This window comes from Streptomyces sp. CLCI03, assembly GCF_053615355.1.
The window spans coordinates 7,167,774-7,222,927 of sequence record NZ_CM132132.1; the positions used below are offsets into that span (position 1 = coordinate 7,167,774).

Here is a 55,154-nt window from a genome sequence, read left to right on the forward strand (position 1 = left end):
CCTGGGCCACGGCGACTACCAGGCCGATCCGGCCTTCGCCGCCGAACGCGACGCCCTGCTCGCCCGGTTGGACGCCGCAGCGCGGGCCGACCTGCCGGGTCAGCGGCTCCCGGTCAGCAAGGAGTGGGAAGGGCGGGCAGCGCCGGCAGATCCGCCGGGAACAGCAGGGTGAGCTCGTCCGTGCTGGGCTCCGCGAGCTGGGCCACCCGGCCCGCGTGCCGCTCGACCATCGACTCGAAGGTCTGGCGGGCCGTGCGGCCGTTGCCGAAGGCCGGGCCCTTGGGCAGCTCGGCGAAGTACGTCAGCAACGCCTGCGACGTACCCTCCCCGAGCCGGTACTCGTGCTCCTCCGCCTGCTGCTCCACGATCCGCAGCAGCTCCTCGGGACCGTAGTCCCCGAAGGTGATGGTCCGGGAGAACCGCGAGGCCACTCCCGGATTCACCGTCAGGAAGCGTTCCATCTCCGCCGTGTACCCGGCGACGATCACGACGACCGCGTCGCGGTGGTCCTCCATCAGCTTCACCAGCGTGTCGATCGCCTCGCGCCCGAAGTCCCGGCCCGAGTCCTCCGGCGCCAGCGCGTACGCCTCGTCGATGAACAGCACCCCGCCGCGCGCCCGCTCGAACGCCTCCTGCGTACGGATCGCCGTGGAGCCGATGTGCTCACCGACCAGGTCCACCCGGGACACCTCGACCAGGTGCCCGCGCTCCAGCACCCCGAGCGAGGCCAGGATCTCCCCGTACAGCCGGGCGACCGTGGTCTTGCCCGTGCCGGGGGAGCCGGTGAAGACCAGGTGCCGGCGCACCGAGGCGGCCTTCAGACCCGCCTGCTGCCGCCGCCGGCCCACCTCGATCATGTCCGTGAGCGCCCGCACCTCGCGTTTGACGCTGTCCAGGCCCACCAGCGCGTCGAGCCGGCCCAGCATCTCGACGGAACCCGGCGCGGGAGCGGCCGGAGCGTCCTGCGTCCCGTCCGCGGGCCGTGGCACGGAGGGCGGGGGCGTCGGCGCCGCCGGCGCCACCGGGCCCTGCGTCCCGGTGGCCGTACGGACGCCCGCCCGCGCCTCGGTGACGGCGCCGCCACCCGGGGCGGACCGGTCCGCGAGCCGCGCGCCGGACTCGTCGCCGGTGCACTCCACGACGGTCGGCCCGTCCTCGGCGAACTCGTAGCCCCCGCGGGCGCAACGCTCGGTGTGGCAGCGGGTCAGCGTGGTGCGGCAGCCGTCCATGACGTGGAAGCCGAAGCCGGAACTGCCGGACACCCGGCAGGCCGTGAAGGTGCCCCGGCCGCCCGCCGACACGTAGAAGCCGGCCTCGGCGGGGGAGGTGACCGTGCACCGCTCCAGGGTGGGGTCGGCGCCCTTGGTGACGATCACACCGGTCTGGACGGCGTCGATGGTGCAGCCGGCGAGCGTGCCGCCGCTGCCGTGGTCGCGGAACCAGGCCCCGGTCGCCGCCTCCCGGATCCGGCAGTCGTCGAGCTGGGCGGTGGCCCCGTCGCTCACGGAGACGGCGGTGTTGCGCACCTGGGACAGATCGCTGTCGACGACGTCGACACGCGAGCCGCGGTCGAGCACGAACAGCGCGTCCGGTACGTCGTGCACCCGGCAGGAGTCGAGGGAGACCGTGGCCCCGTCACTGATCCACACGGCGGGATAGTCCCCCGTGCTGTCGTGGATCTCGCAGGACTCGGCGTCCACCCGGGTGCCGGGGTCCCACACGGACAGGCCGTTGCGGCCGAAACGGCGCACGGTGGTGCGGCTGAGGGTGAGGACCGAACGGGACCGCAGATCGACCGCGTTCTCCGGAATGTCGTGGATGTCGCAGCCGGTCAGGGTGAGCACCGCGTCGGTGTCGAGCGTGACCCCGTCGGCCGAGGTGCGGTGCACCGAGCAGTCCGTGAGCCGGGCCGTGGCGCGCGCGGCGATCTGCACCCCGGCACCCTTGACCTCGTACACTTCGCAGCCCAGGGCCTCCAGCCCCGAGCCCTCCCCGGTGATCCCGATGCCCGCGCCCGTGGCGTGGTGGATGCGGCAGCGCTCCAGCCGGGGCCGGCCGCCGCCACGCACCGAGACGCCGTTCTGCCCGGCGGCCACGACCTCGCACTCCTCGAACACCCCGGCGCCGCCGTCCAGGACGGCGATGCCGACACCGGCCGGATTCTCCACGGTGCACCGTCGCACCAGCGGTCGGGCTCCGGAGCCGCGTACCTCGATGCCGGCGGCGGAATGGGTACTCACCCGCAGGTCGGTGAGCTCGGGGCAGCCGTCCTCCACCAGCAGCGCGGGCGCCGCCCGGTCCTGGCCCTCCAGGTACAGGTCCTGCACGACGGCCGAGGCGCGCACGGTCAGCGCGACCCCGTCGACCGGGGCGATCCGCACCGACCCCGTACCGCCCTCGGGTCCGCGCAGGGTGACGGCATGGTCCAGGACCAGGTTCTCGCGGTAGGTGCCGGGGGCGACGGTCAGTACGTCCCCGTCTCCCGCGACGGCGAGCGCGGCGGTCAGCGTCGGATACTCACCGGAGCGGCGCCGCCACCGCGAGGTCCCGCTGTGCGTCACCTGGACCGTGCCCTGAACCATGGTGCTGTCGTGCCCCCACCCTCGTACTCGCGCTGCCGATACGACCGATGCCACTGAAGTCTGAAGTCACCGCAGCCACCGGAGTCACTGGAGCGACCCGTCCGGCCGCTCCACCGTAGCGCGCGCGGAGCCGATGAGCTGCCAGGTCAGCTGCCCGCGCCCGCTCGGCCCCAGTCCGGCCCCGCCGCCGCCCAGGCCCGGTCCAGACGTATGTACCGCTGATGCATGAGCCGCCGTACGACCAGCCGTCGGACCGTCTCCACCAGAGTGGCCACGCAGATCGCGGCGGCCAGCCCCGCCATCCCCGCGTGGAACACGGCCGCGGACGGGTCCAGCGGTTGCCCCACCACCCTGCCGCCGACGTCGGTCCAGATCCGGAACCGCTCGCCGGGACGCGGTGGTTCCTCCGCGGCCGGCACCGTTCCCTCGTGGCTGCTGCCGTCCGGCGCGGTCCACGAGGCCACGATCTGCGTCCGGTGCGGGGCCGTCCGCTGCGTCGACGTGTCGGCGCTCGCGTCCGCCGTCGCCGACTCCGGGGCGGGCCGCAGCACCACCGCCGGGACGAGATGCCGCTCCTGCCGCTGCTCGTGCGCGGCCTGCTGAAGGGTACCGTCCACCCGCAGGCCCGCGACCCAGCCGACGGCCGGAGCCACCACCAGGACACACACCAGCGCGGCGAACGCCACCCACGCCTCGAAAAGATCGGTCGGCCGGCGCAGCGGATTGCGCCGCCAACGCCACACACCCATTGCTGTCCGCACGGTCCGGCTCCCCCAACCTGTGCCAGTCTCCGCCTGTCTGCGCCTCTGTCCTGACTGCTCCAACGGCCTGGTCGTGCCAGTTGGTTCCAGCCGGGGCGCCGAGCCCCTCGAAGGTGTCAATCCGGTCGGCCGGTCGCCGGTCCGCGACCACCCTCCCGCACCTCCCACCCCTTCCGTCAGAGAAGGACACGGACCTCGTCGCCGACGCGCACCGTACCGAGGCGCACCGGCACCAGCATCCGCCCGAAGGCCAGCGACCGGCCGATCCGTCGGTGCTTGGCCAGCGTCTTCAGCGGTTCCTTGCCCCGCTCGGCCGTCTCCTGGTCGGTGGTGGTGACGACACATCGGCCGCACTCGCGCACGCCGCGGAAGACGGCATCGCCGATCGCGATGCGGAGCCACCCGTCCTCCGCCCACGCCTCGGCACCCGAAACCACCACATTGGGACGGAAACGGTTCATCGGTAGCGGACCCTCCTCCGGATGGTCCCCTTGCGCGATGAGCGAGTTGAGCGCGTCGAGCGAGGCGAGCGTGGTGATGAGCAGCGGATATCCGTCGGCCAGGCTCACCGTCTCGCCCGGCAGGGCGTAGTCCGGATCCACGGGACGACGTACCGCCGGATCATCCATGTGCACCAGCCGTACCGGCTCCCCGAGGTACGTGCTGAACCAGTCGGCCGCCGTGGTCGCCGCGGCCACGGTCTCGACCTTCTTCCCGAACAACATCACCGGCTCCAGCGGACCCGGCTCGGGCACCTCCACGCACAGCTCCGCCATGCCCGGCGCCGTCACGGCGATCCGGCCACCACCCGCCGGACGCGCCGCGGCCAGGGCCAGGCGCGGATGACGGCGTTGGGTGATGACCGTGCCCTCGGGATCGATCAGCGCCCAACGTCGGTCCCCGGACAGACCCCAGGGCTCCACGGCCACCTCGTCGGGAGCGGTTCCCGCTACCGATTTGACGGGATGGACGTGGAGCGCCTGCACGTGCAAGTTCGACATAGGGGCATCCTGCCGGCCCCTCGGCCACCCGTGTCTCGGCGCCCCGTCAGTAGCCGCGCCCCTGGTAGGGGCGGCCGTACGGGTCCTCGTACGAGGCGGCCGGCACCGGTGCGGGCACCTGCATCGGACGCGGCGCGGCCGGACGCATCGCCTCGTACCCGGTGGCCATGGCGACCGGGCGGGGCTGCTGCGGCTGGGGCTGCGGCATGTATCCGCCGCGGGCCGCCATCGGCTGCTGCTGCGGGATGTACGGGGCCGGGGCCTGCTGCAGCGGCATCGGTTGCGGGGCCGACTGCTGCTGGTACGGGTATCCGTACCCCGAGGTCTGTTGCTGCTGCTGGGGCTGGGCCGGCGGCAGCGCGGGCATCGACGACGCGAGAGCCGGCAGGTACCCGCCGCTCGAGTATCCGGCACTCGGGGACTCGTAGGCGGCCGGGACGCGGATCGGGGCGATCTGCGGGGTGCCGCGTTCGGCGACGAGGGAGTCGTAGATGGGGGTGTCCGGGAAGGAGGGCGCGGAGTAGTAACCGCCGCCATAAGTGGAGCGGGGGGAGGTCATGGGACCTAAGTTAAGCCCACGGCTTCACCGGGTCCATAGCGTGGTGCCGTCAACCCCGCCCTGACCTGCATATTCGCAGGTCAGGGCCTCACCTTTCACTTGACGTTCACGTGCACGATTCGCCACTTCCGCCCCATCTTGTTCGTACTCGTACTCACCGGTCGGGTGTTGCACCGACTTCGTGCTGACGCAGTGTCACAACGCGATGACCTCGGATGACGCACTTTCGTGCGGCAGTTCACGGTTTCAGGCGTCGCTGGGGCGGGGATATGTTCGGCCCTTCCATGACGCCCCGCGCCCCCGGTAGTGCTGAACGGCCGAGTCGACGGTCATCAGGAGGTACAGCAGCGCCGTGAACGGAAGCAGCGGGGCGAGCGCGGCCGGCTGGCGGTAGTACCGGAGCATCGGCAGGTAGGTGCCCGCCATCAGCAGCCACGCCAGGCCGCCCGCCCAGGCGACGGCCGGGTGTCCGGTCATGAGGCCCGCCGACAGGGCGGCCGGGGGCACGAGGTAGACGAGCGCCAGGCCGGCCACCGTGCCGGCCAGCAGCAGGGGCTGGTGGCGCAGTTGCGCGTAGGCGCTGCGCGAGACCATCCGCCACAGGTCCGCGAGCGCGGGGTACGGGCGCACGCTGTCCACCCGCTCCGCGAGCCCCAGCCAGATCCGGCCGCCGCAGCGCTGCACCGCGCGGGCGAGCGAGACGTCGTCGATGACCGCCTGGCGGATGGAGTCGGGGATCCCGGCCCGTACGGCGGAGGTGGTGCGCAGCAGAACGCAGCCGCCGGCGGCCGCCGCGGTCCGGGCGGAGGGCTCGTTGATCCGGCGGAAGGGGTAGAGCTGGGCGAAGAAGTACACGAAGGCCGGTACGACGAGCCGTTCCCACACCCCGACCACCCGCAGGCGGGCCATCTGGGAGACGAGGTCGAGGTCGGCGGAGGTCGCGGCGGCGACCAATTCGCGGAGACTGTCCGGTTCGTGGGCGATATCGGCGTCGGTGAGGAGGAGGAAGTCGGGCTCGGTGGCGTGCGCGGTGCGGGCGACGGCGATGCCGTGCCGGAGCGCCCAGAGCTTGCCGGTCCAGCCGGGTGCGGGGTCGCCGGGGGAGACGACGGTGAGCGGGAGCCCGGGGTGCTCCCCGGCGAGCCGGCGCGCGAGCTCGCCCGTGCCGTCGGTGCTGCCGTCGTCGACGAGGATCACCTCCGCCTCGCCGGGATAGTCCTGGGCGATCAGCGAGGGCAGGCTCCGCGGCAACACCTCGGCCTCGTCCCGGGCCGGGACGACGATCGCGACGGACGGCCAGCGGGCGGGGGCCGTGCGCGGCGGGAGGCGGACGTCGGTCCGCCAGAACATGCCCTGGGCGAGGGTGAGCCAGAGCCAGGCGGCGAGGGAGGCGTAAGCCGCGCAGGCGGCGGTGAGGAGGCCCATGGCGGCAGTGTCCCGCGCGCCGGCGGGTGTGTCGCGCATCCGGGCGGCCCCGGGTGCGGCGGCTTTCCGGCGGTGGTCTCCCGCCCCGGGCCGGGCGGTGCCCTGGTGTGCTCGGCCGGGCGGCTGCGCCCCCTGGAGCGGCGGGACTCCGGTCCGGGGGGTGGGGTTCCGGTCCGGGCGCGGAAGGCTTCCGGCCGGGGTGCGGTGGGCTTCCCGCTCGGGTGTGACGGTTCCGGCTCGGGCCTGGAGGTCTCCCGGCTCGGGTGCCGGTGCCGGTGCCGGTGCCGGTGCCTGTGCGTGTGCGTGTAGTCCGTCTCGCCGCCCCGCTGTGCACGGCACCGGCTGCCGCGGGCCCGCCCTTCGAGGGATCGGCGCCCCTGGCGGTGTGTCGTCGGTCAGGGCGGGCTCGCGGTGGTCGACACCGCGCCTCACCGCGTTGTCCTCGGTCGCCTCGCGACCCTTCCCCTCGGCCAGGGGGAGCCCCAGGGCGCCGACCACCGCCCCCGATCCGCCCTGATCGACACGGCACCCCGGGGCTTTCCCGCGCCGACGCCGGGGTGCTCCGGGCGGGGTCCGGTCGGTCGTGGGTGTTGCCGTCGGAGGGCCTCGTCGGGGCGGGGGTCGATTAAGGTGGCCAGGTGAAGATCGCACTCATGGACTCCGGAATCGGCCTCCTCGCGGCGGCCGCGGCGGTGCGGCGGCTGCGCCCGGATGCCGACCTGGTCGTGTCCTCCGACCCGGACGGGATGCCCTGGGGTCCGCGGACCCCGGCCGACCTCACCGAGCGGGCACTGGCCGTCGCCCGGGCCGCCGCGGCGCACCGTCCTGACGCGCTGATCGTCGCCTGCAACACCGCCAGCGTGCACGCCCTGGACGCCGTGCGGGCCGAGCTGGAGCCGGTCATCCCGGTCATCGGGACCGTGCCGGCGATCAAGCCCGCGGCGGCCGCCGGCGGCCGCGTGGCCATCTGGGCCACCCCCGCCACCACCGGCAGCACCTACCAGCGCGGGCTCATCCGCGACTTCGCGACCGGGGCCCGGGTCACCGAGGTGCCCTGCCCCGGGCTCGCCGATGCCGTGGAGCAGGCCGACGAAGCCGCCGTGACGGCCGCCGTCGCCGCGGCCGCCGCGCTGACCCCGGCCGATGTCACCGACGTGGTGCTCGGCTGCACGCACTACGAGTTGGTCGAGGGATCCATCCGGGCCGCCCTCGCCGCGCGGACCCAGGGTGCGGAGCTGATCTACCACGGTTCCGCCGAGCCCGTCGCGGTCCAGGCACTGCGCCGGCTGGGCCTGCTGCCCGAGCCCGGTCTGCCCCGCACGGGTGGACTGGTCGTGCTGCGCAGCGGCCGCGAGGGGACCCTGCCCGCCGCCGCGCTCGCGTACGCCGAAGGCCGGTCGCTCGCGGGTCAGGGTGCGCCCGTCGGCTGACGGGCCCGACCTCCCGAGTCCCGACCTCCGACCCCCGACCACACCCCCCGGCGAGACGAATCGTCTTGCGTGCAAGGAGTGCCTGATCTATCGTTACCCACGTAACGAGACGAGACGGTTCGTCTCCATTACTCGGAAGGGGGACCGCCCTTGCGCGCTCCACTCGCCACCACCCAGATCGTCCTGTCCGAGGTCACCAAGAGCTACGACACCCGCGTCGTCCTGGACCGCGTCAGCTGTACGGTCCGGCCCGGCGAGCGGGTCGGCGTCGTCGGCGACAACGGCTCCGGCAAGTCCACCCTGCTCCGGCTCCTCGCCGGACGGGAGCGCCCCGACCACGGAGAGGTCGCCGTCACCGCCCCCGGCGGCGTCGGGCACCTCGCGCAGACCCTCGACCTCCCGCCGACCGCCCGCGTAGGTGACGCCGTCGACCTCGCCCTCGCGGACCTGCGCGCCCTGGAGCGCCGGATCCGCACCGCGGAATCCCGACTCCACCGGGCCGAGCCCGAGGAACTCCTCGCCTACGGGGACCTCCTGGCCGCCTACGAGGCGCGCGGTGGCCACGATGCCGAACGGCGCGTCGCGGCCACCCTGCGCCGCCTCGGCGAACGTGCCGAGCTCGACCCGGACCGCCGGCTCGGCACCCTGTCCGGCGGCGGGCGCTCCCGGCTCGCGCTCGCGGCGACCCTGGCCGCCGAACCGGAACTGCTGCTGCTCGACGAACCCACCAACGACCTCGACGACGAAGCGGTCGCCTGGCTGGAGGCGCATCTGCTCGCCCACCGCGGCACCGTCGTCGCCGTCACCCACGACCGGCTCTTCCTCGACCGCGTCACGACCGCCGTCCTCGAAGTGGACCAGGACCGCCGGACGGTACGCCGCTACGGCAACGGCTACGCGGGCTACCGCACGGGCCGCGCCGCCGAACGGGCCCGCCGGGAGCGGGAGTACGAGCAGTGGCGCGAGGAGGTGCGGGACGCCGAGCGGCTCGCCGACACCAACATCGGGCGGTTCGCCGCCATCCCACGCAAGCTGCCGCGCGGCTTCAGCGGAGCCGGTGCCTTCCGCGCCCGGTCCCGCGCCCACGGCGCCGCGAGCCGCATCCGCGCCGCCCGCGAACGCCTGGCCCGGCTGACCGAACACCCGGTCCCGCCGCCCCCGCGCCCGCTCGTCTTCACCGGCCGCTTCACCGACGGCTCGGCGGGAGTGGGCGCGGGAGCGGGGGCAGGAGTGGGAGTGAGAGCGGGCGCGGAGACGGGATCGGTGGAGGTCGCCGACGTGGCCCTGCCGGGCCGGCTCGCGCCCCTCTCCCTCACGCTGGCGCCGGGGGAGCGGCTCCTGGTGACGGGACCCAACGGCGTCGGGAAGTCGACCCTGTTGCACCTGCTCGCGGGTGAACTGGAGCCCGCGCGGGGCAGCGTGAGGACACCGCCGCGGGTCGGGCTGCTCCGGCAGGACGATCCGTGGCAGCGCGAACGCCGTTCCGTCGTCGAGGTGTTCGGCCAGGAGTACGCCGACCTGGTGACGGGGCACGGACTGCTCGCCCCGGCCGACCTCGGCCGGCCCGTACGCGCCCTCTCGGCCGGTCAGCGCCGCAAGCTGGAGCTGGCCCACCTGGTGGCGCGGCCCCTCGACCTGCTGCTGCTGGACGAGCCGACGAACCATCTGGCCCCGGCCGTGGTGGAGGAACTGGAGGCGGCCCTGGCCCACTTCGGCGGCACCCTGGTGCTGGTCACGCACGACCGGCGGCTGCGCGCGGCCTTCCGCGGGAGGCGCCTCGAACTTCAGCGGGAGCCGGCCGCCGCGAGCCGCTGAGCCAGCACGCGCAGGTCGTCCGCGTCCAGCACCCGGTCCCCGAAGCCGGGCAGGGGCACGTGCAACGTCGCCGTCCAGTGTGCGGGGACCGCCGCCCGGCCGTACCGGGCCCCGGCCAGGGCCCCCGTCACCGCGGCCACCGTGTCGGTGTCCCCGCCGAGGTCCACGGCGGCCCGAACGGCTTCCGCGAAGGAGGTGGTGGTGCGCAGCGCCCACACGGCCGAGCCCAGGCAGGGCCACACCGCCCCGTTGAACTCGGTGGCCGACTCCGGATGCCAGTCGGGGGCGAGCACCCGGCCGTACCGTTCGCGGTGGGCCGGGTGCACCGCGGCGAGCGTCGCGGGCAGGGCGGCGATCGGATCGGCCCCTTCCAGGGCGACGCGGACGAGTTCGTGCAGGATCGCGGTCCCCTCCCAGGCGGCACGGTCGCCGTGCGTCAGCGCCGCGATCCGCCGGGCGGCTTCCATGGTCCCCTCCCGCCCGGCGGGGGCGAAGTAGACCGCCGAGGTGGCTGCCCGCATCAGGGAACCGTTGCCCGCGGCTCGCGCGTTGATCTGGAAGTGCAGGGCCGCGGCCAGCTCCCAGGACTCGCCGTTGGTCAGCACGTCCTCGGTCTGCAGTCCGATGTCCTTGGGCTGCCCGGCCGCCCACCGCCGGAACCGGTCGAAGATGTCGGGGAGTTCGAGACCGCCGCACTCCAGCAGGGATTCCGCGACGAGCACGGCCATCTGCGTGTCGTCCGTGGCCTCACCGGGGTCCCAGCCGCCGCCCCCGGCCATCTCCGCGCCGCGCGCGCTCAGTTCGCCCGCCGCACCGAACTCGTAGGGCGCGCCCAGTGCGTCACCGGCCGCCGAGCCGACGACGGCTCCCACCGCCCGGTCCGATCGGGTGATCATCGGGTCTCCTCCCCGCACACGGTCGCCAGCAGTTCGCGTGTGAATCGGTCCAGGTCGTCCAGGCCGGCCGCCGCCAGGGTGGCCGGGGCGCCGGTCAGCAGGTGGGGGATGGCGCCGTGCAGGGCGAGGGTCAGGGCGCGGGCCCGCTCCGGCCCGGCCGGCAGCCCGGCCGCCCGCAGCAGGTGCGCGTGCGCCGCGAAATCCGCCGCCGCGACCGGGTCCAGCAGTGCGGCCAGCCAGGGGCGGCGCGCCGCCTCGGCCTGCAGTTCCAGATACGCCAGTACGCGGGTGCGGCCCGGCCCGGCCGTGTCGCGCAGCAGTGCCGCGAGCAGGGCCGCGAGCTGCGCCGCGTCGGCGGGCCCCGCTCCGGGCCCCGGCCCCGGCCCCGCCACCGCCCCGGCTCCGGCTCCTGCCCCGTGCTGGGAGCCGGGCTCCGCCAGAGCCTCGGCCAGTGCGTGGTACCGCTCCGCGCAGCGTTCGGCCGCCGCCCGCAGCAGGGCGTCGCGGGTCGGGAAGTAGTTCTTGGCGGTGCCCGTCGGCACGGCGGCGGCCGCGTCGACGGCCCGGTGCGTCAGCCCGCGCCCACCCTCCCGCGCCAGTACGGCGATGGCCGCGTCCCGCAGCCGGTCCCTCCGGTCCTGATTCACGTTGCCAGCTTAACCACACCCGTGGTACCAGAAGTGTAGTACCACGGTTGTGGTGGTCGTGGATCGGGAGGCGAAGGGGACGGCCATGAGCGACACCGTGAGCGGGTGGGCACCGGACCGGGCGGCGGGTACGGCCGTGGTCGTCGGCGCGGGGGTCGGCGGCCTCGCCACCGCCATCGGCCTGCGCCGCGCGGGTTGGGAGGTGACCGTCCTCGAAGGGCGCACCGCGCTCGAACGCTACGGAACCGCCTTCGGGATCCACCCCACCGCCCAGAGCGCCCTCGATCGGCTCGGGCTCGGCGACGCACTGCGGGCGCGGGCCGTCCCGTACCGGGAAGCCCGCATCCGGCGCCCCGAGGGGAAGGTGCTGGCCGCCCTCCCCCTCGAACGGATCGAACGTCGGGCGGGCCGCCCCGAACTGCTGATATCCCGGCCCCATCTCCTCGACGCGCTGCTCGCCGCGCTCGACGGCCTCGGCGGCGAGATCGCGTACGGCCGGCGCCTCACCGACCCGGCCGCGCTCGGCGCCGACCTGGTCGTCGGCGCCGACGGCATCAACAGCGTGGTCCGTACGACGTACTTCGGCCGGTCCGCCGGTCCGCGCCCGATCGGCACGACCGCCTGGATCGGCATCGCCGGATTCGAGACCGGCCTGTACGGCGAGACCTGGGGCGCGGGCCGTTTCTTCGGCATGACCCCCGTCGAGGCCGGTCGCACCAACTGGTACGCCACCGTCCCCGGGGCCACCACCGCACAGGAGGTGCGGGACGCCTTCGCCGACCGGCACGACCCCATCCCGCGCGTGCTCGCCGCGACCGACCCCACGACCTGGATCCGGTACGAGATGCGCCACCTGTACCCCGCGCTCCCCGGTTTCGTCGCCGACGGCCGGATCGCCCTGGTCGGCGACGCCGCCCACGCCATGACACCCAACCTCGGCCAGGGCGCCTGCACCGCCCTCCTCGACGCGGAGGCCCTGACCCGCGCCGTGGCCGCGGCCGGACCGCCCGGACCGGCCGGGCTGCCCGACGCGCTGCGCGCCTACGACACCGAGCGCCGCCGCGGCGCCCAGCGGGTCGCCTTCGCCTCCAGGAACCTGCACCGCTTCATGACCGGCCGCCACCCGGCCCTGCGCGACGCGCTCGTCCGCGGCGCGGGAGCCGCGCTGAACCGGGTGGGCGAGAGACGGTGGCGGGCAAGCGGAACGTGAGTACGCTGCTACACATGACGGGTCACCCTCCGGGTCCGCTCTGGGCGGGCCGCGCCTCCAACCGTGTGCAGTGGCTGCTCGCCGCCATCGGCGCGGCCTGTCTGGCGCTCGGCGTCGAACTCGCCGTCGACTACGCCTGGACCGCCGGCATCATCCCGCTGCTGATGTCCGTGATCGGCTGCCTCGCCGTCGGGCTGCTCATCCTCTACGGCACCCTCGCCTTCGTACACGTCGCCGTCACCGTCGACGCCGAGGCCATGGAGGTGCGCTGCGGCCACATAGGGGTGCCCCGCCGCAGGATCCGGCTCACCGAGATCACCTCCGCCGAGTTCGTGCCCAGCATCACCCCGCAGCAATGGGGGGGCTGGGGCCACCGCTGGCGCCCCGAGAAGGGCACCGCGATCATCGTCCGGCGCGGCGAGGGAGTGGTCCTCGTACTCGACGACGGCAAGCGGTTCACCGTCACCGTCGACGACGCCGAGAACGCCGTCCGCGTCATCCGCACCCATCTGCGTGCCCTCGCCCGGTAGAGCCCTCGCCCGGTGGAGGGGTGACCCGCGGAGCGCGGCCGGGCGCTTACCGGCCCGCGAGGCGCGGGGACGTACACTCCGCCAGATGAGCAGCAGTGTCACCCGCACGACCGGGAACGAGCCCTCGCAGTCCGCCGACGGGCCCCCGGCCGAGGCGGCCGCGCCCCCCGCGACCGCCCGGTCCGCCGCGAACCGGAAGGGGCTGTGGCTGCTGCGCGCCGTGCTCGCCACCCTCTCCGGCGTACTGCTCTACCTCAGCTTCCCGCCCCGCCCACTGTGGTGGCTGGCCCCCCTCGCCCTCGCCCTGCTCGCCGGCTGCCTCCACGGCCGCCGCGCCCGCGCCGGCTTCGGCCTCGGGCTCCTCGCCGGACTGGGCTTCCTGCTGCCGCTCCTCGTCTGGACCGGCGAGGAGGTCGGCCCGGTGCCCTGGCTGGCGCTGAGCACCCTGGAAGCCCTCCTCATCGGCCTCACCGGCCTGGGCATCGCCCTGGTCAGCAGGCTCCCGGCCTGGCCGCTGTTCGCGGCCGCCGTCTGGGTCGCGGGCGAGGCCCTGCGGGCCCGCGCCCCCTTCGGCGGCTTTCCCTGGGGCAAGCTCGCCTTCGGCCAGGCCGACGGCGTCTTCACCCCGCTCGTCGCCCTCGGCGGTACGCCGCTGCTCTCCTTCGGCGTCGCCCTGTGCGGATTCGGCCTCTACGAGGCCCTGCGCACCGCCCGCCGCCACCCCGGCCGCACCACCGCCGCGCTGACCGTGCTCACCGTCGCCGCCCCGATCGGTGTGGGCCTCGCCGCCCGCCCGCTGGTCTCCGACGCGGCCGAGGACGGCACCGCCGTCGTCGCCGTCATCCAGGGCAACGTGCCCCGCCTCGGGCTCGACTTCAACTCCCAGCGCCGGGCCGTCCTCGACAACCACGTCAAGCGCACCGTCCAGCTCGCCGAGGACGTCAAGGCCGGGCGCGCCCGCAAGCCCGACTTCGTCGTCTGGCCGGAGAACTCCTCCGACCTCGACCCGTACGCCGAGCCCGACGCCCACGCCGTCATCGACCGGGCCGTCAAGGCGATCGGCGTACCCGTGGCCATCGGCGCCGTGGTGGCCCCGGAGACGGGACCGCTGCGCAACACGATGATCCTGTGGGACCCGGTCAAGGGCCCCACCGTGACCTACGACAAGCGCAAGATCCAGCCCTTCGGCGAGCGCATCCCGATGCGCTCCGTCGTCCGCCTCTTCAGCTCCGACGTGGACCGGGTGCGCCGCGACTTCGGTCCCGGCAAGGAACCCGGCGTCTTCGACATGGCCGGCAGCGGCGTCGGCATGGTCACCTGCTTCGAGGCCGCCTTCGACGACGCCGTCCGTTCCACCGTCCAGGCCGGCGCCCAGGTGATCGCCGTACCGAGCAACAACGCCACCTTCGGCCGGACCCAGATGACCTACCAGCAGCTCGCCATGGACCGGATCCGTGCCGTCGAGCACAGCCGGACCGTCCTCGTCCCCGTCACCAGCGGGGTCAGTGCCGTCATCCGCCCCGACGGGAAGATCGTCTCGCAGACCGAGATGTTCACCGCGGACGCGCTGGTCGCCGAGATCCCGCTGCGCTCCGGCCGCACCCCGGCCACCGTCGTCGGCCCGCTCCCGGAGTACGCCCTGCTCCTGCTGGCCGCGGGCGGCCTCGGGTGGATCCTCGACCGCCGGATCCGCTCGCGCCGCGCCGCCTGACGCCGGATTCCGGCCGGCGGCCTCGTAGGGTCGGGGCATGACCACACCCGATTTCATCCGCCGGATCCGCGCCACCGCCGGGCACCAGCTGCTCCTGCTGCCCGGAGTCACGGCCATCGTCTTCGACGACCTCGGCCGGGTGCTGCTCGGCCGGCGCTCCGACACCGGGCACTGGGCGGTGGTCGGCGGAATCGCCGAGCCGGGGGAGCAGCCCGCCGAGACCGCCGTGCGCGAGGTGTACGAGGAGACGGCGGTGCGCTGCGTGGTCGAGCGCGTGGTCCTCGTCCAGATGACGGAGCAGATGACCTACCCCAACGGGGACATCTGCCAGTTCCAGGACATCACCTTCCGCTGTCGGGCGACGGGCGGCGAGGCACGGGCCAACGATCACGAATCCCTCGAAGTGGCCTGGTTCGATGTGGACGCTCTGCCTCCGCTGGATCCCTTCGGCCTGGACCGGATCCACCGGGCGCTGCGCGACGAGCCGACCTGGTTCGAGGCCCCCGGCGTTCTCGACTGACTCCCGGGCCGGCGATGTGAGTTGGGCGTACGTGAGCTGTAAGGTTCCGCTGGTCCAGAGCGGTAATCGGACAGTCGTACATTCAAGGGGGCGGTCGAGGGATGACCTCGCGCAGTACAGCCGGTGTGTCCGAGACGGGTGGCCAGGGTCGCGCGGCGGCCGGAGCGGCCCCCGGTGGGCGCCTGGCGGTCCTCGACGGGATCAGGGTCCTCGCCGCGCTCGGCGTGCTCTTCTACCACTACTTCGCCCTTGAGAGCGCCTGGGGGAAGCCGCCCGCGGAGGTCTTCCCCCACGCCCACCGGTACGCCGTCTACGGCTGGCTCGGCGTCGAGATATTCTTCCTGGTCAGCGGGTTCGTCATCTGTATGAGCGCCTGGGGCCGCAGCGTGGGCGACTTCGCGGTGTCCCGGGTCTCCCGGCTCTTCCCCGCCTACTGGGCGGCCGTCGCCTTCACCTCCCTCGTGCTGTTCCTCTCGCCCGAGGTCAGGGCGGTCAGGGGGGTCACCGACGTCATGGTGAACCTGTCGATGCTCCAGGGCGGCGTCGGGGTTCCGAACATCGACGACGCCTACTGGACGCTCTTCGTCGAGCTCAAGTTCTACGTCCTCTTCGCGATCGTGGTCATGCGCGGCGTGACCTATCGCAACTGCGTCCTGTTCTGCGCGGTCTGGACGCTGGCCGGTGTCGTGGCCCCGAGCGCGGACAGCGGGGTGCTCTCCTTCTTCGCGTCCCCGTCCTCGTCGCCCTACTTCATCGCCGGCATCGGCTTCTACCTGATGCGCCGCTTCCGGCCGAACGCCGTCCTGTGGGCCGTCGTGGGCGTCCAGTTCCTGCTCGCGCAGCACTACGTGCACGCCCGCATGGTCTCCAGCCTGGGCCGTGCGGCCACCGAGCGGACGCCCGCCTGGCCCGCCCATCTGGTCGTCGCCCTCGGCTTCGCCCTGATGGCGGCCATCGCGCTCGGCGCCCTCGACGGCGTCCGCTGGCGCTGGCTCCCGTACGCAGGAGCGCTCACCTACCCCCTCTACCTGATCCACATGATGGCCGGGCTCACCCTCATCCATCACTTCCGCCACGAGGTGGCTCCCGTACCCCTGGTCATGGGGGTGACCGCCACGATGCTGGCGCTCGCCTGGCTGATCCACCGGCTCGTGGAACGCCCGCTCGGCCGACGGCTGCGCGACGGACTGCGCCGCGGGGTGCGCGAGATCCGGGCGGACACCTCCCGTGGCCTGTCGATCGAACTGCTCCCCGCACAGCCCTCCGCACCCGACGCGGAACGCATCCCGGCCGGCCGCTGGTCCCGATGACGACGGAGGGCGGCGGCCGGCCGGGCCGCGCCGGTGTCCCCTGACGGGGCGGGGATCGTTCGACCCGCAGCGGTGCACCGCTGCGGGTCGCCTCAGCCCAGGGTCGGCGTGAACTCCACGCGCACGGACTTCGGCCCGCGGGTGAAGACCCCCTGCTCGGCCGGGTCGTACCCGTCGGCCGGTCGCATGTCCGGCAGCGCGTCGAGGAGCTGGTTCGTGGCGATCGCCACCTCCGCCTTGGCCAGCAGCGCTCCCACGCAGAAGTGCCGTCCGAGCGCGAACGCCAGGTGGTCCGCGGCCGCCGAGAAGGCGGTGGTCGCCGTCAGGTCGTCGCGGAGGATGTCGAACCGGTCCGGGTCGGCATAGCGTCCCGGATCGCGATTGGCCGCTCCGATCAGGCAGGTGACGGTGGCGCCGGCGGGGATGGTGCCCCCGCACATCGGGACGTCGGTACCGGCCTGGCGCATGATCATGTGGACCGGTGGGCTGTAGCGCAGGGTCTCCGCGAAGGCCCGGTCGATGAGCCCGCGATCCTGACGGACGGCTTCGAGCTGTCGTGGGTTGGCCAGGAGGTTCGCGAAGAGGGCGGCGACGGCCTTGTCCGTGGTCTCGGCGCCCGCGGTCAGGAGCAGGCTGCAGAAGGCCTTGATGTCCTCGTCGCTCATGCTCACGCCGTCGACCTCGGCGGTGCAGAGCGCGGAGAGCAGGTCATCGCCGAGGCGGCCGCGTCGTTCGCGGATGACCGGCAGCATGTACGCGGCGAACTCGGCCTGGGCGCGGGTTCCGGCCGCGGCGCACTCGGGATCGCCCGACAGGTTGCCGGTGAACGCCACGAAGGCCCGGTACCAGCCGCCGATGTGCTTCTGGCCGGACCGGTCCAGACCGAACATGTCGGCGATGACCGTGATGGGGAAGTGGGAGGCGAAGCCGCTGACGAGGTCCACGGACCCGGTCCCGCGGAAGCCGTCGATCAGCTCGCGGGCGTTGCGTTCGACGAGCGGTACGACCTTCTCCCGGAGCTCGTTCCCGCGGAACGCGGGAGCCACCAGGGCGCGCCGGGTGGCGTGCTCGCGTCCGCTCATCTGGAGCAGGGTCTTTCCGTGCACGGGCTCCGCCTGCCAGGCGTAGTTGTCCGTGGTGAAGAGCGACTCCTTGTCCTTGAACACCCGCGCCACGTCCTCGTAGCGCGAGACGAGGTAGCTCTGCGTCGCCTCGTGCCACACGAGCTCCGGGCTGTCGCGCAAGGCGCGGTACGTCGGGTAGGGGTTCTCGGCGAACTTCTGCGACAGGATGTCCGGGACGTTGTGCGCGGCGGTCATGGAGTTCCCCCCAACAGCTCGGCCTCCGGCGCGCCGGCCCTGCCGGCTCCGTCTTCGCCCCGGTATGCCGGACACCGGTCCGACGCGCTGGGAAGGCCTGCGGATTACGGTCCGGTCGGTGGTGTCCGTTCAGCTGGACGCCTTCAAGGAAACACCACACCGACCCCCGTCGCCAGGGATTCGGCAGCTACCGCTGAACAGGTCCCCGCCGCCCGCGACATGAGGCGATCCATGAGGTTCGACGGACCCCTGGGAGTCCGTCGGCGACGCCCCGGCCGACGCGACCGGACGGTTGTTCGGTCCTTTGGTATCGGAGTTCGACGGCCTCAGGACCGCGCCTGCCGGTACAGCTGCGCCGCCCGCTCGCCCAGGACCGCGCTGTACGAGATCTCCGGGACGCTCCCGCCGCCCTCGTAGCCGCCGAGCACCCCGACCAGCACGCCGTCCACCAGCCAGGGGCTGCCGCTGGTGCCGCCGGTGAGGTCCGGGCAGCCGATCCGGCGCTGGGTCGCCGAGAAGAGGTCGGTGGTGTTCGTGCAGCGCACCGGGGCATCCAGGCTCCGCGGGTAGCCGATGATCGTCACCAGGGCGTCGTCCGGCCGCTCGGCGGCGACCGGGAAACCGCCCACGAGGTCCTCCACGGTCTCGGCCCGCCCGCCGTCGACCGGAGCCACCGTCGCGAAGGCGATGTCGTCGTCCGGGTCCTGGCCGTCGGTCCAGCCCGGGGCGAGGTACGCGCCGGTGAGCTTCCAGAACCCGTACGGGGCCGTGCCGTCGCGGTAGCCCGGCGCGAAGAGGGTGGTGTCCGGGCTCTCCAGGCAGTGCGCGGCCGTGGCGATCACATCGCCCCGTTCGCTGTGCACCACCGAGGCGGTGCAGTGGTGTCCGCCGTCCGGCCCGCCCGCGAAGATCGCCCCCACCCGGTCGGTGGTCGCGCCGGCCGGGGCCCCCGCGGTCACGCCGAGCGGCGGTCCGGCGTCGGGCACGTCCACGCCCAGCAGCGCGCCCATCGCGGCCAGCGCGAGCAGGATCCGGGACGCCCGCCGCGCACGGGTGCGCCGGGCCGTTCGGGGGAGCGTGGAGTGGATCATTTTTCCACCCTGCCCCCCGAACCTATGTCCGGAGGATGGTGTTCCGTATGAATCCCCTGTGAATCCTGTGAAGCTGATGTGAAGACCGGGGCATGCCCGGACAGGCCCCGCTATGTCGGATGTCGGCAGCCGATCGGCGGCTATCCCCGCCGCTCGTAGACCGTCACCCGGCGCCCCCGCACCTGCCGGTCCGCCACCACCGCGAAGTGCTCCCGCAGGACCGCCGTCTTGGCCTTGTCCCGGTCCGCCGACGGCGCCTTCGCCACCTTCTCCGCGTCCGTCACCAGCAGCACCCGCCGCTGCCCCAGCAGCGCCTCCCGGATCCGCGTCGGGTCCTCCTCCTCGCCCTTCAAGGTGGCCGAGGCGGCCGGGGACGCGGCCAGCGCCACATCCGTCAGCCCGCCGAAGGCGTCGGGCGAGACCAGCGCCGTGTCCCGCCGCGCGGCCGGCACGAACAGCACCGCGTCCCCGTCCCGCTTGAGCCCGGCCACCTCGCCGGCCACCGCGAGCACGTCGTCGATCCGGCTGGCCGGGGCCCGCTTGTCCAGTTCCACCGGCAGCAGGGCCAGCACCGAGACACCGACCACGCCCGGCACCACCAGCCCCGCCGCCCTCGGCAGGCGCGGCGCGCAGGCCCGTACGGCGGCTCCCAGGGCGGCGCCGATCAGCAGCGCCAGCCCCACCATGCTGAACAGCACGTACCGGTCCTGGAACAGCGGCTGCACCAGGGACAGCCCGATCAGCCCGAGCTGCGGCACCGCCAGCAGCGGCAGACCCACCGCCGCCACCGAGAGCGCCTTGCGCTCCGCCCGGCCGCCGGCCCGCCCGGCCCGGCCCGCCCACGCGCCCAGGCCGCCGACCGTCAGGAGGATCCCCGGCCCGATCAGCATGGTCCAGGTCAGCGGCGGTATCCAGGACACCTGCTCGGACTGGCGGCGGCTGAACAGGATCAGCGGCAGCGCCCCCGCCACCGCGCCCGAGCCGTACGCCGCCCAGCGCAGCCATATCCGCCGCCCGGCCCGCACCCACCCCAGGGTCGTCGCGTGCGCGGGCAGGACCAGCAGGGACAGCCAGTTCAACAGGGCGCACACCAGCACGGCGATCCCGTACGCCGCCCAGCGCGGCCAGGCCCGCCGCCCGGGCCCGCGCTCCAGGAGCGAGACCAGCAGCAGGGTGGAGAGCCCGGCCCCCGCCGCGACCAGCGCGTACGGGCGGCCCTCCTGGAGGTAGAACTGGACCGCCGGCAGCAGCCCCAGGGCCAGCCCGCCGCCGAGCCCCGCCCAGAACCCTGCCAGGCGCCGCCCGATCAGGGCCACGCACGCCGCGGCGGCGGAGACGGCCAGCACCGACGGCAGCCGCAGCGTCGTCGTACTCGCCCCGAAGACCTCGAAGAGGCCGTGCATCAGCAGGTAGTAGAGCCCGTGCACGGCGTCCACGTTCGCCAGCATCGCCCATATCTCACCCGCCGACCGCCCCGCCACCTGCCAGGTCGCCGCCTCGTCCCGCCACACGCTGTCCTGCCGGGAGAGCCCCCACAGACCCAGCCCCAGGGTCCACACGAGGGGGACCAGCCACACCAGAACGCGCCGCCGACGGGATTCGGATATGTGGGGTATGTCGGAAGGCATGAAGGTGTGCGGATCCTCGGCGCGGGGTGTCGGCGGAAAGCACAGTCTATGGACGCCACGGACGGTTTCCGGACCGGGTGTTGTGCACCACGGAGCGTGATCGTCCGGCCCGTCGCCCCTAGCCTCGCCGCAGGAGCACGAACGAGGGGCGGTACCCGGTGAACTGGCTCATCCACGACTACCGCGAGAGCGATCTCGCGGCGGTGGTCCATCTGATCGACACCACGGCCGAACTCGGCCAGGAGTCCGTCTTCTCGCTCGCCGAGTGCATCAGCGCGCTGACCGACCGCCAGCCCTGTGTGGTCGCCGTCCACCAAGGCGTCCCCATCGGCGCGGCGCTCGCCTGCGTCACCGGCGAACGGGCCTGGGTCATGCGCATCGCGATCGCCGCCGGCTGGCGCGGCCGGGGCCTGGCCAGCGCCCTGCTCGTGGAACTGGAGCGACGGCTCATCGCCGCCCGCGTCGGGCGCATCGCGTACGTCCTGCCGGAGGAGGACATGCTCGGCGAGGGCCTCCTCAACGCCGGATACACCCGGCAGCCGGCCGTCGCCTACTTCGAGAAGACCGAGCCGCTGCACGGACCGGCCGCCGGCCTCCTCGACGACCTGGGCGGCCGTTTCCTCCCCAACGACCTGTGGGCCAAGGTCGCCGGCATGGAGAAGGAGAAGGACCTCATCGAGCGGCGCGTGGTGCTGCCGCTCGCCGAGCCCGAACGGGCCGCCTCGCACGGCGTGCGGCCTCCGCGCGCCATCACCCTCTTCGGCCCGCCCGGTACCGGCAAGACCACCTTCGCCCGGGCCATCGCCTCCCGGCTCGGCTGGCCCTTCGTGGAACTGCTGCCCTCCCGCCTCGCCGACGAGGGCAACCTGGCGGCCGCGCTGCGCGACGCCTTCGCCCGGATCGCCGAGCTGGAGCGCGTCCTCGTCTTCATCGACGAGGTCGAGGAGATCGCCCCTGTGCGCACCGAGCCCGCGCAGCCCGGCGGGATCCACGGGGTGACGAACGAGCTGCTGAAGCTGATACCGGGCTTCCGGGAGGGCGACGAGCGGCTGCTGGTGTGCGCCACCAACTCCATCCGCTCCTTGGACCCGGCATTCCTGCGGCCCGGGCGCTTCGACTACCTCATCCCGATCGGCACCCCCGACGCCGGCGCCCGCGCCGCGATCTGGTCCCGCTACACGGCGGGCCGCGCGGACGTCGACGTGAACGCCCTGGTGGCGGCCACCGAACTGTTCACCCCGGCCGACATCGAGCACGCGGCGCGGATCGCGGCGCAGGTGTCCTTCGAGCGGGACCTGGAGGCGGTGGGCGCGCGGGGCGCGGCGGCCGCGCAGCTGGGCGCGACGACGCAGGACTACCTGGCGGCGGTCCGGCAGTGCCGGCCGACGGTCACCCCGGCGATGACGGGCGAGTTCGAGGCGGACATCACCGCCCACGCCCGGTTCTGACCCGGGATTCGCCTTCGGTCGGCGCCCCCCTGACTTCCGTCCCCCGGTTGCGGCGGGGGCGGAACGCGGAACGGCCCGCGGCCACGCACGGACGTGGCCGCGGGCCTCCCGCACCTCGGCCGGACGGCCGAACCTTGCCTCGGCTACCGTCACCGCATGGGCTTCGTCATCTTCATGACCCTTCCCGGTCTGGCTCTGGTGCTCACCGCCGTGGCCTTCCTCGACCTGGCACTGGTCCGCGCGGGCCGCGCCGGACTGCTGCCCTGGCGGTGGAACGGCCGCCAGGGACAGATCTCCGCCACCGGCTTCGAGCAGCTCCACGCCAGCTTCTCGCCGGGCAAGCAGAACGAACTCAAGGAACGGCAGAGCGCCCTCGTCATGCGTGACGACGAGGAGGACGGTGCACCGCCGCGCACCCGGGTCGACCTCGACGGCGGGCGCGCCGTCATCCGGCTGCCCACCACTCCCTAAGGCGCACAGCGGTACGTGAACTCCACCGCGGCCGTGCGCTGCCCGGGCGACACCAGTTGCAGTTCCGCCTTCGCCGGGTAGCTGCCCGTGCCCTTGAAGGTCCACAGCAGGTGCAGCCGGGCCTCCCGCTGCCCGCGCGGCACCCGTTCGGTCAGCCGCTCGGACCGGGTGCCGTCGCTGCGCACCCACCGGTAGGTGAGGATGCCCGGGCGCCCGTCGGTCGTCACGACGGCCACCACATCGGCCGCCGTGTCACAGGCGGGTCCCTTGGGATCGGTGCTCACGGTCACGTCCCGGACCTCGATCCCCGGACCGAACCGCTGCCACCCGAGATACGCGAGGACCGCGGCCAGGACGAACGCCGCGAGGGCGTACCGTCGCAGGCCCGCCAGGCGGCGCCGCCCAGGTGCCGGTACGACGGCCGTCACGGCGTCGAGGGGGAACGGCGCGGGCATGGCCGCGGTGACCCCGGGACCGAAGCGGAGCACGGAGCCCTCGACCCGGTCGGGAACCACCGGCTCGGGCGCCGTCATCCTCTTCGTCGCGTCCGGGGGGCCGCTGAACCAATGGCTGCCGAGGACGGTGGCGCTGTAGTCGTCGCCGTCGGGAGCGCCGGAACCGCTCATCGTGGCACCTCCTGCTCCTTGCAGCGCAGCAGGTACTGCGAGGCCGAGGCGGATTTGTTCCCGGCGGTGGGCTTGGTGGTGACCCGGACGCCGCCGTAGCAGCCGTTGCCGCGGCTGAAGGTGTGGGACCTGACCTGGGCGGCCGTCGATCCGGCCGGGACCACGAACGACTCCGCGCCGTCGGGCACGGAGTAGGAGCCTTGCGTACCGCCCAGGAACCACTCCACGGTCACGGTGACCGAACCGGTGCCCTGCGAGCTGACCGAGATCGTCGCGTCGCCCCGGTAGACCCCGGTCTTGAGCGACACGGCGATGTCCGTGACCTTCAGCGTGGGCGTCGGTGTCGGGGTCGGCGTGGGCGACCAGGACGGAGAGGTGGACGGCGACGCGGACGCGGACGCGGACGGTGAGGGGCTCGGGGACGCGGAGGGGCTCGGACTCGGCGACGGGGAGGCGGACCCGCTCGGGCTCGGGTTCGCGCTCGGCGAGGCCGAGCCGGGCGGGGCCGCGCTCGTCGTGGCGAAGGCGCTGACCGCCGAGGCCGCGTCCGGGGCCGCGCCGATCGCGTCCGTCGTCAGGACCAGTACGGTTCCCAGCACGAGCGCCACGCCCGCCGCGAGCCAGCCGCGACGGCCCGGAGCCCAGCCGGAACCGCCGGGCACGGTGGTCGTGGCGACCGCCGTGGTGCCCGCCGCCGCGCCACCCGCCGAGGGGAACAGCAGCGGCAGCAGGGCGGCCAGCGCCGCCAGCTTGCGCTGACCGCGTTCCTCCCACTCGGGCCCGTACGCCGCCAGCGCCACGCCCTCCAGCTCGGCCACGAACGCCTCGGCGTTCTCCGGCCGCTGCTCGGGCGCCTTCGCGAGGCCGCGCCGGATCAACGGGCGTACGGGCTCGGGCGCCTCGGTCTCGGGGACCGGCGCCTCGATGTGCTGGACGGCGAGTTCGGCGAAATTCTCCCCGTCGAAGGGCTTGCGGCCGGTGAGGCACTCGAAGAAGGTCGCCGTCGCCGCGTAGACGTCGGCCGCGGGCGAGGCCGGGCGGCCCTGCCACTGCTCGGGAGCCATGTAGGCGGGGGTTCCGGCCACGCCGGGCGTGCTGCCCCGGTTCGCCGCGATCCCGAAGTCCACCAGCTTCGACGAGCCGTCCGGAGCGACCAGCACGTTCTCCGGCTTGTAGTCGCGGTGGACCACGCCTGCCCGGTGCGCCGCCGCGAGCCCCAGCAAGGAGCCCTTGAGGACCACCAGCGCGGCCTCGGCGTCGGCCCGCCCGGACTGCTTCAGGAGGGCGCGCAGGGAGATCCCGTCCACCAGCTCCATGACGATGGCGGCGCCGCCGGACGCCTCCACGTACTCGTACAGCCTGACCACGTACGGGGTCTGCAGCCCGCCCAGGAGGCGGGCCTCGGCCCGGAACTCGCCGACGAAGGCCGGGTCCTGGCGCAGCCGGTCGCTGAGGTACTTCACCGCGACCGGGGTGCCCGTACCGTCGTGGACGGCGAGCACCACGCGGCCGCTGCCGCCCGAGCCGAGCTCACGGACCTCGGTGTAACCGGGGACCGACCAGGCCGCCCTTGTGTCCTTCATCGTTCCCGCCCCTCTGCCTGTCGTGTGGCGCCGCCGTGTCCGCTCGGACGACCGGTCCGGGACCGTCGTCCGCCGGCCTCCCCGGGCCGGACGTCCCAAGGGACGTGGTTTCCGCCGTGGCCGGTTCCCCACCACGGCGGATGGCTCAGGCCGCGGCCGACAGCGCGCCGATCATGGCGTGCAACCGGTCGGCCGCCGCCTGCCCGAAGGCCGGATCGTTGATGTGCGTGTCGTAGTCGTAGAGCCTGGTGGTACTTCCCCGCAGGCCCTCGCGCAGCGCCGAGAACAAGGCCCGGTCCGCGTCGGCGTCATGGTAAAGCCCACCCGGCGCGCCGAGCGTGGACAGTCCACGGAGCGGGACGCAGACCGCCGTGGGTCCGTTCGCCACGCGCAGTTTGGCGGCGACCCGACGGCCGAGTTCCGCGCACTCGGCCGGGGTCGTACGGGTCACGGTGACGGACGGATTGTGGACGTGGACGCCCCGCTCGCGGACCTGCGGGGGCAGGCTCTCCAGCGGGCCGAACTTCACCATGTCCAGCGCCCCCAGGCTCACCACCTGCGGGATTCCGGCCCGCCCGGCCGCGCTGAGCCGGTCCGGGCCCGCGCTGAGGACGCCCCCGCACAGGTCGTCGGCGAGCTCGCTGAGGGTGAGGTCGAGGACGCCGGCGAAGACCCCTTGGCCGGCGAGGGTCTCCAAGGTACGGCCGCCGGTGCCGCTGACGTGGAAGACCAGCACCTCGTAGCCCAGTTCCGTCAGCCGCTCGCGCGCCGCGTCCACCCCGGCCGTGGTCACGCCCGCCATGCTCGCCGCGATCAGGGGGCGGCCGCCCGTGCCCAGCCGGGGCGGGCGGCCCTCCGGGGAGGTGCGGGCGTAGGACCTGGCCATGCCGGTGATCGCCGCCACGGCGTTCGCCAGGATCGGTGCGGAGACGCTGTTGATCCCCGCGATGTCCACCACGCTGTACATCATGGTGATGTCCGAGGAGCCCACGTAGGGGCGGACGTCACCGGACGCCATGGACGAGACCATCAGTTTGGGTACGCCCAGCGGCAGGGCGCGCATCGCCCGGGTGGCGATGGAGGTGCCGCCGCTGCCGCCGACGGCGAGCACCCCGTGCAGCCGGCCCTCGGTGTGCAGGCGTAAGAGGGTCGCCTCCGCGCCCCTCGCCATGGTGGTCACGGCCGCACCCCGGTCGGCGGCCGTGCGCAGTTCCGACAGTTCCGTGCCCGCCGCCCGGGCCACCGCGTCACGCGGGACGTCGGCGGGCACCCGGGGTTCGCCCATGATTCCTGTGTCGACCAGTACCACTTCGACGCCGGCGCGCAGCAGCCTCTCGCGCAGCCAGCCGTACTCCACACCCTTGGTGTCCAAGGTTCCCACCAGCACGACGTTCGTCATGTGTGCAATGTCCATGCAGGTAAGGGTGTTGGCAAGTGCAAGTGTGGGTCAAACCTTCAGGAGCCCCAACAGTCGCTCCAGGAAGGGAAGTTGGGAGGGGATCAGCATGTTTTGCGCCAGTGTCGGAGCGAACCAGGCCACCTTGTCCAGCTCCGGGAAGTCCTGGACGTTCCCGGAGTGCGGCGGCCACTCCATCGAGAAGGTCCCGGGCACCATCAGCGCGGGGTCGAGATCCGCCTCCACCGCCCAGATGGTCACCAGCTTTCCGCTGGTCAGCCGCACTTCGCCCAGCGGCAGGTAGTCACCCTCCGGCGGAGGCAGCCCGATCTCCTCGGTGAATTCCCGACGGGCGGCGTCCCTCGGGGTCTCCTCCGGGCCGTATTCACCCTTGGGGATGGCCCAGTCGCCGCTCTTCCGGCCGGCCCAGAGCGGTCCGCCCATATGTCCGAGGAGTACCTCGACACCGGACTCCGCCTCCGGACCGGTCCGCCGGAAGAGGAGCAGTCCGGCACTGCGTTTGTGCGTCATGGGTCCATCCATGCCCCGTACGGACCCCTGCCAATGACGTGCGGTACGCGTTTTCGCCGTCAGTGGTCGTGCGGTCCCTGCCGGTGCACCGGACCGTGCGCGTCCGCGCAGTGGGCGTCGGACGCGCCGCCCGCGCGGCCGACCGTCAGGAGGGAGTCCTGCGCGTGATCCACCTGCAGGGTGGTGTGCGTGATCCCGTACTCCTTGTCGAGCAGCGCCTCCAGGTCCCGGCGGACGGCGTGGCAGTCGCCCGCCGGCTCCACCAGTACGTGCGCGGACAGCGCCGCCTGACCCGAGGTGATCGTCCAGATGTGCAGGTCGTGCACCTCGGTGACGGGCGGGTGCCCGGCCAGCCGGTCGCCGACCGCGTCCGGGTCCACATGGGCCGGAGCCGCCTCCAGGAGGATCCGACCGGACTCGCGGACCAGCCCGTAGCCCGCCTTGAGCATCAGCACCACCACGACCAGCGTGGCGATCGCGTCCGCCTGCCGGAAACCGGTGGTCAGCACGACCACACCGGCGATCGCGGTCCCGATGAAGGCGAACAGGTCGTTCAGGATGTGCTGATAGGCACCCTCGACGACGAGCGTGGAACGGTTCGCCCGGGAGATGCACCAGGCCGCGGCCACATTGACCACGATGCCCGCGAGCGCCGTCACCACGACCAGCCCGCCCTCCACGGGCGGCGGGTCCATCAGCCGCCGCACCGCCTCGTACGCCAACCAGAGCCCCAGCAGGATCAGCGTCAGCCCGTTGGCCTGGGCGGAGAGTATCTCCGCCCGCTTGAGGCCGTACGTGAAACCCCCGCGGGCCGGGCGCGCGGCCAGCCGCATGGCGATCAGCGCCAGGACGATCGAGACGGCGTCCGTCAGCATGTGGGCCGCGTCCGAGATCAGGGCCAGCGAGTTGGCCATGACGCCGATGACCACCTCGACGGCCATGAACCCGCCGATCAGGGCGAGCGCGATCGCCAGCCAGCGCCGGTCGGCGTCCGCCGACACGCCGTGGCTGTGCCCTCCGGGTCCATGGCCGTGGCCATCCGACCCGGGTCCGTGTCCGTGGCCGTCGTGCGCGTGGTCGTGCCCACTCATGGCGTCCCCCGTCTCGTCGCGGCACCCGTGTGTTCGGTTCCGTCGCGTGAAGTGAAGCGCACCCCGGCGGGATCGGCAAAGGCTGCAACGGGGACCGTTGTCATTACCCATAAGAGGGCTCTGACCTGCGACGATGCCCGACCGGTGCCGGACCCTCGGGATCGTGGGAAAATCTGGTCATGGTCCAGCGCCCCGGTGTGCCGACCGCGCCCCAGCTCGTCCTCGTGACCGACTGGGGCGCCACCGAGATGGATCCCGACCGGATCTACCACGTCGGTCGGGACCCCCTTTGCGAGATCTGCCTCGACGACGCCCGCGTCTCCTGGCACCACGCGATCCTGCGCCCGGACGGCGACCACTGGACGCTGGAGGACGAGGGCAGCACCAACGGCACCTACGCCGACGGCCACCGGGTCCACGAGTGGAGCGTCGGCGTCGGCACCGAACTGCGCTTCGGCAGCGTCGACGACGGGCCGCGCGCCGCCGTCATCGGCGCCGCCCCACCGGAGGCCCCTCCGCCGCCTCCGCCGCCCCCGCCTCCCCCCGCGGCGGGCACGGGCCGGCCCTCCCCGGTCGCGAACCCGTCCATGACCGGCACCTTCCGGCAGCCGACGACCGTACGACCGCTGCCCGTCCGCACCACCGTCCGCATCGGCCGAGCCCCCGACAGCGACCTCGTCGTCGACGACCTCACCGTGTCCCGCCGGCACGCCGAACTGCACGCCCTCGCCGACGGCAGCTACGAGATCGTCGACGTCGGCAGCCACAACGGCACCTACCTCAACGGCACCGCCGTCACCCGGGCCACCCCCGTCACCGAGGGCGACATCGTCGGCATCGGCCACTCGGTCTTCTGCCTCGTCGGCGACCAGCTCCAGGAGTACGTGGACACCGGCGAGGTCTCCCTCGACGTGCAGGGCCTCACGGTCGTCGTCGACCGCGGCCGCAAGACCCTCCTCGACGGGGTCTCCTTCCCGGTCGGCGCCAAATGCCTGCTCGCCGTCGTGGGTCCGAGCGGAGCCGGTAAATCCACCCTGCTCGGCGCACTGACCGGCCTGCGCCCCGCCGACCGGGGCACCGTCCTGTACGACGGGCGCGACCTCTACCGCGACTACGCCGAGCTGCGCAGCCGAATCGGCCTCGTCCCGCAGGACGACATCCTGCACTCCCAGCTCACCGTCCGGCGCGCGCTGACGTACGCCGCCGAACTGCGCTTCCCGCAGGACACCGCCAAGGCCGAACGCCAGGCCCGGGTCGATGAGGTGATCGGTGAACTCGGCCTCGAACAGCGCGCCGACCTGCCCATCCACAGCCTCTCCGGCGGCCAACGCAAACGCGTCTCCGTCGCCCTGGAACTGCTCACCAAGCCCTCCCTGCTCTTCCTGGACGAGCCCACCTCCGGCCTCGACCCCGGCATGGACCGCTCGGTGATGAACATGCTGCGCGACCTCGCGGACGACGGCCGCACGGTCATCGTCGTCACCCACAGCGTGCTCAACCTCGAAGGCTGCGACCGCCTCCTGGTCCTCGCGCCCGGCGGGCGCATCGCCTACTTCGGCGCCCCCGGAGATGCCCTCGACTTCTTCGGCTTCGACCAGTGGCCCGAAGCCTTCGAGGCCTTCGAGAACCAGCGCGAGCGCGACTGGGCCGGGGAGTACCGGGCCTCACCGCTGCAGCGCCGCCACATCGACGCCGTCGCCGGCCTGCCCCCGCTCACGGCCCGGTCGGAACGGGCCGCCGGCGTCCCGCCGCACCCGCCACCCAAGGCCCAGAGCTGGGGCTCCCAGCTCTCCACCCTGATCCGGCGGTACGCCGCCGTGCTCCGGTCCGACCGCACCTTCCTGGTCATCATGGTCGCGCTGCCGTTCGTCATGGGCGCCATGACCCGCGCTCTGGCCGGTAACACCCTCAACGCCGAGACGGCCCTGAACGCCCTGTTCATCCTGTGCGTGGGCGGAGTCCTGATCGGCGCCGCCAACGCGGTGCGCGAACTCGTCAAGGAACGCGTCATCTACCAGCGGGAGCGTTCCGTCGGCCTGTCCCGGTCGGCCTACCTGATGTCCAAGATCGTGGTCCTCGGCGCGATCACCGTCGCCCAGGCCGTGGTCCTCACCCTCGTCGGCCTCGCCGGAGTCACCATCAACGCCCCGGGCGGCCGCGGCAACTTCATGCCACCACTCCTCGAAATCACCCTCGCCGTCGCCCTGCTGTCCCTCACGGCGATGGTGCTCGGCCTGCTGATCTCCGCCCTGGTGGCCAAGGAGGAGGTCACCATGCCGCTGCTGGTCCTCCTCACGATCGTCCAGGTCGTCTTCTGCGGTTCCCTGCTGAAACTCACCGGCGTCCCCGTCATCGAACAGCTGGCCTGGTTCGTACCGGCCCGGTGGGCCATGGGGGCGATGGCGGGCACCATCGACCTCGGCGCGATCGTGCCCGGCAAGATCACCCAGGACCCGCTGTTCGACCACGAGGCCCACCTGTGGCTCCTTGAGATGGGCATGCTCGTCGTCCTGTCCGTGCTGTTCGGCGTCCTGGTCGCCCGGCTGCTGCGCCGCCACGAGCCGACCATCATGCGGAAGTAGGCCTCATGAGCAGCCCGCTGGGATACCCCGGAGGCGAGGTGGCGGACTTCCGGCCCACCCACGTGGTGCCACAGGAGGGGCTGTCCGCCTGGGAGAGCCCCGACGTCTCCCGGCCGACCGTGCCCCTGGACCCGTTCCTACCCGTGCAACTGCTGTCCCGGCGCGGGGAGTGGGGGGAGGTCCTGTGCGCCAACGGCTGGTCCGCCTGGGTGGACGGACGGCTGCTGGTCGCCGTGCCGCACCCGCCGCCGACGGCCGGCGGACGTCCCCCGGTCCGCTCCGAGGACCCGCGGCCGCTGCTCACCCGGGGCTCCGAGGCGCTGGAACGCTACCGGCGCGCCGTGGACGAGCTCGCCTCGGGCAGGATCGACACCGATGCCTTCCGCCGCTCCGTACGCGGACTGCGTGCCGGAGTGGTCATCGACGGCGAGTCGGTGTGGCTCTACGACGAGAAGTCGGGCCGGTGGCTCTACGACGACGGGGACCGCATGACGACCTACGCGGTGGTCGCCGGACCGGGGGCCCCGGCCGCGCCCGAACCCGGGCGCCCCCCGCCCCCCACGGAGGTGCCGCCCACGGACCCGCGTCCGGACGGCGAGGACGCCGTACGCAGGGAAAGGACCCCGACCGACGCGGTCGGAGTCCCGCGCGAACGCCCCGGGGACGCCCCCGACCGGTCGGGGGCCCATGACCCGACCCGGATCGTGGACACCCGCGACCCCGGAGGCGACTGACGGTGGCCGAGGAGCACACGGAGCGCGCCGGCGGGTCCCCCACCGACCTGCGCGGGCAGCAGATCGCCGGGTACCTGGTGGAAAGCGAGATCGGGCGCGGCGGCATGGCCGTCGTCTACGAGGCACGGGACCTGCGCCTGGACCGGCGGGTGGCCCTGAAACTGCTGGCTCCCGAGCTGGCCCGGAACGACACCTTCAGGCAGCGGTTCGCCCACGAGTCGAAGGTGGCCGCGGCCATCGAGCACCCGCACATCGTTCCCGTGTTCGAGGCGGGGGAGGCGGAAGGGCTGCTCTACATCGCCATGCGCCTCGTCGAGGGACCGGACCTGCGGGTGATGCTGGACCGGACGGGCCCGCTGCCGGTGGCGACGGCCGCGCGGATCGCCGGCCAGGTGGCCTCCGCGCTGGACGCGGCACACGCCCACGACCTCGTCCACCGGGACGTGAAGCCGGGCAACATCCTGATCGCGCCGGGCACGGACCGGGACCACCCGGAACACGCCTACCTCACGGACTTCGGACTGACGAAGAAATCGCTGTCCCTGACCGGGTTCACGACCGACGGACAGTTCGTCGGGACCCTGACCTACGTGGCGCCGGAACAGATCTCCGGCAAGCCCGTGGACGGCCGCTGCGACGTCTACAGCCTGGGGTGCGTCGTCTACGAGGCCCTCGTCGGGGAACCGCCCTTCCAGCGGGACGACGACATCGCCCTGCTGTGGGCCCACCAGTACGACGCCCCGCCCGCGCCGAGCTCACGGCGGCCGGACCTGCCGGAGGCGGTCGACGAGGTCCTGGCGAAGGCGCTGGCCAAGTCGCCGGACGACCGGTGGAACAGCTGTCTGGAGTTCACCGGAGCCCTGCGCCGCGCGGGAGAGGGCGACCGACCGCCGACGACCGAACCGTCCGACGACGGCGCGGCGGTGCGGGCCGCGCGAACCGACCTGCCCGCCCCGCCGCCGGTGCCGTCATGGGCGCTCCCGGTGTTCGACCCGCCGGGACCCGCGGCATCCGGGGCGTCCGGCCGTTCGGCCTGATCCGCTCCAGGACGAGCTGGTCCGCTTCCGGTGCGCGAGAACCGTACGGACGACGAGTCGACCGGTCTACTCCGGCGTCGCGGGCGTCGCGCCGGTCGTGGTGGCCGGAGTGTCGACCCGTCCGCCGCGGCGCAGCGGACGGGCCGCAAGGGCGCCCAGGAAGCCCGCCACCGCACCCCACAACAGCCCGAGCCCGACATTGCGCCACAGCACGGGCTCCAGCCGCACCTGGCCGCCGAGGCCGTCCACCTCACCGATGCCCAGCAGCGAGAGGCCGAACTGCGCCTGGATCCGGCCCAGCAGGCAGACCGCCAAGGTCGCCAGGGCCAGCGCCACGCCCAGGTGGAGGGCGTGCTGCCAGGGGCGGACGTGGGCGGGGGAGCGTACGGCGGCCAGGACGCCCGTGCCGAGCAGCAGGACGGCGGCCACCACCACCAGCCACCACGCCCGGGAGTCCTGCTCCGCGAGCGCGGAGACGTCGATCCGGGACGGGTCGGAGCCGCGCAGGACCTGGTCCAGCACCTGTGGCATCGGCAGCCCGAAGGGCCCCTCGACGTTGCCCTCCCAGGCGCCGCCGAAGCCCAGGGTGAGCGCGAGCCAGACGAGGTTCGGCAGCCCGAGCAGGATCACGGCCAGGGTCCGGTCGGCATGGCCCTGGGTGGCGGCCACGACCACGCCGACCCCGATGCCGAGGACGACGTAGGCGAGGAGCAGCAGCATCGTGGCGAAGGCCGCCGGACGCAGTGCCGAGTGGAAGCGGACCAGCCGCGCCGGCAGCGGGGCGCGGCGCGAGACCAGCAGGGCGATCAGCAACAGGCCCAGGATCCACAGCAGTCCGTACAGGAGGGTGGCGGGCAGGTCGGCCCGGAAGCCCACCGTGGGCGCGGCGTCGAGCAGTTCGGTGATGGTCCCGATGGGGGAGTCGCCGGTGGAGATGCCGAAGGTCTCGCGGGCGAGGAAGGCGACCCCGGTCAGGGCGAGCAGCCAGAGCACCACCAACGGGAGAGCGCGGCCGAGGAGTTCGCGGGGTCGGGCCACGGCCCGGTTGTGCAGGGGACGGAGGAAGAGGTAGCCGGTGAGCAGGGCGCCGGCCAGACTCACCGAGAGGGGGACCACCGACAGGCTCACCTCGGCCCCCGCCAGCGAACCGGCACCGCCCGACACCTCCAGCGAACCGCCCGCCGCCATCACCACGACCGCGGCGACCACATGCGGGAAGGCACCGCCCGGAAGGTCGCCCGCGCCCGCGCACCACAGCCCGGCGGTGGCGACGACGGCCATCACCACGAATCCCGCGACGACGGCGACGAGGGCGTCCCGCCATGCCCTCGCGGAGCCCCCCGACGATGAAGATCCTGGCGTCGGACTCACCCTGCCACCGTGACACCCTCGGCTTGCGGGCACCACCCGGACGGCGCACACAATGGTCCCCGGGGAACTCACTCCTCCTGGGAAGAAGAGCCCGTGACCACACAACCGTCCGGCCGACCGCCGTCTCGAGAACGCCCCACCGGGCCGCCCTCCGGCCCGCTCTCGGGCGGGCAGCAGGGGCCTCCGCCACCGCCGCCGCCGGCGCCGCCGGGTGGGCCCGGAGGCCCGGCGGGCCCCGGTGGTTCGGGTCAGGGATCCGCGAACGGGCCCTGGTGGCGGTCGGTCCCACGGCTGGTCACCGCGCTGGTCGCGGTGGCGGCGGTCGTGGCGCTGGCCGTGGTCCTCATCCGGCCGAGCGGGACCACCGACAACGCCGGCGGCGAGGTGTTCCTCCAGCCGGTCGCCGCCACCGGCCCCGACCCCTTCACCGAGTCCACGGTGGTGAAGGACGCGCCGCCCCCGCCGGAGACCCCGCCACCCTCTCCCCAGGGCACCGGCACCGCCCAGGTCAGCCCGAGCGCCAGCCCGACCGGTCCGGTGGGCACCAGGAGCGTCAGCGGCTCCGCGCCGGGCGTGTACGGCGGCACCAGGAACGTCGCCAGCTGTGACGTCGAGAAGCTGATCGGATCGCTCGGCGCCGACCCCGCCAAGAACGCGGCCTTCGCCTCGGGGCTCGGCATCCAGCCGGCCGCCGTTCCCGGCTACCTCCGCTCGCTCACCTCGGTGCAGCTGCGGATGGACACCCGGGTGACGAACCACAGCTACCGGGACGGCAAGCTCGTCCCCTACCAGGCCGTGCTGCAGGCCGGGACGGCCGTGCTGGTGGACGACCGGGGCGTGCCCCGGGTGCGCTGCGCGTGCGGGAACCCGCTGGGTCCGCCGGTGGCGCTGAAGGCCGCCCCGAAGCGTTTCGGACAGACGTGGCCCTCCTACCAGCCGACGAAGGTGGTGGCCATCGCGCCGGCGCCGACCGTCATCACCAAGATCGTGATCTACGACCACCGGGACAACCAGTGGTACGAGCGCCCCAAGGGCGACCACCAGGGCAAGCCCAAGCCCGACCGGCCGATTCCGCCGCCGCCCGTCCCGACGCCGCCGCTCACGCCGACCCCGACGGTGACGAACCCGCGCCCGTCCGGGACCTCGCCGAGGCCGACCCCGTCCGGGACCTCCCCCAGCCCGTCCGGGACCTCGCCGACACCGTCGAAGTCCCCGTCGACATCGCCGTCGAAGTCCCCCTCGGAGTCGCCGTCGAAGTCCCCCTCCACGTCGCCCTCGAAGTCGCCGTCCGAGTCGCCCTCGAAGTCGCCGTCGGAGTCACCGAAGAAGTCTCCGTCGGAGTCACCGAAGACCACCCCGGCCGAGTCACCGAAGCCGTCCCCCTCCGAGTCACCCAAGCCGTCCCCGTCGGAGTCACCGAAGACGACCCCGGCCGAGTCACCGAAGGCGTCGCCCTCGCCGTCGTCCGCCGAGTCGAAGCCGCCCTCGCCGACACCTTCGACCCCGCCCTCCGCGCCGACCGCGCAGTCACCGACTCCGAAGTCCGCCGCTCCCGCGACCACCGCGGCTCCGGCGTCTCCCACGGCCGCCGTGACTCCCCGGTCCTCCGCGCCGCGCCCGCAGACCTCGGCCGCACCCCCGCCCCCGTCCGCTCGGCCGTCCGCTCCGCCGAAGCCGACGCCGGAACCGGCCAGGACGGCCCCGCAGGAGCCCGAGGTTCCCGCCCAGGAAAGCTGACCGCCCCGCCCACGACGGTGTCTCCCTCCCCGCACGGGGAGGGAGACACCGTCACGGACCGGGGCGTGGTGGCGGACCGAGGGTCAGCCGCGGCCGCGGCGGGAGAGGGTGTCGCCCGCGGCGCCCACCGCGAGACCGAGGGCGATCATGACGATGTAGCTGTAGATCTCGTAGCCGTCGGGGGCGAGGAAGCGGACGAAGCCCATGAAGTGGATCCAGCCGAGCCACTCGTGCAGCAGGCCGCTCGCGCCGCCGACGACGAGGACGAAGCAGAGCACACCCGTGACGGTGGCCAGGGGAGACTTCGGGGTGGTGGAGGTCATGCTCCGACGGTAGGAGTCGGCCACCCGGCGGGGCATCGGCCTTAGGGCGGCCCCCACTCGTACTTAAGTATTCGGTACGGGGCGCGGCCGCCCGCTCCCGCACCCGCCCCCGTAGATTTCCACCCCATGCGCCGCATCCACCGCACCCGCCGGGACTGGGCCGCCGACCTGGCCCTGTTCCTCTTCGCCGCCTGCTTCGCCGCCGTCAGCTCGCGGTCCATCCCGGTTGCGGAGAGCCTCGGCCCGGGCTGGCGGGCCGCCGACCAGGTCGTCAGCGGACTGGGGTGCGCGGCCGTCCTGCTGCGCCGGCGGTGGCCGGTCCAGCTGGCCGTGGGGCTGCTCCTGGCCGGGAGCGTGGCGCACTACCTGACCGGCCCGGCGATGGTGGCCGTGTTCACGGTGGCCGCGACCCGGCCGTGGAAGGCCACGGCCGGGGTGGCGGCACTGGTCTTCGGCCCGCTGCCCTTCTTCCTGTGGCAGCTGCCCGACATGTCCGAGGACCGGGCCGGCGCGGCGGTGACCTACTTCGCCCTGATCGCCGGGGCCATCGGCTGGGGGCTGTTCCGACGGTCCCGGCAGCAGCTCATCGCCTCGCTGCGCGAGCGCGCCGAGCTGGCCGAGGCGGACGCGGAATCACGTGCCGAGCGGGCCCGGATGGAGGCGCGGGAGGAGATCGCCCGCGAGATGCACGACGTACTCGGCCACCGGCTGTCGCTGCTCAGCGTGCACGCGGGCGCCCTGGAGTTCAATCCCGGCGCCCCAGGGGCGGAGATCGAGCGGGCCGCCGGGGTGATGCGCGAGAGCGCCCATCTGGCGCTCCACGACCTGCGCGAGGTGATCGGCGTACTGCGGACGGGGCCGGGTACCGGGGGCGCGGAGGGCGGCGAGCGTCCGCAACCGGAACTGGCGGACCTGCCCCGCCTGGTGGCCGAGGCCAGGGCCGCGGGCGGACCGATCGAGCTGGCCGGACCGCCCGAAGGGGCCGCGCCACCCGCCCTGGTGGGGCGTACGGCGTACCGCATCGTGCAGGAGGCGCTGACCAACGTACGCAAGCACGCGCCCGGTGCGGCGGCCGAGGTGCGGGTGACCGGGGGCCCGGGCGACGGGCTGACGGTGGAGGTCCGCAACACCCGGCCACCCGGAGCGGACCCGGACACCGGCGCGGTCCCGGGGCCGGCCGAGGGCGGCGGGCAGGGACTGATCGGACTGGCCGAACGTGCCCGGCTGGCCGGCGGGAAACTGACGGCCCTACCGGCCGACGGAGGGTTCCGGGTGCGGGCCTGGCTACCCTGGCAGGGCTGACCGGGGGCCAGGACGGGACCCGGGGCACGAAGGACGCGACGAGAGACGGGGGACGAGGCACCGGTGATCCGCCTCCTGCTGGTCGACGACGACGCGATCGTCCGGGCCGGACTGCGCCTGATGCTGGGCGGCGCTCCGGACATCGAGCTGGTCGCGGAGGCCGCCGACGGGGCGGAGGTGCCCGCGCTGGTCGCCGCGCACGCCCCCGACCTGGTCCTGATGGACATCCGGATGCCCGGCGTCGACGGGCTGGCCGCCACCGAGCGGCTCCGGGCCCTGCCCGGTGCCCCCGAGGTGCTGGTCCTGACCACCTTCCACACCGACGCGCACGTCCTGCGGGCGCTGCGGGCCGGAGCGGCCGGGTTCCTCCTCAAGGACACCCCGCCGCAGGAGATCGTGACGGCCATCCGGACGGTGGCCGCCGGCGACCCGGTGCTCTCCCCGGCCGTCACCCGCCGGCTCATGGACCAGGTGGCGGGCGACTCGGGCCAGGAGACCCGGGCGACCTCGGCCCGTGCCCGGCTGGCGCTGCTGGCCGAGCGCGAGCGCGAGGTGGCCCTGGCGGTCGGGCGCGGCCTGTCCAACGCGGAGATCGGACGGGACCTCCACCTGGCACTGCCCACCGTGAAGACCCACGTGTCGCGGATCCTGACCCGGCTCGACCTCAACAACCGCGTCCAGATCGCCCTGTTGGTCCATGACGCGGCCTTGGCGGACGACACACGACCGTGAGCCGCCCGGCCCACGGGCGCCTCGGCCCGATGGCCCGACGACCCGACCCGAGCCGTGTCGGACCGGGCACGGAGGGTGTCCGAGGCTCCCGCAGGGACACCGGCGGGCGGGAGTGAGACCCTGGCTGCATGGCCCGTAGGGCAGAGAACCCCGCCGTCGGCTGGCCGGCGAGGCCGGACACCAGCCTCGCGCTCAACCGCATGGGCACCTTCGACTGGGACCTCGACAGCGGACGGATGCATCTCGATCCCACCGCCCTCGAGGTGCTCGACCTGCGCCCGGACGAGTACGACGGGACCCCCGGCGGACTCCGGAGCCGCCTGGCACCCGGTGAGGAGGCCCGCCTCGACACCAGGGTCGCGCAGGCGATCAAGGACGGCCGCAGCCACTACGGGGCGTACGTCCGCAGCCGCGCCCGCGACGGTTCATCGACCTGGACCCATATCCAGGGGCACATCCTGCGGGAGCCGTCCGGTCGCCCGTACCGCGTCATCGGGATCCTCCGCGACGCCGCCCACGACCCCGGCGAGCCCGGTGCCGGCGGCGAGGAGATCGAGGGGCGACGCCGGATGACCGGCGTCGTGGAGCGGACCACCGCCATCCTCGCCCACGCCCGCACCGTCAACGACGTGACCGACATCCTCAAGGACCCGCAGGCCCTCGGACACCTCGGCGCGGTCAGCGTGATGCTGGGCGTCGTCGACGGCGGCCGCATCCACCTCGTCGCGGAGGGGCAGCTCGGCTCGTACGTGCCCGAGATCGAGTACACGCGTATCGACGCGCGACTCCCGATGAGCGAGGCCGTACGCACCATGCAGTCGGTCATCCTCGTCTCCCGGGAGGAGTTCCAGCACCGCTACCCGGACCTGTGGCCGTACATCGAGCCGCTGTCCGTCCGCAGCGGCGTCTACCTCCCGCTGATCGCCCAGGGACGGCCCATCGGAGCGCTCGGGCTGCTCTACACACGGGAGGGCGAGTTCACCGCAGAGGAACGGAACCTGCTGATGGCGCTCGGCAGCGGGGTCGCGCAGAGCCTCCAGCGGGCCATCCTCTTCGAGCAGGAGCACGACCTGGCCGAAGGACTCCAACGCGCCATGCTGCCCCGCCGGATCCCGGACGTGCCGGGCGCGCGGATCGCCGTACGGTACCGGTCCGCCCGGATGGGGCGGGACATCGGCGGCGACTGGTACGACGTGGTCCCCCTCGGCGAGGGCAGGGTCGGGGTGATGATCGGCGACGTCGAGGGCCACGACACGGACGCGGCGGCCGTCATGGGGCAGCTGCGCATCGTCATGCGCGCCTACATCGTCGAGGGACACACGCCGGGCGCCGCGATGGCCCGGGCCTCGGCCTTCCTGCGCGAGCTGGAGACGGAACGCTTCGCCACCTGCACCTACGCCGAGGTGGACCTCACCACCGGGATGGCCCGACTGGTCCGCGCCGGGCACCTCGACCCGGTGGTGAAGCGCGGCGACGGCAGCGTCCACCGCGTCCAGGTGGCCGGCGGGCTGCCGCTCGGCCTGCCGCCCCGGGAGCAGTCCGGAACCGGCTCCGGCTACCCGGTCACCAGCCTCGAACTGCACCCCGGGGACACCCTGCTGCTGTGCACCGACGGCCTGATCGACCGCCCGGGCGCCGACTCGGACAGCGGGATGCGGGAGCTGCTGGCCGCGGTCCACAGCGGCCCGATCGACGTGGAGGAACTCGCCGACGTGCTGTGCGACCTGGTCGGCGACTCGGGCGGCGGGGACGACATGGCGATGCTCGTCCTGCGCCGCCGCGGCACCCCGACCGCGCGCGGCGGCGGTCCGCTGCAGCAGCGGCTGGAGCCCGGCGACACGAAGGCCCCGGCGCTTGCCCGGCACCTGATCCGGGCGGCGGTGGCGGCCTGGGGCGCGCGGCACCGGGCCGACGAGATCGAACTGGCGGCGGACGAGCTGATGACCAACGCCCTGGTCCACACGGAGGGCGGCGGTCACGTCAGCATGCGGCTGACGGCGCAGGGCCGGATCCGGATCGAGGTGGAGGACAGCAGCAGCGCCCTGCCCAGGCGGCGCGAGGCGGGCGACTGGGCGGTGTCGGGGCGCGGGCTGATGCTGGTGGACCGGCTCGCGGACGAGTGGGGGGTGGAGCCCCGGGGCGGCGGGAAGTGCGTGTGGTGCGAGTTCGAACTGGCGGGCCCGGAGGACACGGGCTGAGAGCCGGGCGAAACGCCCGCCGGACACCCGGACACCCGGACACCACCGGACCCCATCGGCCCCTGGGACCCGCGCCGTCAGAGGCGTACCAGTGTGACCTCGGTGGCCTTCACGCTCGTCCACACCGAGGCGCCGTCCACGATGCTCAGTTCGGCCGCCGCGTCGGGGGTGATCTCGGCGACCAGATCGGGCGCGGTGTCCGAGGCGACCAGCACCCGCAGTCGGCTGCCGACCGCGGTGATCTCCCGTACGGTGCCCGGCCAGACGTTGCGGGGGCTGCCGCCGGGCCGGTCCGTGTGCACGGAGACCGCCTCCGGAGCGATGATCGCCAGCGCCTTCGCGCCCTCGGGCAGCGCCTCGGCGACCACGAGCCGGCCGCCCGCCGCGAGGGTGAGCCCGTCGGCCGACGCCGTGCCCGGCCAGGCGTTGCGGCCCAGCATGCGGGCCACCCACGGGGACCGCGGGTGCCGCGTCACCTCCGCGGGCGGTGCGTCCTGCAAGGCCCGGCCGTCGGCGAGTACGAGGACCCGGTCGGCCAGCGAGACGGCCTCGACGGGATCGTGGGTGACGATGAGGCAGACCCCGCCGAAGCCGGCCAGATGGGTGCGCAGGGTGTGCCGCACGCGGGCCCGGGTGGTCTGGTCGAGCGCGGCGAGCGGTTCGTCCAGCAGGAGGAGCCGGGGGCGGGCGGCCAGCGCCCGGGCCAGCGCCACCCGTTGGGCCTGGCCGCCGGAGAGCTGGGCGGGCCTGCGATCGGCGAGGTGCGACACACCGAGCCGGTCCAGCCAGGCCAGGGCCTCGCGCCGGGCCTGCGCGCGCGGCACCCCGCGGGCGCGCAGCCCGTACGCGGTGTTGGCCACGGCGGTCAGGTGCGGGAACAGCGCCCCGTCCTGCGGTACCCAGGCCACCTGGCGCTTGTGCGGAGGCAGGGCGGTGACGTCGGTGTCACCGAGGCGCAGTGCGGCGTGGGCCCGCGGGGTGAGGCCGAGGAGGGCGCGCAGCAGGGTGGTCTTGCCGGCGCCGTTCTCGCCGACCACGGCGATGGTGGTGCCCGGTTCGGCGTCGAGCGTGAGCTCGTTGAAGCCGGTGACGGTGGCGTGCAGGGGCCAGCGGCCGCCGTCGTGGGGCGGCGCGACACCGCCGACGCCGGTGGTGGTGCGGGCGCTGCCGGAGGGGTGGTCGGCTTCGGCGGGCGGCTCCTCGGGGACCGGCGCCGGAGCGGCCTCGCGGGCCACCGGGGTGCCCGTCCAGCGTCCGCGCAGGGCGATCAGTACACCCATGGCGATCGCCAGGAGCAGCAGCGAGACGGAGGTGGCGGCCTCGGGCTTGTCCTGCAGCAGCAGGTACACCTGGAGCGGCAGGGTCTGGGTGGTCCCGGGCAGGTTCCCGGCGAAGGTGATGGTCGCCCCGAACTCGCCCAGCGCGCGGGCCCATGTCAGTGCCGCGCCGGCGATCAGGCCGGGGGCGACCATGGGCAGGGTCACGGTGAAGAACACCCGGACCGGCGAGGCGCCGAGCGAGGCGGCGGTCTCCTCGTAGCGCTGCCTGAGACCGCCGAGCGCTCCTTCGAGGCTGATCACCAGGAACGGCATGGCGACGAACGTGGCCGCGACGACGGCGCCCGAGGTGTGGAACGGCAGGGTGATCCCGAAGGTGCCCTCCAGCCAGGGACCGAGCAGCCCGCGGCGGCCGAAGCCGAGGAGCAGGGCGACACCGCCGACGGTAGGCGGCAGCACCATCGGAAGCAGGACGAGGGAGCGGACCAGGGCCTTGCCCTTGAACTCGACGCGGGCCAGCAGCCAGGCCAGCGGGACGCCGAGGAGCAGCGAGAGGGCCAGGGCCCACAGGGACACCAGCAGCGAGAGCCTCAGGGCCTCGACCACGCCGGGGCTGGTGAGGTGTTCGCCGAGCTCGCCCCACCGGGTACGGACGAGGATGCCGACGAGCGGAAGCAGCAGGAACGCGACGGCGAGCAGCGCGGGGAGCGCGAGGGCCAACGGGGGCCGCGTGCGGGCGCGGGCACGGGTAGGGACGCGTATGCCGGAGCGCGTGCCGGCGCGGCTGCGGAGTCTGCTCATCAGGGTTCCTGGCTGCGGGTGTCGGATGCGGGAGAAGCGTGGACGGCGGGTGGTCGGCGCCCGGTGGTGGGTCCGGGGCCCCGGCACGTGAACGCCCAGAGGGGCTGCCTGTCCCCCCACGGTTCAGGCAGCCCCTCAAGGGGCGTGGGTCGTACGGCGGTTACGCCTTCTGGAAGCCCGCGTCCTGGAGGATCTTCTGCGCCTCGGGGGTGCTCAGCCAGGCCACGAAGGCGGCGGCGTCCGTGGCGTTCTTGGACTGCTTCAGCGTGGCGGCCGGGTAGGAGGCCACGGCGTTCTGGTCGTCCGGGATGTCCACGGTGACGACCTTGTCACCGGACTTGGCGGAGTCGGTCTTGTAGACGAGACCGGCGTCGGCCTCACCGAGCTCGACCTTGCTCAGCACGGCACGGACGTTGGGCTCCTGGGAGACCGGCTTCACCTCGATCTTCTGGGCGTCGAGGATCTGCTTGCTGTAGCGGCCGACCGGGACCTCGGGCGCGGCGAGCACGACCTTGATCTTGGTGTCGGCGAGGTCCTTGAGCTCGTCGATCTTGAACGGGTTGGCCTTGGTGGCCGCGATGACCAGGCGGTTCTTGGCGATGATCGTGGCGTCGCCGGTCTCGGCCTTCAGCCCGTCCATGGTCTTGGTGTCGGCGGTGACCAGGGCGTCGGCCGGGGCGCCCTGCTTGACCTGGGCCGCGAGCTCCTGCGAACCGGCGAAGGAGAAAGTGATCTTCGTGCCGGGGTGGGTCTTCTGGTACTCCTCACCCGCGGTCTTGAAGACGTCGGTGAGCGAGGAGGCGGCCAGCACGGTGAGGTTCACGGCCTTCGGCGCGGGGGTGGGGTCGGCGGCGGCCTTCTTGTCGTCGCTCTTGCCGCACGCGGCCAGCGGCACGAGCAGGGCGGCCGTCAGCGCGGCGGCGGCGGTGCGGCGGATCGTGATCGGGGACATGAGCAGATGCTCCTCGGTCGGGTCGGCGGCCGGCCTGGTGCCGGAACCGCGCGGTGGTGACCCGCGCCGGTGACGGGCGGAGCGGGTGGGGACGTTCGGTGATGCTGAGCGGGTGGTGCGGGGGACCGCGGGGGGACGGCGGGCCGCGCCGTCCGGATCAGGTGCGGTCGATGTGCACGCTGGTGGACTTCACGCGGGCGGTGGCCTGCATGCCGACCTCCAGCCCGAGCTCCTCGACGGCCTCACGGGTGAGCAGCGAGACCAGGCGGTGGGGACCTGCCTGGATCTCGACCTGGGCGGCGACGTCGCCGAGTTTGACGGCCGTGACGATGCCGGGAAAGGCGTTGCGCGCCGAGGTGTACGGTTCCCCGTCGTCGAGGTGGGCCCCCTGGCCCACCTCGACGGAGAAGGCGGCCAGGTCGCGTCCGTCGATCAGGCGTCGACCGCCTTCGTCGCGATGGGTCACGACCCGGCCGGCGTCGGCCCAGCGGCGAGCGGTGTCCGGGCTGACGCCCAGCAGACGCGCCGCCTGTCCGATGGTGTAGGACTGCATGGGCGACAACGTATGGGTACATGTGGCGCATTTGCAATTCTCTTGGCCCGATCTCCATGGCAGATGCCATACTTCTTGGCGCATCTGCCAAAACTCGTTCCGGTCCACCGCACCGGGCTCGCTAGAGTCGGGGCATGGCTGATGAGGGAACGGGAACGGGCACGGTACGGGTCGACGCGTGGATCTGGTCCGTGCGCCTGACCAAGACCCGCTCGATCGCGGCGACCGCCTGCCGGGCGGGCCACGTGAAGGTCAACGGGGAGCGCGCCAAGCCGGCGCAGCCCGTGCGTGCGGGGGACGAGGTACGGCTCTTCCACGCGGGGCGCGAGCGGATCGTCGTCGTCAAGCGGCCCGTGTCCAAGCGGGTCGGCGCCCCCGTCGCCGCCGAGTGCCTGATCGACAACAGCCCCCCGCCGCCCACGCCCGTGGAGGCCGCCGTGGTCGGCATCCGCGACCGGGGAGCGGGCCGCCCGACGAAGCGCGAGCGCCGCGACATCGAAAACCTCCGCGGCCGGCCCTAGCCTCTGGAGGCGCCGTTCGGGGTCAGGCCTTGCGATAGGTGTACGCCTCCGCGGCGGCCGCCGCGACCGCCGCCAAGGGGGCTCCGGTGGACGCGGTGACCACCGCAGCCACCGCGCCCTCGACGAACGGCGCGTCCAACAGGGCCGACCCCGGTGGGAGTTCGTCCTCCATCAGAAGGGCCTTCACCGTCAGTACCGAGCTGCCCAGGTCGGCCAGCAGGCCCACCCCGGCGCCGCGGTCCACCTCCCGGGCGGCCGCGACGATCCGCTCCGTGCTCGTGCCGAGCCCGCCGAGGGCCGTGCCGCCCGCCGCGGACACCGGCGCCACGGGTCCGCCGGCGGCCAGTTCGCGCGCCAGCTCGGCCACCGCCTCCGCGACCCGCGCGCTGTGCGACACGAGCACGATGCCGACCAGGGCCGGGCCTGCGTCGGACGCGGAGCCGGGCCCCTGCCGCTCGGCCGTCACCGCGCACCCGCCTGCTCCGCCACGTCCGCCAGCGCCCCCAGCAACAGCGCCGACGAGGTCGCCCCCGGATCCTGGTGGCCGACGCTCCGCTCGCCCAGGTAGCTGGCCCGTCCCTTGCGGGCCCGCATCGGAACCGTCGCCAGCGCCCCGTTCTCCGCCGCGACCCCGGCCGCCCGGTACGAGGTGGCCAGCGCGGCCACGCCCGGCAGCAGCGCGTCCAGCATCGTCTTGTCGCCCGGCGCCGCCCCGCCCAGCTGCGCCACTGCCCCGACCCCCTCGGACAGGGCCGCGCGCAGCTCCTCGTCGGACACCTCGGCGGACTCCCCGAGCGCCTTGCCCGCGCGCCGCAGCAGCGTCCCGTACAGCGGTCCCGACGCCCCGCCGACCGTGGAGATCAGCGTCCTCCCGGCCAGCTGGAGCACCGCGCCGGGCGCCGCGTCCGGCGGCTCGGCCTCCAGGGCGGCGCGCACGGCCGTGAAGCCCCGCAGCAGATTGCTCCCGTGGTCGGCGTCCCCGATGGGGGAGTCGAGCTCGGTCAGCCGGTCCGCCTCCCGTTCCACCGCGGTCGCGGCGGCCGCCATCCAGCGCCGGAAGAACTCTGCGTCACGCACCGGATCTCCTCGCCTCGCACCCGTCGGGCCGGTCCCACCGCCACCATACGTTCACAGGCCCCAACGCAGGGCCGCCGTGCGGACGGGCGCGTCCCACAGCCGCAACAGTTCCTCGTCGGCCCGGCACAGCGTCACCGAACACCCCGCCATGTCCAGCGAGGTGACGTAGTTTCCGACGAGCGCCCGAGCCACCGGCACACCGCGCTCGGCCAGCACCCGTACCACCTCCGCGTGGAAGCCGTACAGCTCCAGCAGCGGGGTCGCCCCCATCCCGTTGACGAGGGCCAGCACCGGACCGTCGGCCGGCCCGATCTGCGCGAGCTCCTCCAGTACGGCGCCCACGGCGACCTCGGCGATCTCGCGCGCCGACATCATCGGGCGCCGCTCCCGGCCCGGTTCGCCGTGGATGCCGATGCCCAACTCCAGCTCCCCGTCCGGCAGGTCGAAGGTCGGGCTGCCCTTCGCGGGCGTGGTGCACGCGCTCAGCGCCACCCCGAAACTCCGCGAGCAGGCGTCGACCCGTCGGGCGAGCGCGGCCACCCGGTCCAGCGGCGCTCCTTCCTCGGCGGCCGCCCCGGCGATCTTCTCGACGAAGAGGGTGGCCCCGGTGCCGCGGCGCCCGGCGGTGAACAGGCTGTCGGTCACCGCGACGTCGTCGTCGACCAGCACGCGCTCGATCCGCAGGCCGTCCTCCTCGGCGAGTTCGGCGGCCATCTCGAAGTTCAGCACGTCCCCGGTGTAGTTCTTGACGACGAACAGCACGCCCTGGCCGGAGTCCACGGCCGCGGCCGCCCGCACCATCTGGTCGGGCACCGGCGAGGTGAACACCTCTCCGGGACACGCGGCCGACAGCATCCCGTGCCCCACGAACCCGGCGTGGAGCGGTTCGTGCCCGGAACCGCCCCCGGACACCACCCCGACCCGCCCGCCGGCCTTCGCGTCCCGCCGTACGACGACCCGCCGCTCCACGTCGACGTCCAGTTCGGGATGGGCGGCCGCCATCCCCCGTAGGGCGTCGGCGACCACGGTCTGCGGACTGTTGATCAGCATCCTCATGCGTATCTCCCGGCGAGGTCAACGGGTGACTCTCTGAGCAGTGTTTCTGCAGGTCGGACTGGATGTTCTCGGCTATCGATCGTGGCGGTCCTCGGTGCCTGCACGCGTTTCGGCGGTACTGATGCCGACCTCTGGCCGACCCCTTGCCGACTTCGGTGACGCCCGGTCAGGCACCATGCCGACTGAGCGCCGCTCACTGAGACGGTAGGGGAGCCCGCCCCGCAGTGACAGACAGACGGGGGTCCCGGGCGTGGCACAGGGCTCGGGCGGAGCTGCCGGCGACAGGCGGAATCCCTGCCCCACAGGTTGACCGTCCATCCATGCGCGGTGCGCCACCACCCACGCGCGAGGCGGACGTAGGCCCGCCACAGCGGAACCCCGAGGACCTACCGCGTGCGGAGGCTCAGGTCCTCCGCGATGACCGGTCTGCTGGTCTACTGCCGGACGAAGGGCTCGCTACCCTCCGGGGCATAGGCCAGGTCCAGCTGTGCCTGACCTTGATCCGTGGAGTACAGGAAGAACAGGTCGCACGTCGGGCCACCGGCGACGGCCGTCAACGTGACCTCCGTAGCCGGCCCGACGGAGTCCAGGTGCCAGGGTCGCCAGGTGCCGGTGAACTTCGTGTCGGCCGACCACGCCCCCTTGTGACACACGCTGGGAGGCAGGCTCACCTCTCCGAGCGCACCGTCCTTGAGGAACTGGATCGTGCCCAGGGCCGGCGACTTCCAGGACCCGACGACCTGCCGCGCCCTGTCCTCGTCCGTCTGCACGGTGCAGGACACCGCCAGCGGGAGGACGGCCACCAGCGAGCCGATCAGGAAACGGACGCCACTCCTCATCCGACATCTCCCTTCTGGAGCGGGTTACTCGAAGTCACTGGGTCGGGCATGGTTCCCACTTGTCATGTAGTTCTTCGCCTCCAACAGCAGAAGGTCGGGTCAGGCGGTCGAGCCGAACCAGGGCAAGTTGGTCAGCATCCTCATGCCACTCCGTCCGGTCTTTCGGCGGGTGTTCGGCTCGGGCGGACCACCGACGGGCCCGGGGGCGGTCCGTCCGTCGCCACGAGACGCGGCCGGGCGGCACCCGGGGAGGAGGCCGTGGCGTGAAGGGGCGCCGGCGTCAGCCGTCGCCCTCGAAGGGCCAGGACCGGATGTCGCGGTAGTGGATGGGGCCGGGACCGCGGCCGGTGTTGCTTCCGACGAGGTGGAGGCGACGGGTCTCCCACGGGCGGCCGATGAAGCCGTCGAGCCCGTCGGCGGCCTCCACCGCGCTGGTGGTGTCGTGGCGGCGGGAGCGTGCCAGCGTCAGATGCGGGCGCAGCGGCCGGCCGTGGAAGGGGATGCCGCAGTCGGTGACCGCGGCGCGCACGTCGGCGGCGAGGAGGTGCAGTCCGTCGAGGTCCCCGTCGATCCCCGTCCACAGGACCCGCTCGTCGAAGTGCCCGCCGCCGCGCAGCGCGAGCCGCAGCGGCCGCCGGGCCCCGGCGAGCCGGGCGAGCGGCGGTCGCAGGAGGTCGACGGCGGTGACCGGGAGCTCGCCGAGGAAGGCCAGGGTGATGTGCCAGTCCTCGATACGGTTCCAGCGCATGCGCGGGTACGCGGCGTAGGTCGGCTCCAGCCGCTTCTCCAGCTCTTCCTTCGCCTCGTCGGGCGGGGCCAGCGCTATGAACACGCGGACGGTCGCCGCCTGGGTGTTTTCACTCACGAGGGTCTTCGTATCCTGTCGGGGCACCTTCCGTCATCTTTGCTCCGAGGGTCCCCACCACCCCCGTGCACACCGGGCGGTGGGGCTCATGCGGAAGGGCGCCGCGCGGGACGCCGGCGGCCAGGCGTTCTCGTGGGCCAGCGGTGGTGGTGCCGGTCGATGACGTAGTGGTGCCCGTGTCGCCAACCGCCCGTGGCGGGGCGGGCATCGGCGAGGTGCGGGTGACCGGGTGGCAGGTCCGGATGTACGTGGTCCAGCCGGTCCGGGTCCCGGGCGGGCCAGAGCGCCGCCGCGGCCGTGGTGGCGCACAGGCAGACGGCGGCCAGGACCAGGACGGTGAGGGGCAGCCCCGCCCCCGCGGCGAGCCAGCCGGCCAGCGGGTAGGTGAGCAGCCAGCAGCCGTGGGAGAGGGAGAAGCGGGCGGCGAACGCGGCGGGTAGGTCCGCGCCGGCGGTGGAGCGGCGGATCACCCGGCCCCCCGGAGTCAGGACGGCCGAGCAGGCGGCGCCGATCGTGGCCCAGACGGCCAGGAGCGCGGGCCAGGACCACGCGCGCGGTTCGGTCGCGGTGAGCGCGGCCCCGGCCGCCAGGGCCGGCGGGAGGGCGAAGGCGGCGCGGAGCATCACGGCACGGTCGGTGGAGCGTCGCAGGAGGCGGGGCAGGAGCAGCGCGGTCACCATGGAGCCGGCGCCGTACGCCCCGAGGGCGAGCGGGACCGCGCCGGCCGGGCGGTCGAGGTGGCCGCGTACCAGGGAGACGGTGTCGACGAGGACGACGGCTCCGGCGGCGGCGACCGCGAGGTCGAGCGCGAGCAGGGCCCGCAGCCGGGGCGTGGCCCCGAAGAGGCGGATGCCGAAGAGGGCCTCGGCGCGGACACCGCCGGTGCGCTCGATCGGGGCGGGTCCGGGCAGGGCCGTGGCGACGATGAGCGCGGCGGAGGCGAGGAATCCGACGGTCGTGCCGGCGAACAGCCAGTCGTACGAGACCAGGGTGAGCAGTGCCGTGGCCAGGACCGGACTGAAGAGGCTCTCCAGGTCGTAGGCGAGCCGACTCATCGACAGGGCCCGGGTGTAGTCGCGTTCGGCCGGCAGGATCTCGGGGAGGGTGGCCTGGAAGGTGGGGGTGAACGCCGCCGACGCCGCCTGGAGCAGAAAGATCAGGACGTGGATCTGCCAGATCTCGGTGACGAACGGAAGGGCCGCCGCGGCACCGGCGCGGATCAGGTCCATGGCCGTCATCAGGACGCGTCGCGGGACCCGGTCGGCGATCGCGCCGATCACCGGGGCGATGGTGACGTAGGCGATCATCTTGATCGCGAAGGCGGTGCCGAGGACCGCCGAGGCGTCCTCGCCCGCGAGCCGGTACGCGAGCAGGCTCAGCGCGACGGTGGCGAGGCCGGTCCCGACCAGGGCGACGACCTGGGCGGTGAACAGGCGGCGGTAGGCGCTGTTGCGCAGTACGGACAGCACGGTCCCCGTCCCGGTCGGCGGATCGATGGCGGCACGTCCACTCCAGCGTAATCAACATGTGCGTACCTGTGCACCTGTTCTGCGCCGTCCGGTCCGGACACGCCCTAGGTGCGGACGTGGCCGTCGAGGGCGGCGAGGAAGGCCGTCGCCGCGGGGGTGCGGCCGGTGCGGCTCCAGACGACGTACTCGACGCGGGCCGGCGCGTCGGTCACCTCGACGGTCACCACACCGGCGAGCCGGGGCGCGTAGGCGGAGGGGAGCATGGCCACGGCGAGGCCCGGTCCCACGAGTCGGGCGATGTAGTCGGCGCTCGTCACCTCGAAGGCGACGTCACGGGTGAGACCGGCGGCCGAGAACGCCAGGTCGGACTGGATCCGTCCGGCCGTTCCCGTCGGCAGGTCCACGAACACCTCGCGGGAGAGCCCGCGTAGGTCGACCGTCGCTTCGCCCGCGAGCGGATGGTCCGGCGCGACCACGGCGACGAGCCGGTCCCGGGCCAGTTCGCGGACGCCGACACCCTGGGGGTGGGCGGTGGTCGGCAACCCGAGGAAGGCCACGTCGAGGACCCCTTCCCGGACCTGCTCGACCAGATCCTCGCTCGCACCCACCCGGAGGCTGACGCGCACGTGCGGGTACCGTCCGCGGAAGTCGCGCAGCGCCTCCGGGATGTCGACCGCGGCGACGGTCGGGATCAGCCCGACGGCGAGCCGACCGCGTACCTCCCCGACGGCCGCCGCGACCTCGGCGGCCGCCCGCGCGGCGGCCTCCAGACATTGGCGGGCGGCCGGGAGGAACGCCTCACCGGCCGGTGTCAGCCGCACCCGGCGGCTGGTGCGCTCGAAGAGCCGTGCGCCGAGTTCCCGCTCCAGGCGCGCGATCTGGTGGCTCAGGGCGGACTGCACGACCAGGCACCGTTCGGCGGCCCGGGTGAAGCTGTTCGTCTCGGCGACGGCGAGGACGTAGCGCATCTGCTGGAGCTCCATCGATCCATCGTGGATCACGATCAATGAGCTGACAAACATGTGTTGGACTCATCGATCGGGCCCGATGAGACTCCGAGTCATGACAAGTCCAGCCGCACGGGCGGCCCGTGGGAACCTGCCGCGCACCCTCCTGACCGCGCTCGCCCCCTTGACCTGGGGCACGGTCTACATCGTCACCACCGAGCTGCTGCCGCCCGGACACCCGCTCTTCGCGGGCCTGCTCCGGGCATTACCCGCCGGCCTGATCGCCCTGGCGTTCACCCGGACACCGCCCCGGGGAGCCTGGTGGGGGAGGGTCGCGGTGCTCGGCACGCTGAACATCGGCCTGTTGTTCCCGCTGCTCTTCATCGCGGCCGAACGCCTGCCCGGAGGCGTGGCCGCCACGCTGACGGCGGCCATGCCGCTGATGGTCACCCTGCTGGCCGTGACCGTCCTCGGCGAGAGCCTCTCCGCCCGGCGCCTGACCTGGGGCGTGATCGGCGTCGTGGGCATCGGCCTGGTGGTGATCGGCCCGGCGGCGGCGCTCGACGGGGTGGGCCTCGCGGCGGGCCTGGCCGCCGCGGCCACCCTGGCGCTGGGGGTGACGCTCACCAAACGCTGGGGGCGTCCCGCCGGCATGGGCCCCACCGCCTTCGCCGGGTGGCAGCTCACGGCCGGGGGCCTGTTCCTGCTCCCCGTCACCTTCCTCGCCGAAGGCCCGCCGCCCGCGATCGGCCAGGCCGCGGCCCTCGGCTACCTGTGGCTCTCCCTGGTCTGCGGACTGGCCACCTTCGTCCTGTGGTTCCAGGGCATCGGCCTGCTCCCCGTCACCTCTGCCGCGCTGCTCGGGCTGCTCTCACCGTTGGTCGCCGCGCTGCTCGGGGCCGTCCTGCTCGGCCAGACACTCGGCCCGGTCCAATGCGTGGGCTTCGGGCTCGCGCTCGCCGCGATCGTCGCGGGACAGCTCCCGGCACCCGGCCGTCCGGCCGGCGGCTCCGGCCGGCGCGCCGGTCAGTCGTGCGGCGGGAGGGAACCGAGCTGGTGGTCGGCGACGTTCAGAGCCTCGTCCACCAGCCGCCGCAGATGACCGTGCCCCAGCGCGTAGACGACCCGGCGGCCGTCCTTGCGGGTGGTGACCAGCCCCGCCAGGCGGAGCTTGGCGAGGTGCTGGCTGACGGACGGTCGGGCGGCCCCGCAGGCTTCGGTGAGGGTGGTGACATCGGCCTCGCCCCGGCCGAGGCGTTCCATGAGCGCCAGGCGGGTGCGATCGGCCAGCAGGGCCAGCACGGACGCGGCGGCCTCCAGCCGGTCGCCCCGCTCGGGTGTGACCCGGGTGCCTGACGCGTCCGGCGCGTCCGGCGCGTCCGGCGTGGCCCCCGCCGGTTGCGCACCGTGTGCACCTGCGAGTTGTCTGCCTGCGCTCATGTGCCCATCGTAGGGCGGCCGACGCACGTGGCGGGCGCCCGGGCGCCCGGACGCGCATGTGCCCGGGCCCCGCCGTCCCCGGAGGGGGTCGGCGGGGCCCGGGCATCGGCGCCACGGTCGGCGTCAGCCGAGCGCGGGAGCCTCCTGCTGAGCCGGAGCCGTCGCTTCCGTGCCCTCGGCGCGCGCGGCCAGGAGCCGCTGGGCGAGGACTCCGAAGACGATGGCGAACACCGCCCACAGGACGAGTTGGACGGCCAGCGAGGCGACCCGGAACTCCCACAGCAGGGCCGCGGGGAAACCGGGCTGGACGGCGTCGCTGTTGTCCGGCAGGACGGCGAACGCCAGGGCGGTGGCGACGATGAAGCCGCCCGCCGCGGCCAGCGTCGCGTTCCAGTTGCCCAGGCGCGGTGCCAGCCGCCGCCCGAGGATGATCGCGCCGACACCGAGCAGCACGCTCAGCAGGATCATCAGGAAGAACAGCGTGGTGCGCTGCCCGATCGTGTCCGGGTTGCCGACCGCCGGCGGGGTCGCCGGGTACTTGAGGAACGGCACCAGGTAGACCAGGGCGAACGCGCCCGCCCCGGTGAGAGCGGCCGTGGCCCGCGGGCTGAACCCGCCGACGCGGCCGAGGGCGAACGAGAACGCGAGCGAGGCGATGCCGCCGAGCGCGACCCCGTAGACCAGAACACCGGTCGCCAGGCCGAAGGTCGACTGAACCGGTCGGCTGACCAACTCTTCCTCCTCCTCCGCGGCCTCGCCCGACGCGGCGTCACCACCGTGCCCGGCGTGCGCGCTCGGGGCACCCGCGGCGTCCTTGGCGGCCTGGGCCTCTTCCACGGCGATCGAACCCCGTACCGGCGGTTCACCGACCACGTAGGCGACCGCGAAGGCGAACAGCCCGGCGATCAGGCCCGCGAGCATGCCGCGGACCAGTAGTCCTCTGACAGTGGAGGCGTACATGTGCGTGGCCTCTCAGTGGCAGGGGAAGCCGAGCAGATGACGACCGTCGTGCACCCACTCGTGCACGCCTTCACCGGCGAACACGGCCGTGGCGCCCTGTTCGGCGCCGACGAAGTACAGGGCGACGAGCATCAGGAGACCGACGAAGAGTGCCCAGGGCAGCACCGCGCGCACAGGCAGCGGAGCCGACAGGGAGCCGGCGGCGGGGGTGGATATGGCAGCGGAAGCGATTGCCTCGGCCATGATGGAACCTCCTCGGGGAACAACGCGTCCCATACGGTGGTGCAGGACGACGGTCCTCGGGTCTGACTCGCCGCGTCGCCATCGTGGAGATGCCGCCGCAGCACACAGTGGCGCGACCATGCCGGATTCACACCGGACTTCCGTCTCGCCGTCGTCGCTATGTGGAAATGTCGCCGTGACGCTACCGTGCGCAGCGCCTGCGGCCAAGACCGTGAGTCCCTGATCACACGCCTACGCTGCGGTAATACGCTTTCGGTGCGGCTCGCGGGACCCGACGTGTCCGTCAACTGGGCTGGTACGCCTGCTAGAATGAACCCGTCGGCCTTCGGTTCGCGTGCCCCCGTGCAGGTGTCCGGAGGCTTTTTTCATGCCTTCACACCCTTCACACCCTTCCGTCGGACCCGGCGCACCCCCGACCACCGCCACCATCGGCTACCGCTCCCTGCTCCGCGACCGGGAGTTCGGCGGCCTCTACCTCAGCTTCACCCTCACCGTCACCGCAAGCACTTTGTCCGGCTTCGCGCTCGGCACCCTCGTCAACCACCGGACCGGTTCCCCGTTCCTGACGGCCGTGAGCATGTACGGTGCCACCTTCGCGACGGTGCTCGGCGCGCTGACGCTGATGTCGGTGGCGGACGGGAAGCGGCCCCGCCGGACGCTCCTCCTGCTCCAACTCGTCTCGCTGGCGGGCATCGCCGCCCAGTCCGTCCCGGGGCTTCCGCTCGCGGCCCGGTTCGCGCTGCTGCTGACGCTGGGCTTCTTCCAGTCCCTGGGCACCGGCACCCGGCTGGGGCTGCTCGCCGAGGTCGTCCCCGGCTCCGCGTACGCGCCCGCCCGTTCGCTGATGAACGTCACCGCCGGCGGTACGGTGATCATCGGCTACGCCGTCGGCGCCGTGCTGCTGCGGTACCTGAGCCCGTACGGACTCTTCGCCGTCGCCGCGGCCCTGACCGCCCTCGGGACGGCGGTGGTGGCCGCCACCGTCCGGGAGCACTCGATCCGGCTCACCGGCCGACCCGGCCTGCGCCGGACCTGGACGACGAACGCCGAGCTGTTCGCCCACCCCGGCCGGCGGATGCTGCTGCTGAACCTGTGGGTCCCGAACGGCCTGATCGTCGGCTGCGAGGCGCTGTTCCTCTCCTACGACCCGGGCGGGGCGGGCACCCTCCTCGCCGCCGCGTCGGCGGGCATGCTCCTCGGGGACCTGATCGTCGGCCGCCTGCTCGACGCCGAACGCCGCCGCCGGCTCGCCTTCGCACTGCGGCTGCTGCTCGCCGCCCCCTTCCTGCTGTTCGCCGTCCACCCGCCGATCCTGGTCGCGGCCGTCGCGGTGGGCCTCGCCGGCGTCGGGTTCGCGGCCACCCTGCCCCTCCAGGAGCAGCTCCTCGAACAGACCCCGGACGCCGTCCGCGGCCAGGTCCAAGGAGTCGAGTCGGCCGGCCGGATGACCTGGCAGGGCATCGGCGCCGCGCTCGCCGGAGGCCTGGCCCAGTGCCTCACCCCGGGGCCTGCGATCGCCGTCGCCGCCGGGCTCTCGCTGGCCGTCACGCTGCTCTGCCGGCCGCGCACGACCGCCGCGACCACCTAGTACCGGAACTCGTGGGCCTCGTAGCCCTCCAGTCCCGCCGTGACGAGGCCGGGCGACTCCTCGGCGGACCAGCCCGCCGGGGTCAGGGCGGGGGCACACCGCTCGCATATTCGCGCATCTGTTCGGTTTCAGGGTTAGGCTGGGGGCATGCACGCAGTCCAGGGCCTTCAGGGCTCCCTCTTCGACCAGGGCGACGAGATCCGGCTCGGCCCGCTCGACGGGATGCGGCGCACCGAGCTCGGCGCCGGCGCCTGGGTCGACCACCTGCCCGGCTGGCTCGGCGGCGCCGACGCGCTCTACGAGCGGCTGGCCGCCGACGTGCCCTGGCAGGCCGAGCGGCGGCAGATGTACGAGCGGGAGGTGGAGGTGCCCCGGCTGCTCGCCTTCTACGCCGCGGACCGGGCCCTGCCCCACCCCTCGCTCACCGACGCCCGTGAGGTGCTCACCCGTCACTACGCCGACGAGCTCGGCGAGCCCTTCACCACCGCCGGCCTGTGCCTGTACCGCGACGGCCGCGACAGCGTCGCCTGGCACGGGGACCGGACCGGCCGGTCCTCGGTCGAGGACACGATGGTGGCCATCGTCTCGGTCGGCGACCCGCGCGATCTCGCGTTCCGGCCCCGGGGTGGCGGGCCCACCCTGCTGCGGCTGCCCCTGGGTCACGGCGACCTCGTCGTCATGGGGGGCTCCTGCCAGCGGAGCATGGAGCACGCCGTACCCAAGTCGACGCGGGCCGTCGGTCCCCGCATCAGCATCCAGTTCCGACCCCGCGGCGTCCGCTGACCCTCCGCGGCGGACGTCGCGGGTTGCGGCCCCGCCGTGGGGCGGGAAGGCTGGGGCGCATGGATCTCGGCGCCTTCTCCGTGAGTCTGACCGTGCGCGACCTCGACGCCTCCCGCGCGTTCTACGAGAAGCTCGGATTCGCCGCCTTCGGCGGGAATCCCGAGCAGGGCCGGCTGATCCTCAAGA

The 55,154-nt window shown here is 73.6% G+C and carries 51 protein-coding genes and 1 pseudogene (2 of these 52 cut by a window edge); 22 read left to right on the plus strand and 30 right to left on the minus strand.

All coding sequences use genetic code 11. The features are described from left to right. Positions 1–172 carry the 3' portion of a hypothetical protein gene (locus ACWG52_RS32975; protein ID WP_389807091.1) on the plus strand. 2,192 nt of this gene lie to the left of the window's left edge, so the window shows 172 of its 2,364 coding nt (coding positions 2,193–2,364); its start codon lies beyond the left edge, outside the window; it ends in the stop codon at positions 170–172. Here the strand turns inward: ACWG52_RS32975 and ACWG52_RS32980 are convergent. The 5 genes from ACWG52_RS32980 to ACWG52_RS33000 all read right to left on the minus strand — a co-directional run bounded on the left by ACWG52_RS32980 (position 114) and on the right by ACWG52_RS33000 (position 6,328). Then, positions 114–2,582 (minus strand): right-handed parallel beta-helix repeat-containing protein, encoded by a 2,469-nt coding sequence (locus ACWG52_RS32980; RefSeq protein WP_389807090.1) that lies wholly within the window; start codon positions 2,580–2,582, stop codon positions 114–116. The two genes, ACWG52_RS32975 and ACWG52_RS32980, sit on opposite strands and share 59 nt — an antisense overlap. 146 nt (positions 2,583–2,728) lie before the next feature. Next, a complete protein-coding gene (locus ACWG52_RS32985) occupies positions 2,729–3,343 on the minus strand; it encodes an Rv1733c family protein (protein ID WP_389807089.1) in 615 nt (204 codons plus the stop codon). Positions 3,344–3,519: 176 nt separating this feature from the next. Then, entirely contained in the window at positions 3,520–4,344 is an 825-nt protein-coding gene (locus ACWG52_RS32990) for an MOSC domain-containing protein (RefSeq protein WP_389807088.1), read from the minus strand. 46 nt (positions 4,345–4,390) lie between these two features. Continuing rightward, positions 4,391–4,903: a DUF6643 family protein gene (locus ACWG52_RS32995; RefSeq protein WP_033214071.1), complete on the minus strand. Its 513-nt coding sequence runs from the start codon at positions 4,901–4,903 to the stop codon at positions 4,391–4,393. A 246-nt stretch (positions 4,904–5,149) separates the two neighbouring features. Then, entirely contained in the window at positions 5,150–6,328 is a 1,179-nt protein-coding gene (locus tag ACWG52_RS33000) for a glycosyltransferase (RefSeq protein ID WP_389807086.1), read from the minus strand. 638 nt (positions 6,329–6,966) lie between these two features. Here ACWG52_RS33000 and ACWG52_RS33005 point away from each other — a divergent pair. Continuing rightward, a complete protein-coding gene (locus ACWG52_RS33005; RefSeq protein WP_389807085.1) occupies positions 6,967–7,758 on the plus strand; it encodes a glutamate racemase in 792 nt (263 codons plus the stop codon). 150 nt (positions 7,759–7,908) lie between these two features. After that, positions 7,909–9,573 carry an ABC-F family ATP-binding cassette domain-containing protein gene (locus ACWG52_RS33010; RefSeq protein WP_453126731.1) on the plus strand — a complete coding sequence of 555 codons (1,665 nt, stop codon included), beginning with the start codon at positions 7,909–7,911 and terminating at the stop codon, positions 9,571–9,573. On the opposite strand, the gene ACWG52_RS33015 is transcribed toward ACWG52_RS33010, so the two are convergent. Together ACWG52_RS33015 and ACWG52_RS33020 are read right to left on the minus strand one after the other, a co-directional pair. After that, positions 9,543–10,469 (minus strand): ADP-ribosylglycohydrolase family protein, encoded by a 927-nt coding sequence (locus ACWG52_RS33015; protein ID WP_389807083.1) that lies wholly within the window; start codon positions 10,467–10,469, stop codon positions 9,543–9,545. The genes ACWG52_RS33010 and ACWG52_RS33015 overlap by 31 nt on opposite strands. Beyond that, complete coding sequence (locus ACWG52_RS33020; protein WP_389807082.1) at positions 10,466–11,116, minus strand: TetR/AcrR family transcriptional regulator; 651 nt, start codon at positions 11,114–11,116, stop codon at positions 10,466–10,468. Before ACWG52_RS33020 ends, ACWG52_RS33015 begins: the two co-directional genes overlap by 4 nt. An 85-nt stretch (positions 11,117–11,201) precedes the next feature. On the opposite strand from ACWG52_RS33020, the gene ACWG52_RS33025 reads away from it, so the two are divergent. From ACWG52_RS33025 to ACWG52_RS33045, 5 genes are all read left to right on the plus strand, one after another. After that, entirely contained in the window at positions 11,202–12,326 is a 1,125-nt protein-coding gene (locus tag ACWG52_RS33025) for an FAD-dependent oxidoreductase (RefSeq protein WP_453126733.1), read from the plus strand. Between the two features lie 14 nt (positions 12,327–12,340). Then, positions 12,341–12,856, plus strand: a complete 516-nt coding sequence (locus ACWG52_RS33030; RefSeq protein ID WP_033214374.1) for a lipoprotein — start codon at positions 12,341–12,343, stop codon at positions 12,854–12,856. Positions 12,857–12,941: 85 nt separating this feature from the next. Next, on the plus strand, positions 12,942–14,567 hold the full coding sequence (lnt, locus tag ACWG52_RS33035) for an apolipoprotein N-acyltransferase (protein ID WP_389807079.1): 1,626 nt from the start codon (positions 12,942–12,944) through the stop codon (positions 14,565–14,567). A gap of 37 nt (positions 14,568–14,604) precedes the next feature. After that, a complete protein-coding gene (locus tag ACWG52_RS33040) occupies positions 14,605–15,087 on the plus strand; it encodes an NUDIX hydrolase (RefSeq protein ID WP_033214064.1) in 483 nt (160 codons plus the stop codon). 101 nt (positions 15,088–15,188) lie between these two features. Continuing rightward, positions 15,189–16,397, plus strand: coding sequence for an acyltransferase family protein (locus ACWG52_RS33045; RefSeq protein ID WP_389807078.1), 1,209 nt, complete (start codon positions 15,189–15,191; stop codon positions 16,395–16,397). A 92-nt stretch (positions 16,398–16,489) separates the two neighbouring features. Here the strand turns inward: ACWG52_RS33045 and ACWG52_RS33050 are convergent, their stop codons facing one another. The 3 genes from ACWG52_RS33050 to ACWG52_RS33060 form a co-directional block, all read right to left on the minus strand. Continuing rightward, a complete protein-coding gene (locus ACWG52_RS33050; protein WP_389807077.1) occupies positions 16,490–17,716 on the minus strand; it encodes a cytochrome P450 in 1,227 nt (408 codons plus the stop codon). A 326-nt stretch (positions 17,717–18,042) separates the two neighbouring features. After that, on the minus strand, positions 18,043–18,807 hold the full coding sequence (locus ACWG52_RS33055; protein ID WP_389807076.1) for a trypsin-like serine peptidase: 765 nt from the start codon (positions 18,805–18,807) through the stop codon (positions 18,043–18,045). A gap of 140 nt (positions 18,808–18,947) precedes the next feature. Then, positions 18,948–20,435 carry a hypothetical protein gene (locus ACWG52_RS33060; RefSeq protein ID WP_389807075.1) on the minus strand — a complete coding sequence of 496 codons (1,488 nt, stop codon included), beginning with the start codon at positions 20,433–20,435 and terminating at the stop codon, positions 18,948–18,950. 158 nt (positions 20,436–20,593) lie between these two features. Between ACWG52_RS33060 and ACWG52_RS33065 the strand changes: the two genes are divergently transcribed. Together ACWG52_RS33065 and ACWG52_RS33070 are read left to right on the plus strand one after the other, a co-directional pair. Further along, a complete protein-coding gene (locus ACWG52_RS33065) occupies positions 20,594–21,883 on the plus strand; it encodes an ATP-binding protein (protein ID WP_389807074.1) in 1,290 nt (429 codons plus the stop codon). A 156-nt stretch (positions 21,884–22,039) separates the two neighbouring features. Further along, positions 22,040–22,354, plus strand: a complete 315-nt coding sequence (locus tag ACWG52_RS33070; RefSeq protein WP_389807073.1) for a DUF6191 domain-containing protein — start codon at positions 22,040–22,042, stop codon at positions 22,352–22,354. On the opposite strand, the gene ACWG52_RS33075 is transcribed toward ACWG52_RS33070, so the two are convergent. The 5 genes from ACWG52_RS33075 to ACWG52_RS33095 all read right to left on the minus strand — a co-directional run bounded on the left by ACWG52_RS33075 (position 22,351) and on the right by ACWG52_RS33095 (position 27,581). After that, positions 22,351–22,980, minus strand: coding sequence for a hypothetical protein (locus ACWG52_RS33075; RefSeq protein ID WP_453126736.1), 630 nt, complete (start codon positions 22,978–22,980; stop codon positions 22,351–22,353). The genes ACWG52_RS33070 and ACWG52_RS33075 overlap by 4 nt on opposite strands. Next, positions 22,977–24,563, minus strand: coding sequence for a serine/threonine-protein kinase (locus ACWG52_RS33080; protein ID WP_453126738.1), 1,587 nt, complete (start codon positions 24,561–24,563; stop codon positions 22,977–22,979). The genes ACWG52_RS33075 and ACWG52_RS33080 overlap by 4 nt, the downstream gene beginning before the upstream one ends. A gap of 145 nt (positions 24,564–24,708) precedes the next feature. After that, complete coding sequence (locus tag ACWG52_RS33085) at positions 24,709–25,962, minus strand: Tm-1-like ATP-binding domain-containing protein (protein ID WP_389807384.1); 1,254 nt, start codon at positions 25,960–25,962, stop codon at positions 24,709–24,711. A 48-nt stretch (positions 25,963–26,010) separates the two neighbouring features. Further along, positions 26,011–26,490, minus strand: a complete 480-nt coding sequence (locus ACWG52_RS33090; RefSeq protein WP_389807070.1) for an NUDIX domain-containing protein — start codon at positions 26,488–26,490, stop codon at positions 26,011–26,013. 59 nt (positions 26,491–26,549) lie between these two features. Then, positions 26,550–27,581: a cation diffusion facilitator family transporter gene (locus ACWG52_RS33095; RefSeq protein ID WP_390166783.1), complete on the minus strand. Its 1,032-nt coding sequence runs from the start codon at positions 27,579–27,581 to the stop codon at positions 26,550–26,552. Positions 27,582–27,760: 179 nt separating this feature from the next. Here ACWG52_RS33095 and ACWG52_RS33100 point away from each other — a divergent pair, with 179 nt between their 5' ends. The 3 genes from ACWG52_RS33100 to ACWG52_RS33110 are packed head-to-tail and all read left to right on the plus strand — an operon-like array spanning position 27,761 to position 31,934. Continuing rightward, a complete protein-coding gene (locus ACWG52_RS33100; protein ID WP_389807068.1) occupies positions 27,761–30,163 on the plus strand; it encodes an ABC transporter ATP-binding protein/permease in 2,403 nt (800 codons plus the stop codon). Between the two features lie 5 nt (positions 30,164–30,168). Continuing rightward, a complete protein-coding gene (locus ACWG52_RS33105) occupies positions 30,169–30,897 on the plus strand; it encodes a hypothetical protein (RefSeq protein ID WP_389807067.1) in 729 nt (242 codons plus the stop codon). Then, positions 30,894–31,934, plus strand: a complete 1,041-nt coding sequence (locus ACWG52_RS33110; protein ID WP_389807382.1) for a serine/threonine-protein kinase — start codon at positions 30,894–30,896, stop codon at positions 31,932–31,934. Before ACWG52_RS33105 ends, ACWG52_RS33110 begins: the two co-directional genes overlap by 4 nt. 66 nt (positions 31,935–32,000) lie before the next feature. On the opposite strand, the gene ACWG52_RS33115 is transcribed toward ACWG52_RS33110, so the two are convergent. Continuing rightward, complete coding sequence (locus ACWG52_RS33115; protein ID WP_390136176.1) at positions 32,001–33,305, minus strand: streptophobe family protein; 1,305 nt, start codon at positions 33,303–33,305, stop codon at positions 32,001–32,003. A 93-nt stretch (positions 33,306–33,398) separates the two neighbouring features. Between ACWG52_RS33115 and ACWG52_RS33120 the strand changes: the two are divergent. Continuing rightward, positions 33,399–34,715, plus strand: a pseudogene (locus ACWG52_RS33120) (DUF6777 domain-containing protein); the annotation flags it as partial. A 410-nt stretch (positions 34,716–35,125) separates the two neighbouring features. Here ACWG52_RS33120 and ACWG52_RS33125 read toward each other — a convergent pair. After that, the gene (locus tag ACWG52_RS33125; RefSeq protein ID WP_030730120.1) at positions 35,126–35,365 is read right to left on the minus strand and encodes a hypothetical protein; all 240 of its coding nucleotides are present in this window, start codon (positions 35,363–35,365) and stop codon (positions 35,126–35,128) included. Between the two features lie 126 nt (positions 35,366–35,491). Here ACWG52_RS33125 and ACWG52_RS33130 point away from each other — a divergent pair, with 126 nt between their 5' ends. The 3 genes from ACWG52_RS33130 to ACWG52_RS33140 all read left to right on the plus strand — a co-directional run bounded on the left by ACWG52_RS33130 (position 35,492) and on the right by ACWG52_RS33140 (position 39,597). Further along, positions 35,492–36,667, plus strand: a complete 1,176-nt coding sequence (locus ACWG52_RS33130) for a sensor histidine kinase (RefSeq protein WP_390136179.1) — start codon at positions 35,492–35,494, stop codon at positions 36,665–36,667. A 63-nt stretch (positions 36,668–36,730) separates the two neighbouring features. Next, positions 36,731–37,399 (plus strand): response regulator, encoded by a 669-nt coding sequence (locus tag ACWG52_RS33135; protein ID WP_390136181.1) that lies wholly within the window; start codon positions 36,731–36,733, stop codon positions 37,397–37,399. 128 nt (positions 37,400–37,527) lie between these two features. Continuing rightward, positions 37,528–39,597 carry a SpoIIE family protein phosphatase gene (locus ACWG52_RS33140; protein ID WP_390136184.1) on the plus strand — a complete coding sequence of 690 codons (2,070 nt, stop codon included), beginning with the start codon at positions 37,528–37,530 and terminating at the stop codon, positions 39,595–39,597. Between the two features lie 77 nt (positions 39,598–39,674). Here ACWG52_RS33140 and ACWG52_RS33145 read toward each other — a convergent pair whose 3' ends face one another. The 3 genes from ACWG52_RS33145 to ACWG52_RS33155 form a co-directional block, all read right to left on the minus strand. After that, positions 39,675–41,675, minus strand: coding sequence for an ABC transporter permease (locus tag ACWG52_RS33145; RefSeq protein ID WP_453126743.1), 2,001 nt, complete (start codon positions 41,673–41,675; stop codon positions 39,675–39,677). A 160-nt stretch (positions 41,676–41,835) separates the two neighbouring features. Further along, positions 41,836–42,627 carry a molybdate ABC transporter substrate-binding protein gene (gene modA / locus ACWG52_RS33150; protein WP_033214034.1) on the minus strand — a complete coding sequence of 264 codons (792 nt, stop codon included), beginning with the start codon at positions 42,625–42,627 and terminating at the stop codon, positions 41,836–41,838. 157 nt (positions 42,628–42,784) lie between these two features. Next, the gene (locus ACWG52_RS33155) at positions 42,785–43,180 is read right to left on the minus strand and encodes a TOBE domain-containing protein (RefSeq protein WP_375941978.1); all 396 of its coding nucleotides are present in this window, start codon (positions 43,178–43,180) and stop codon (positions 42,785–42,787) included. 134 nt (positions 43,181–43,314) lie between these two features. On the opposite strand from ACWG52_RS33155, the gene ACWG52_RS33160 reads away from it, so the two are divergent. After that, positions 43,315–43,701: an RNA-binding S4 domain-containing protein gene (locus ACWG52_RS33160; RefSeq protein WP_389807059.1), complete on the plus strand. Its 387-nt coding sequence runs from the start codon at positions 43,315–43,317 to the stop codon at positions 43,699–43,701. A 22-nt stretch (positions 43,702–43,723) separates the two neighbouring features. Here ACWG52_RS33160 and ACWG52_RS33165 read toward each other — a convergent pair whose 3' ends face one another. From ACWG52_RS33165 to ACWG52_RS33195, 7 genes are all read right to left on the minus strand, one after another. Then, entirely contained in the window at positions 43,724–44,167 is a 444-nt protein-coding gene (locus ACWG52_RS33165; protein WP_389807058.1) for a PTS-dependent dihydroxyacetone kinase phosphotransferase subunit DhaM, read from the minus strand. Then, positions 44,164–44,778, minus strand: a complete 615-nt coding sequence (gene dhaL, locus ACWG52_RS33170) for a dihydroxyacetone kinase subunit DhaL (protein ID WP_389807057.1) — start codon at positions 44,776–44,778, stop codon at positions 44,164–44,166. The genes ACWG52_RS33165 and dhaL overlap by 4 nt, the downstream gene beginning before the upstream one ends. Before the next feature lie 51 nt (positions 44,779–44,829). Next, positions 44,830–45,834, minus strand: coding sequence for a dihydroxyacetone kinase subunit DhaK (gene dhaK, locus ACWG52_RS33175; protein WP_386021558.1), 1,005 nt, complete (start codon positions 45,832–45,834; stop codon positions 44,830–44,832). Between the two features lie 434 nt (positions 45,835–46,268). Further along, positions 46,269–46,673, minus strand: coding sequence for a hypothetical protein (locus tag ACWG52_RS33180; protein ID WP_389807056.1), 405 nt, complete (start codon positions 46,671–46,673; stop codon positions 46,269–46,271). Positions 46,674–46,953: 280 nt separating this feature from the next. Beyond that, a complete protein-coding gene (gene thpR, locus ACWG52_RS33185) occupies positions 46,954–47,538 on the minus strand; it encodes an RNA 2',3'-cyclic phosphodiesterase (RefSeq protein ID WP_389807055.1) in 585 nt (194 codons plus the stop codon). A gap of 86 nt (positions 47,539–47,624) precedes the next feature. Beyond that, positions 47,625–49,007 (minus strand): MFS transporter, encoded by a 1,383-nt coding sequence (locus ACWG52_RS33190; protein ID WP_390136190.1) that lies wholly within the window; start codon positions 49,005–49,007, stop codon positions 47,625–47,627. A 104-nt stretch (positions 49,008–49,111) separates the two neighbouring features. Next, a complete protein-coding gene (locus tag ACWG52_RS33195; protein WP_389807053.1) occupies positions 49,112–49,990 on the minus strand; it encodes a LysR family transcriptional regulator in 879 nt (292 codons plus the stop codon). Positions 49,991–50,069: 79 nt separating this feature from the next. On the opposite strand from ACWG52_RS33195, the gene ACWG52_RS33200 reads away from it, so the two are divergent. Further along, on the plus strand, positions 50,070–51,056 hold the full coding sequence (locus ACWG52_RS33200) for an EamA family transporter (protein ID WP_389807052.1): 987 nt from the start codon (positions 50,070–50,072) through the stop codon (positions 51,054–51,056). Here the strand turns inward: ACWG52_RS33200 and ACWG52_RS33205 are convergent. From ACWG52_RS33205 to ACWG52_RS33215, 3 genes are all read right to left on the minus strand, one after another. Then, positions 50,981–51,394 carry an ArsR/SmtB family transcription factor gene (locus ACWG52_RS33205; RefSeq protein WP_453126746.1) on the minus strand — a complete coding sequence of 138 codons (414 nt, stop codon included), beginning with the start codon at positions 51,392–51,394 and terminating at the stop codon, positions 50,981–50,983. The two genes, ACWG52_RS33200 and ACWG52_RS33205, sit on opposite strands and share 76 nt — an antisense overlap. Positions 51,395–51,517: 123 nt before the next feature. Continuing rightward, positions 51,518–52,354, minus strand: coding sequence for a CbtA family protein (locus tag ACWG52_RS33210; protein ID WP_078908903.1), 837 nt, complete (start codon positions 52,352–52,354; stop codon positions 51,518–51,520). Between the two features lie 12 nt (positions 52,355–52,366). Then, on the minus strand, positions 52,367–52,597 hold the full coding sequence (locus ACWG52_RS33215; RefSeq protein ID WP_030730185.1) for a CbtB domain-containing protein: 231 nt from the start codon (positions 52,595–52,597) through the stop codon (positions 52,367–52,369). A gap of 367 nt (positions 52,598–52,964) precedes the next feature. On the opposite strand from ACWG52_RS33215, the gene ACWG52_RS33220 reads away from it, so the two are divergent. From ACWG52_RS33220 to ACWG52_RS33230, 3 genes are all read left to right on the plus strand, one after another. After that, entirely contained in the window at positions 52,965–54,185 is a 1,221-nt protein-coding gene (locus ACWG52_RS33220) for an MFS transporter (protein ID WP_453126749.1), read from the plus strand. A gap of 147 nt (positions 54,186–54,332) precedes the next feature. Next, positions 54,333–54,968 (plus strand): alpha-ketoglutarate-dependent dioxygenase AlkB, encoded by a 636-nt coding sequence (locus ACWG52_RS33225; RefSeq protein WP_389807049.1) that lies wholly within the window; start codon positions 54,333–54,335, stop codon positions 54,966–54,968. Positions 54,969–55,027: 59 nt separating this feature from the next. Beyond that, on the plus strand, positions 55,028–55,154 hold the start of the coding sequence (locus tag ACWG52_RS33230) for a VOC family protein (protein WP_390136202.1). 245 nt of this gene lie beyond the right edge of the window; only the first 127 of its 372 coding nucleotides appear in the window; it begins with the start codon at positions 55,028–55,030; the stop codon falls past the right edge of the window.

Excerpts from the sequence above, each read along its gene's own strand:
- ACWG52_RS33145 (WP_453126743.1), bottom strand. The coding sequence starts at position 41,675 with ATGAGCAGACTCCGCAGCCGCGCCGGCACGCGCTCCGGCATACGCGTC.
- ACWG52_RS33225 (WP_389807049.1), top strand. The coding sequence starts at position 54,333 with ATGCACGCAGTCCAGGGCCTTCAGGGCTCCCTCTTCGACCAGGGCGAC.
- ACWG52_RS33075 (WP_453126736.1), bottom strand. The coding sequence starts at position 22,980 with ATGAGCGGTTCCGGCGCTCCCGACGGCGACGACTACAGCGCCACCGTC.
- lnt (WP_389807079.1), top strand. The coding sequence starts at position 12,942 with ATGAGCAGCAGTGTCACCCGCACGACCGGGAACGAGCCCTCGCAGTCC.
- ACWG52_RS33220 (WP_453126749.1), top strand. The coding sequence starts at position 52,965 with ATGCCTTCACACCCTTCACACCCTTCCGTCGGACCCGGCGCACCCCCG.
- ACWG52_RS33070 (WP_389807073.1), top strand. The coding sequence starts at position 22,040 with ATGGGCTTCGTCATCTTCATGACCCTTCCCGGTCTGGCTCTGGTGCTC.
- ACWG52_RS32995 (WP_033214071.1), bottom strand. The coding sequence starts at position 4,903 with ATGACCTCCCCCCGCTCCACTTATGGCGGCGGTTACTACTCCGCGCCC.
- ACWG52_RS33045 (WP_389807078.1), top strand. The coding sequence starts at position 15,189 with ATGACCTCGCGCAGTACAGCCGGTGTGTCCGAGACGGGTGGCCAGGGT.
- ACWG52_RS33210 (WP_078908903.1), bottom strand. The coding sequence starts at position 52,354 with ATGTACGCCTCCACTGTCAGAGGACTACTGGTCCGCGGCATGCTCGCG.
- ACWG52_RS33080 (WP_453126738.1), bottom strand. The coding sequence starts at position 24,563 with ATGAAGGACACAAGGGCGGCCTGGTCGGTCCCCGGTTACACCGAGGTC.
- ACWG52_RS33205 (WP_453126746.1), bottom strand. The coding sequence starts at position 51,394 with ATGAGCGCAGGCAGACAACTCGCAGGTGCACACGGTGCGCAACCGGCG.
- ACWG52_RS33160 (WP_389807059.1), top strand. The coding sequence starts at position 43,315 with ATGGCTGATGAGGGAACGGGAACGGGCACGGTACGGGTCGACGCGTGG.
- ACWG52_RS33030 (WP_033214374.1), top strand. The coding sequence starts at position 12,341 with ATGACGGGTCACCCTCCGGGTCCGCTCTGGGCGGGCCGCGCCTCCAAC.
- ACWG52_RS33140 (WP_390136184.1), top strand. The coding sequence starts at position 37,528 with ATGGCCCGTAGGGCAGAGAACCCCGCCGTCGGCTGGCCGGCGAGGCCG.
- ACWG52_RS33200 (WP_389807052.1), top strand. The coding sequence starts at position 50,070 with ATGACAAGTCCAGCCGCACGGGCGGCCCGTGGGAACCTGCCGCGCACC.
- ACWG52_RS33195 (WP_389807053.1), bottom strand. The coding sequence starts at position 49,990 with ATGGAGCTCCAGCAGATGCGCTACGTCCTCGCCGTCGCCGAGACGAAC.
- dhaK (WP_386021558.1), bottom strand. The coding sequence starts at position 45,834 with ATGAGGATGCTGATCAACAGTCCGCAGACCGTGGTCGCCGACGCCCTA.
- ACWG52_RS33095 (WP_390166783.1), bottom strand. The coding sequence starts at position 27,581 with ATGAGTGGGCACGACCACGCGCACGACGGCCACGGACACGGACCCGGG.
- ACWG52_RS33155 (WP_375941978.1), bottom strand. The coding sequence starts at position 43,180 with ATGCAGTCCTACACCATCGGACAGGCGGCGCGTCTGCTGGGCGTCAGC.
- ACWG52_RS32990 (WP_389807088.1), bottom strand. The coding sequence starts at position 4,344 with ATGTCGAACTTGCACGTGCAGGCGCTCCACGTCCATCCCGTCAAATCG.
- ACWG52_RS33055 (WP_389807076.1), bottom strand. The coding sequence starts at position 18,807 with ATGATCCACTCCACGCTCCCCCGAACGGCCCGGCGCACCCGTGCGCGG.
- ACWG52_RS33105 (WP_389807067.1), top strand. The coding sequence starts at position 30,169 with ATGAGCAGCCCGCTGGGATACCCCGGAGGCGAGGTGGCGGACTTCCGG.
- ACWG52_RS33025 (WP_453126733.1), top strand. The coding sequence starts at position 11,202 with ATGAGCGACACCGTGAGCGGGTGGGCACCGGACCGGGCGGCGGGTACG.
- ACWG52_RS33000 (WP_389807086.1), bottom strand. The coding sequence starts at position 6,328 with ATGGGCCTCCTCACCGCCGCCTGCGCGGCTTACGCCTCCCTCGCCGCC.
- ACWG52_RS33125 (WP_030730120.1), bottom strand. The coding sequence starts at position 35,365 with ATGACCTCCACCACCCCGAAGTCTCCCCTGGCCACCGTCACGGGTGTG.
- ACWG52_RS33130 (WP_390136179.1), top strand. The coding sequence starts at position 35,492 with ATGCGCCGCATCCACCGCACCCGCCGGGACTGGGCCGCCGACCTGGCC.
- ACWG52_RS33215 (WP_030730185.1), bottom strand. The coding sequence starts at position 52,597 with ATGGCCGAGGCAATCGCTTCCGCTGCCATATCCACCCCCGCCGCCGGC.
- ACWG52_RS33040 (WP_033214064.1), top strand. The coding sequence starts at position 14,605 with ATGACCACACCCGATTTCATCCGCCGGATCCGCGCCACCGCCGGGCAC.
- ACWG52_RS32980 (WP_389807090.1), bottom strand. The coding sequence starts at position 2,582 with ATGGTTCAGGGCACGGTCCAGGTGACGCACAGCGGGACCTCGCGGTGG.
- ACWG52_RS33180 (WP_389807056.1), bottom strand. The coding sequence starts at position 46,673 with ATGAGGAGTGGCGTCCGTTTCCTGATCGGCTCGCTGGTGGCCGTCCTC.
- ACWG52_RS33100 (WP_389807068.1), top strand. The coding sequence starts at position 27,761 with ATGGTCCAGCGCCCCGGTGTGCCGACCGCGCCCCAGCTCGTCCTCGTG.
- ACWG52_RS33085 (WP_389807384.1), bottom strand. The coding sequence starts at position 25,962 with ATGACGAACGTCGTGCTGGTGGGAACCTTGGACACCAAGGGTGTGGAG.
- modA (WP_033214034.1), bottom strand. The coding sequence starts at position 42,627 with ATGTCCCCGATCACGATCCGCCGCACCGCCGCCGCCGCGCTGACGGCC.
- ACWG52_RS33090 (WP_389807070.1), bottom strand. The coding sequence starts at position 26,490 with ATGACGCACAAACGCAGTGCCGGACTGCTCCTCTTCCGGCGGACCGGT.
- ACWG52_RS33015 (WP_389807083.1), bottom strand. The coding sequence starts at position 10,469 with ATGATCACCCGATCGGACCGGGCGGTGGGAGCCGTCGTCGGCTCGGCG.
- ACWG52_RS33050 (WP_389807077.1), bottom strand. The coding sequence starts at position 17,716 with ATGACCGCCGCGCACAACGTCCCGGACATCCTGTCGCAGAAGTTCGCC.
- ACWG52_RS33060 (WP_389807075.1), bottom strand. The coding sequence starts at position 20,435 with ATGCCTTCCGACATACCCCACATATCCGAATCCCGTCGGCGGCGCGTT.